This is a genomic window from Hymenobacter coccineus, from assembly GCF_001816125.1.
In the GTDB taxonomy this organism is placed as follows: domain Bacteria; phylum Bacteroidota; class Bacteroidia; order Cytophagales; family Hymenobacteraceae; genus Hymenobacter; species Hymenobacter coccineus.
In genome coordinates this window covers 1-50,967 of sequence record NZ_MDZA01000122.1, presented here as the reverse complement: position 1 = coordinate 50,967, position 50,967 = coordinate 1, and the positions used below count along the sequence as shown (strand labels likewise).

Genomic DNA, 50,967 nt, shown 5'->3' with positions numbered 1-50,967 from the left:
CGCGCCGATGGGGCCCCGGGCATTGCCTTCGACGAGTTCGCCCTCACGCCCCGGGCACTGCTGCTGTTCTACCGGTTCGAGCTGCCCCACGTCGTCCAAAACTATGAGCCCGCCGATACCTACCGCTTCCCGTACGCGCGGGTGCGGCCCCGGGGCCCGCTGGTGCCGCTGGCCCGCGCCCCAAAAAAGCCGTAGCCGCCAGCGGTTATACATTTGCGCAACATTTCATTTGTGTAAATTTCCATGCTGGCCCCTGTCAACCTCCGCTTCGCCGAACTCATTCAAGAAGTTGGCCTAACCAAAAACGCCTTTGCGCAGTCGCTGGGCAAAACCGCCAGCGTCGTGCAACACCTCATCGACGGCCGCAATAAGCCCGGCTACGACCTGCTGTGCAAGGTTTTTGAGATTTATCCAAATGTATCGAAGGACTGGCTGATGGAAGGCCAGGGCCCCATGCTGCTCACCGGGGCCCCCAGCGCCGCCCCCGCTGCTGCCGTGCCGCCTGCCCCAGCCGTAGCCCTGAAAAAAGCCGCCGAGGCCCCCTCGCTCTTCGCCACTCAAGTGGCCGAGGAAGTTCTGGAAGCTCCGGCCGTCAGTGCGCAGCAGCCCGCGGCTAGTCCGGCGGTGCCATCCGTTGCGCTCCCGGTGGCGGCGGTCGCCTCGCCGGTCGCAACCCCGCCCGTGGGGCCCCCCACGCCGACACCCGCAGTAGCAGCGGCGGCGGCCGCGGCCGACGTGGCTATTGGCGCTGCCCTTCAAACCCAGCACTTGCTGCACCAATTGGCGCTGGCCGAAATGCGTAATCAGCACTTAGTAGAGCAGCAGCACTTGCTGCGCCAAATGTTGGACATGGCCCAAGGACGGTAGTGGGGCCCCGTGCTTGATTATAGTTGACTCAGGTCTGGTAAAGGCCGCGAGGTATGATGGATTTTCAAGATTAGAATCCGGTCGTTTGGTAATACTTCGTATATGATGCGGTAACTGCCTTCTAGCAGCTCCCGCAACAGTTGGTCTCCCGGGGCTTCGGGCAGCGTCCAGCCCATTTGTGGAAATTGATGCAGCGCATCGACCCGGCTGATGATTTTATCGAGCAGTCGTTCCGCGTAGGCCGGCGAGGTTTGCGTGAGGTACTCGTGTAATTGGTGCAGGTCGTCACGGGCCCCGAGTGTGAAGGTTATTTTTGCCATGTACTGGCTTCACGCTTCATTTCTTCAAAGGAAATGGTTTCGCCGCGCTGGCCTTGTTGGCGGCGTTTGTCAAGGTCTTCCAGCAAAATCAGACGCTCAACAAGCTCGTTCAACTCAAAATTAACCGGCAACGTTTTTACGGTTTCGATAACGGCTTCGTGTGTCATGGTGCAGTAGCGGTGGTATGCAAAGCAAGGTACATATGCTGCGATTAGGTTAGTTCATCCAATAAGCCAGTGCCTGTTGATTTGCCGCTTTCCAAAGCCCGGGGCGGCCGCGTATCTTTGCCGTCCCCCAACCCTAGCCCAGCCTTCGTCTTATGAAATTCATCGTCTCGTCCTCCGCCCTGCTCAAGCAGCTGCAGAGCATCAACGGCGTGGTTACAAACAACCCCGTGGTGCCCATTCTCGAGAATTTCCTCTTCGAGATTGAAGCCGGCAAGCTTACCATTACGGCTTCCGACCTGGAAACCAGCATGATCACCGAGCTGCCCGTGGAGGCCCGCGACGCCGGCCGCATCGCTGCGCCCGCCCGCATCCTGCTCGACACGCTCAAGAACCTGCCCGATCAGCCCGTCACCTTCACCATCGACGAGGAGACGTACACCATCGAAATCGGCTCGGCCAACGGGCGCTACAAGCTGGCCGGCGAGAACGCCGCCGACTTTCCCCGCGTGCCGGTGGTGAAGGGCTCGGCCCCGGTTGAAATCCCGTCGTCGTCGCTGGCCCGGGCCATCAATAAAACCATTTTCGCGGTGAGCACTGACGAGCTGCGCCCGGCCATGACTGGCATCCTGGTGCAGCTGGCCGACGCCCAAATCACCTTCGTGGCCACCGACGGCCACCGCCTGCTGCGCTACCGCCGCCAGGACGTGGGCGCCGGCCAAACCGCCAACCTCATCATCCCGCGCAAGGCCTTCAACCTGCTCAAGGGCGTGCTGCCCTCCGAGGCGGCCCCGGTGCGCATCGAGTTCAACCAGAGCAACGCCTTTTTCTCGTTTAACCAGATGCGCCTCGTGTGCCGCCTGATTGATGAGCGCTACCCTGATTACGAAAACGTGATTCCGGTGAGCAACCCCAACAAGCTCACCATCAACCGCCAGGAGCTGCTGAACTCGGTGCGCCGCATCAGCATCTACTCCAACAAAACCACCCACCAGGTGCGCCTGCGCCTGGCCGGCTCCGAGCTGACGGTTTCGGCCGAAGACCTCGACTTCAGCAACGAGGCCAACGAGCGCCTGGCCTGCCAGTACGACGGCGAGGACATGGAAATCGGCTTCAACGCCCGCTTCCTGCAAGAAATGCTCTCCAACATCGATTCCGAGGAAATTACCCTGGAGCTGAGCACCCCCAACCGTGCCGGCCTGCTAATGCCCGCCGCCGCCGACGACAGCGAAAGCATCCTGATGCTGGTGATGCCGGTGATGCTCAATAACTACGTTTAAATCGCTGATTACTCGTGATTAACCGTGTTCGCTGATTGGTAACAGCCAGCGAAACCACGGTTAATCAGTTTTTAATCGGTACCAATAGTTGAATTTGTAAGTCAAAGATTAATCAGTGAAATCACGGTTAATCACGAATAATCAGTGATGAAAAAATCCGAAATCCGCTTTAGTATTGCCCTCGACGACCAGAAAGTGCCCGAGGCCATCAGCTGGTCGGCCACCGATGCGGGGCCCGACATTCACTTTGCCAAGGCCATCAACATTGCCCTGTGGGACCGTGAGCAGGTGGGCACGATGAAAATCGACCTCTGGACCAAGGACATGCCGACCGACGAGATGAAGCGCTTCTGCGTGGACAACATGGGCTCGATGGCCGAAAATATTGTGTCGGCTACCAACGACGTGGAGATGGCCAAGAAAATCCGGGCCCTCTGCAAGGAGCTGTCCGAGTACTTAGATCAGCAGGAGCAGGGCTTGAGCTAGGGCCCCAAGGTTGCGATTGAACAGAAAAGCCCCGCTGGCGCATTGCCGACGGGGCTTCTTTGTTTCCAAGGCAAGCTTAGCTTGATTTTGTAATCTGAGAAAAAGCTAATAGTTAATAGCCATAAGCCAACAGCTTAAAAAGAGCTAGCGGGCGTTGCGGCCCAGGTTGCCGGCGGGGCGGGTGGTGGCTTTGGGGTTGGCCGGGCCGATGGTGGCGTTGTTGGCGCGGCCCGGGGCGGGGTCCCGCACCGACTTGACGAGGGCCTGGGTGGCGACCTGGGTGGCGGTGCTGGCGTAGTCGCGGTCGGCTTTGTCGTAGCGTTTGCGGGCGTCGTAGTAATTGGAGTACTGGTCGGTGCTGAGGACGGCTTTCAACTCCTGGTCGCGCTCGTGCAGGATGCCGGTGCGCTGCTGGTCGAGGACCGGCGCGTTTTTAGCGTTGAGGCGCTCGGCGGCTTCCAGCTTGGTGGTTTTGTCGGCGTTGATGGCGCGCAGGCGGGTGGCTTGGTAGCCGTTGAGGCGCAGGTCGCGCACCATCAGGTCGCTCAGACGCTCGGCGCGGTTGGTGGCTTCGGGGTTGAGGCGGGGGCTGGGCTGGGTCTTGTCTTGCACAATCACCGGCGGCAGGGCTATTTGCTGGGCCCGGGCGGCGGGGGCGGCCAGGGCCAGTAGGCCGGCCAGGGCCCCAAGGGAGAGGAAGCTGTTCATGGGCGGGATGGGTTACGGAAAGCTAAAACGGTACGCAAGGACCGCGCCGCACCCGCGCGTCCTCCTCCATTTCTAACGGTAAACCCGGCCGGCCGGTTGGGTTAAAGCTGTATTTGGGTCAAGATGCCCGGTGCTGTAGAACGGGGTGGTACTCCGTTTCCGAGTGAACGCCAAACGGAGTACCACTCCATTTTACATCACGGGTACCCTGTCTCCAAAATGGTGCTAAAACGTGTTTTGCCACATCATCGACTCCACCGGGCGGTCGGTGCGGTAGTTGTACTTGGCGCTGGGTTTGCGGTTGTAGAGGGTGGCCACGTCGCCCTGCACCAGGAAGTAGATGAGCTGCCCGATGGGCATGCCCGGGTACACCCGCACGGGCACCGACACGCTGATTTCCAGCGTCCAGTGGTTGCAAAAGCCCACGTCGCCTTTGCCCGCCGTGGCGTGGATGTCGATGCCCAGGCGGCCCACGCTGCTCTTGCCTTCGAGGAAGGGCACGGTGGCGTGGGTTTCGGTGTACTCGGCCGTCACCCCCAGGTACAGCTGCCCGGGCAGGAGCACAAAACCTTCCTCGCTCATCTCAAAGGTATCGATTTCGTTGTGGCGGCGGGCGTCCAGCACCGCGTCGCGGTAGGTGGCCAGGTAGCGGCCCAGGTGCACGTCGTAGGAGTTGGTGCCGAGGCAGCTATGGTCGAAAGGCTCGATGACGATGGTGCCTTTCTCAATTTCGGCAAGGATTTGCTGGTCGGTCAGGATCAAAACGGGGCAGGAAAAAAGGTGGGCGGGCGGCGCGGGGCCCCGCCGCAGGATGGAATGGGGGTACTTAAGGGCGGCTACTCGTAGCCGGGCCGCTGGGGCCCCACGGTGCCGTCGGGCGCTTCGTCCTCCTCGTCGTCATCGTCGCCGTAGCGGTCGTCGCGCAGGGGCTTGGGGCGGGCGTCGCGCAGGCGGCTGAGCAGACTGCGCCCCGGGGCGGGCGGGGCCACGTCGGGCTCCGGCTCGCCCTCGGGCGCCAGGTACTCGATGCGGCGCTGGAGGCCCGGAATGACGTTGAGCACCAGGTGCAGCAGCAGCAGGAAGCTGCTCAGGCTGAGCAAGAACGTGAGGTAGTCGAGCCAGTTGTGGCGCGGGGCGGGGCCCTCGGGCTGGGGCGTGGCTACAGACGAATCGTCGCCGGTGGCGGCCGGGTTTCCATCAGCGGTTTCGGATGCCTCGGCGGTGGGGCGGGCGTCGTCGTTGCTGTCGTTGGTGGTGAGGGGAGCGGCCATGGGCCCCTCGGCGTCGGGGGCTACGGCGGCCGCGTCGGCGGGGGCCCCGGCGGCGTTAAACTGGGCGTCGGCCTGCTTGATGAGGCGCTCCTCGGCCCGCACCAGGGCCACCCGCTCGTCGCGGGGCAGGCCGTGGATGAAAAACTCAAAGTTGCGGTCGCGCAGGATGCTGTTGAGCTGCTTGTTGAACTCGGCCAGCGACACAGGGCCCGTGCCGAAGCGGTTCTTGTAGCGCTCGGCGCTGGCGTTGTAGTTCTGGAACAGCTTCTTGAGGCCGGCGTTGTCGCCGAACTGGTCGAACTGCCGGCGGGCGGCGGCGGTGCGCAACGTCACCGGGAACTTGCCGCGGGTGAAGGACTTGTCGTACACCGTTTCGAAGGTGCGGAAGTTCAGCTCGTCCACCGTTTTGTCGAATAGCGCTTTGTTGGCCTGGGCGGGCGTTTGGGCCGGGGCGAGCCGGGCGAGCAGCAGCAGGAGCGCGAGAAAGGGAAGTTTTAGCATAAGCAAAGGAGCAGCGCACGGGAAGTCGCCGGGCAAAGTTCGCACACTTTACACGGGAAAGGTTCGCAAACGCCGCCGGGGGGCAGCCATTGCGAACCTTTCCCGGGCGCCGGGGCCCCATTTTAGCGGAGTAGGACGCTATAATCCGTGGGCTTCCACCAAAGATTCGCGGCAGGCGGTGAGGTACTTGTCCACTAGCTCGTCGGTGATGGCGGTGGAGATGAACAGGGCCTCGAATTGCGAGGGGGCCAGGTAGATGCCGCGCTCCAGCATGGCGTGGAAGTAGCGACCGAAAGCAGGCAGGTCGCACTGCTTGGCGTCTTCGAGGTTGTGCACCGGCTGCGCCGTGAAGAACAGGCTGAACATCGAGCCTACCCGGTTCACGGTGTAATTCAGGCCCAACTCCTGGGCAATTTGGCGGGTGCCGTCGGCCAGGCGGCTGGTGGTGGCGTCGAGCTGGGCGTACAGCTCGGGGTGCTCGTGCAGGTGGCGCAGCTGGGCCAGGCCGGCGGCGGTGGCCAGCGGGTTGCCCGAGAGCGTGCCCGCCTGGTACACCTTGCCAGCCGGTGCCACCTGGTCCATGATGTCGGCGCGGCCGCCGTAGGCCCCCACCGGCAGGCCCCCGCCGATGATTTTGCCCAGCGTCGTCATATCCGGCACGATGCCGAACAGCGCCTGGGCCCCACCGGGCGCGAGGCGGAAGCCGGTCATCACCTCGTCAAAAATCAGCACGATGCCGTGCTCGGTACACAGGGCCCGCAGGGCTGGCAAATAGCCTTCCTGCGGGGCCACCAGGCCCATGTTGCCCACCACAGGCTCGAGGATGATGGCGGCAATCTGGCCGGGGTTGGCGGCCACGGCGGCCTGCAGGGCGGGCAGGTCGTTGTAGGGCACGGTGAGGGTATCCTGGGCCACGCCGGCCGTGACGCCGGCCGAGTCGGGCGTGCCCAGGGTGAGGGCCCCCGAGCCGGCCGCGATGAGGAAGGCGTCGGCGTGGCCGTGGTAGCAGCCCTCAAACTTGAGGATTTTGGCCCGCCCCGTGTAGCCCCGCGCCACCCGGATGGCCGACATGCAGGCCTCGGTGCCGGAGTTCACGAGGCGCACTTTCTCGATGCTGGGCACCATCGTGGTAATGAGCTGGGCCAGTTCGCTCTCGCGGCGCGTGGGGGCCCCAAAGCTGAGCGAGTGGGGCAGGGCGGCGCGCACGGCGTCGAGCACTACGGCCGGGGCGTGGCCCAAAATCATGGGCCCCCAGGAGTTGATGAAATCGACGTAGCGGTTGCCGTCCACGTCGGTGAGCCAGGCGCCGGCGGCGCTCTGCATGAACACCGGCGTGCCGCCCACCGAGCGGAAAGCCCGCACTGGGGAGTTGACGCCCCCCGGAATCAGGTCTTTGGCCTGGGTGAAAAGGGCGTCGGAAGTCGTTTGGTTAAGCATGGAATTCGGTTGGCAATTAACAGGTTTCGGTGCCCCGTTAACAAGTAGAAAGGGGCATTGATGCGAATGGCTAGCTTTTTTTGCCGGCTGCTGGCTTGGTGCACCCAGGCAAGCCACCTGGGGGCCCTGGCGATTACCGGGCTGCCGGCGAAAAAGCCGGCAGCCCGGCGCGCTACTTTACCACCCGCATTTCCAGGCCGTCGAGCTTAGTGATGGGCACTACCTGGTTGTCGCGGAAGCCGTTGGGGTAGGCGTAGCCCTGGAATACGGCGCCCGGCGCGGGCGCTTCGGTGGCCAGGCCGGTTTGAAACGCGGGGCCAAACTCGGCCAGCGCATTGCCGAAAAACAGGAGCATGTCGAAGCCCTGGCTGGCGTAGGCGCTGGGCGGCAGGTGTTGGCGCTGCAAGTACAGCTGCCGGAAGCGGTGGTAGCCCAGGGCGTTTTCGTCGATGTACTTGGGCTGCACGAAGTAGATGCCGGGTCCGTTGAGCTGGCTGGGGTCGAGGCGCGGGTTGTCGAGCCAGGCCCCCGAGGCCAGCAGCGGCGGCCGGGTGGCGGCCGGCGCGGCGCGCTGCACGCCCAGGAAATAGGGCCCCGCCTTGCGGTCGTCGGAGGCCACCACGAGGTGGCCGGTGCCGGCCAGGTCGAGGCCGGCGCTGGCGGCGGCCAGGCTCTCGTCCACGTCGGGGTTGAAGCGGCGGCGGGCGCTGACCTTGCCGCCCAGGGCTTCAAACGTGGCCTGGTAGGCGTCGGCGAAAATGGTTTCGTCGTGGGCATCTTCGTGCAGCAGCACGGCCGGGCGGCCAATGCCGAAGGCATCGGCGGCAAACTGCGCCGCCAGCCGGCCCTGGGTGGCCGCGCCGGGGCTGTTGAGGTAGTGCCAGGGGTTATCAAGCACCAAGTCGCCGTCCTGCGAGAGCGGGTTCACGCACACAATCTGGTGCTCCTGGGCGTAGCGGGCCAGCAGCTTGGCGCCCGACTTGTACACCGGCCCAATCAGCAAATCCATGCCGGCTAGCTCGGGCAGGGCCAGCACCTGCTTCAGCCGCAGGGTATCGGCCCCGGTATCGTAGGCAAACAATTGCACCGGGTGGCCGGCCCGCTGGAGCGAGTCCTGGGCCAGGCGCAGGCCAGCGTAGAGGTCAGTCACAAACTGGTTTTTGCGCTGCTTCTGCCAGCTCGGGTCGTCGAACTCGAAGGGCAGCAGCACGCCCACGTTGTAGCTGGTTTTGCGGGCCGTGGCGTGGGCCGCCACCCGGGGCCCCAGGGGCCCGGCGTAGCGGGCCGCGTCGAGGCCAAACTGGGCCACCAGCGCGTCGAGCTGGGGCCGGTCGGCCTCGGTGCCGAAGCCGTTGGGTACGGCCAGGCGGTCGGCGTAGGCGCGGGCCAGGGCGGCATCGTCGGGGGTGCGGCGCAGCAGGCGCTGCCAGGTGCCGTGGTCGTTGAGGCGGGGCAGGTAGCTGGCTTTCAGTGCATCGCGGGCGGGACCGAAGTCGGCGGGCAGGGCCCCCAGCGTCTTCAAGGCCGTGTCATAGTCGCCCTGCTCCAGCGATACCTGGCCTTGCAGCAGCAGCGCTTCGTTGAGATTGGGGTAGGCAGGGTACTCGGCGCGCAGCAGGTTGAGGAGCTGCTCGGCGTCGGCCCACTGCCGCAGGCGGGCGTTGGCTACGGCGGCGAGGTAGGCCGCGTCGGCGGCGTGCGCGAAGCGGGCCCCGGGCTGGGCCAGGGGCTCCAGCTCCAGCAGCGCTGCGGCGTATTGGCCCTGGTCGAGCTGCACTTTGCCAGCCCGGTAGTGCGAATCCGGGCTACCCGTGCGGGCAGCGGGCTTGGCGGTAGCAGGTTTGGTGGGGGCGGGTTTGGCAACGGTAGGCTTGGCCGCGGCAGCTGCGCCGGCGGCGGGCTTGGCAGTGGCAGGGCTACCGGCAGCAGGCTTGGGAGTAGCGGAAGTGCCAGCGGCAGGCTTGGGAGCAGCAGAAGTGCCAGTAGGTTTTGCTACGGCAGAAGCACCAGCGGCTGGCTTAGCCGCGGTGGAAGTGCCAGCGGTGGGCTTGGCTGCGGTGGGGGCGGGAGCCGCCTTGGCCGCGGCTTTAACGGCCGGCTTGGACATGCCAGGCCTGGCACCCGGCGCCGCAGTGGGCGTTTGGGCCGCGGCGGCCAGCGGCAACAGGGCCCCCAGCAGCAGGCGTGGCAGCCGGAACCGGCGGGTAAAAACAAGGGGCATGGGCAGCGCGGAATGAGTGGGCCCACAAAAGTACGCAAGGCCCGGGGCCCCCGGAGGGCGTTGTTGCCGCCGGGTGCCGACCAATAAGCAGGCAACGCCGAAACCTCACCCCCGGCCCCTCTCCTGCGGAGAGGGGTGCCAATACCTGACCGTTGTAAGCTGAACGAGTATATTGAACGCACCCCTCTCGCAGAGAGCGGGGGTGAGGTTAACCCTTCGCCGCCGCCGCCGTGGCCTCCACAAAAATGCGCGTGAACTCGGGGTGCTTGGCCCGGATGGCGTGCTCCAGCCGGGCGGTGGCCGCCACCGTCTCGGCTGCTGACAGCTCGGGCCGGAAGCGCACGTCGAGCGCCAAAATGGCTTCCTGGGGCCCTAGGTACATAGAAAGGGGCGGGTGCAGGCGCGCCACGGCGGGCTCGGCGGTGGCCAGGGCGCGCAGGCTGGTCAGGGTGGCCGCGTTCACGCCCTCGCCCACCAGCAGGCCGCGGGTTTCCGCTAGCATGAACACGGCCATGCCAATCAGCAGCACCCCGATGGCCAGCGACGCGCTGCCGTCGAGGTAGGGGTTATTCAGCAAGTGACCGAAAAACACGCCCGCCAGCGCAATTAACAGGCCCACGAGCGCGGCCAGGTCTTCGAGCAAAATGGCGTACACGGCCGGGTCGCGGCTGGCGCGCAGGGCCTGCCAGAAGCCGGCGTCGCCGCGCGTTTTGTTGAACTCGCGGTAAGCCAGCGCGAAGGCCGTGCCCTCAAACAACACGGCCAGGCCCAGCACCCAGTAGTTCCAGGTAGGGTCGGAGAGGGGCGCGGGCTTTTGGATGTGAATCCAGCCCTCGTAGAGCGAGATGCCGCCGCCCACCGCGAAGATGAGCACGGCCACGATCATCGTCCAGAAATACAGCTCCTTGCCGTGCCCAAACGGGTGCTCGTCGTCGGCCGGCCGGGCGCTGCGGGCCAGGCCCAGGAGTATCAGCATCCCGTTGCCGCTGTCCACTAGCGAGTGGATGCCCTCGGAAAGCATGGCCGCGCTGCCGGTAAAAAACGCCGCCGCGAACTTGGCTACGGCAATGGCCACGTTGGCCCCAATGGCCCCGTACACCACGGTTTTGGAGGAAGAGCTACCCGCCATAAAATGAAGTTTGGATGAACGACTGGTACGCGCCCCGGCCGCGGGGGTTGGGTGCGGGGTAAGGAAACCCCGTGAACGGTCATGCTCATCTGGTGTTCGCGCAGCCGAGGCATCTCTGCTGCGGCAGCAGCTAAAGCAGTTTCCAAGTCGGCGTACCCGGCGCTGTAGAACGGAGTGGTACTCCGTTTTGACGTTCGCCCGGAAACGGAGTTCCACTCCGTTCTACAACGGCCGCCCATTTGCCTGAAAACTACGGTAGCTACTCAGCGGCAGAGATGCGGCAGTGGCACAGACGCTGGACGAGTACAACGGCCCGGTACGCCTGGGGCCCCCGGGCCGTACTTTCGCCGGCATGGAGCCCACCTTGCCCTTCACCCGCACGCGGGTCACGCTGTTGTTTGTGCTGGCCGCTTCGGTGGGCCTGAGCCTGTTCCTGATTGCCGGCCGGGTCGTCGTCACGCACCAAATCCGGTTCCTGTTCCTGGCCTGGAACCTCTTCCTGGCCCTCATCCCGTACGCGCTGAGCACGCTGCTCGGACTGGCCCGGGGGCCCCTGCGGGCGCGGCTGCTGCTGCCGGTGGGGGCGGTGTGGCTGCTGTTTTTCCCCAACGCGCCCTACCTCGTCACCGACCTCTTCCACCTCGACGAGCGCCCCGACGCCCCGCTCTGGTTCGACCTGGCCCTCATCCTCTCCTGCGCCTGGAACGGCCTGATGCTGGCCTACGCCTCGCTGGCCGACATGCAAACCCTGGTGCGCCTGCGCCTGGGGCCCCTGGCCGGCTGGGCCTTCGCCACGGTGGCGCTGCTGCTCAGCAGCTTCGGCATTTACCTGGGCCGCTACCTGCGCTACAATTCCTGGGACATCCTCACCAACCCGCTCACCCTTTTCTACGACATCCTCAACCGCCTGCTGCACCCCTTCGCCTACCCCCGCACCTGGGGCGTAACCATGGTTTTCGGCGCGTTTTTGCTGCTAGGTTACGGGACCGTGAGGGTGCTGGGGCGGGCCCAGGCGGAGTAGGGGGAGTATGATATACAGAAAGATTTAGGAGATAAAATGTGACATAAAAATATGGTTTCATTTATCCTTATTGATCAAATCTGCTAAAGGTTTTAGAAGAATCCTGTAGTACTCCTTTGTGTCTGCATTATCTATTATTAGTTTTCTGACTGAACTTTCATAATTTTCTCTAGTCAAACCAAGTCCTGTTGCAATACCGGTGAGGACTGGAGTTTCTCTTATGGGATATCTACAAATCAAATCGTTTAGTCTGTCCTCTTGTATTAGTCTATCAAATAATGCTTCTTCCTTCTGTATAATATCTCCTAAATCACACTCATATTTAAACTTGTTGCGTTTTGCTATGTCTTTATGTTTTGGAAGAGCTGTCATAATGTTGTTTCTAATCCACTTCTCACAAAGTCTAGAACACAATCTTTCTTTATGCGGTAGAATATTTCTTATTATTCCTGAAATAGCATTTGTATAAAGTTGGTTTTCGTCTGCTCCATTTATTTCTGCATATCTTTTAGCAATCTTTTTAACGACTTCTAAATTGTAATAAAGAGATTCTACAGAGTAACAATTTAGTGCGATAATGCCCTTGTCTGATAAATTATTTATTTGTACTGATGTGCGGTCATCAGCGTCGATTAATCCGTAAGCATTAATCCAATGCAAATTTTCAGTTTCTCTTATTCCTTCAACTGCTTTTTCCACTTGGCTGCAATTTCCTTGGGGAATAATTGTTAAATCTGGAAAAATAAGCTGATAGATTTGCCTATCTAAACTTTCATTTTCCCCTTCAACAAATAATATGTTGCGTTTTGCACCAAGTATGTCGCGTTTTACGTGATTTGGTATTTGATCCGCTTCCAGTATTAAGTCTGCATCCCAACTTATTATATTTGATCCATTCCATTGGCAGTTTCTTAAAAGTAATATACTCGATTCGGAATGATCAATGGGTAAGAAAACGTCGTGTGTTGATATAACAAAGACACAGTCTTTTCTTTTTTGAAATAATGAAGATAATAAGGGCGATATTATTGACCGATGTAAGTGCTTTTCAGGTTCATCAAGGATTATTAATTGATTAGGTTCAGTAGTTAGGACATCAGTGCATATTAAAAGTGCATTTCTTTCCCCGTCAGATAGTTCAGCAATGCTGTAAAAAGGACTATCGTTTTTAGATGCAAATAACTTATCATCTTTACCAAGAATTATTTTGATTGGAATATTTGCAATTGCTAATAATTCGTTTATTGATTGTATAGGGGCTTGAATATTAGAAAATGATTTAGCTAAATCAATATTTTTTTCGTCAACTGCGTTTGCTATGCTCCTTGCTCTAATATTTTCTGAATTAATCAGATCAAATATTGATATGCTTGATCTTTGGCCTGAATAGTCGTCCTTCCAACGAGATTGGATTTGATTGTCACTCTGTTTCATATACTGCTCTGTTTGTACTTTCGTAGAAGATGTCATGTCCATGGAATTACTGCTGAACCAAGTCTGCCTATGGGCCTGAATTCTTTTTGCGTGACTGTAATTTCGTTGGAAAAGATTGTGCATTAAGGTAGACTTGCCAACGCCATTTGCACCGAGCACAAATAATGCTTTCCCTTCCGTTAGTGGTATATTTATTTGGCCGTTATTGGAAGTTGGTATTAGGAAACTGTATTTGGATTCAGGCATTATACTGTTGAATGATTTAGTGTCCTCGTAAAGCTACGCTTAATTTGAACATCTATATTGTCTATATTATTTATGTCAAAAATATAGACAATGACGTGTAAATCGCTGCCCCTACCTTCGCGGCCATGCCTGAAATGACTTGGCCGCGCCTGCTCTCGCAGCGCCGCTTCCCCGATCAACAACTGCCGCTCACCAGTGCGGCGCCCGTGCGCGGGGCCTTCGTGCAGGACTACGACCGGGTGGTGTTCTCGTCGGCGTTCCGGCGCTTGCAGCGCAAAACCCAGGTGATGCCGCTGCCCGAAACCGACTTCGTGCACACCCGCCTCACGCACTCGCTCGAAACGGCCGTGGTGGGCCGCTCGCTGGGCCGCCTCGCCGCCCGCCACCTGCTGGAGGCCGACGGGGCCCTGGCCGCGCAGCTGCCCAACCTCGACCAGGACTGCGGCGACATTGTGGCCGCCGCCTGCCTGGCCCACGACATTGGCAACCCGCCCTTCGGCCACTCCGGCGAAGACGCCATCAGCAGCTACTTCGCCAGCGCCGCGGCGGCCCCGTACCTGGCGGGGTTGTCGGCGGCCGAAGTGGATGATTTGCAGAACTTTGAGGGCAACGCGGCGGGCTTCCGCATCCTCACCCACACCTACGCGGCGCACAGCACCGGCACCGCCGGCCTGGGCCTCACCTACGCCACGCTGGGGGCCTTCACGAAGTACCCCAAGCCGAGCGTGGTGGTAGCCGGGGCCCTACTCGGCGGCGCGTCGGAGAAGAAGTACGGCCACTTCCAGGCCGAAAACGCCCGGTTTCGCCACGTGGCCGCCGAGCTGGGCTTGCTGCCCAAAGACGCGGCCGCCGGCTTCTACCACCGCCACCCGCTGGCGTTTCTGGTGGAAGCCGCCGACGACCTCTGCTACCGCATCATCGACTTCGAGGACGGCCTCAAGCTGGGCCTCATTGCCCCGGAAACCGGCCTGCCGCTGCTCAAAGCCATGCTCGGCGACCCGGCCGGGCGCGTGGGCAGCGTGCAGTGGCACGACTGGCGCGAGGAGCTGGGCTACGTCCGCGCCCGCCTCATCGGCAAGCTGGTGGGGGAAGTGGCCACGATTTTTGCCCGCCACGCGCCGGCCATTTTGCGCGGCGACTACGACCAGCCGCTAATCAAGGAGCTGGGCTGCTGGCCCGATTTGCAGCAGGTGCAGCGCCTCAGCGTCGCGCGCCTCTACCGCAGCCGCCCGGTGCTCGAAATTGAAGCTGCCGGCTTTGAGGTGCTTGGGGGCTTGCTGGATGCATTTTTGGCCGCCACCTTCGACGCTGCCGCCGGCCACCGCGCCCGCAAATTGCTCGACCTTGTGCCCGACCAGTTCCGCGCCGTGGGGCACCAGGCCGGGGCCTCCGCCTACGAGAAAATCCTGCTCCTCACCGACTACGTGGCCGGCATGACCGACCAAAACGCGCTGAGCCTCTACAAAACCATCAAGGGCATCGAGCTGCCGAAGGGGTTTTAGGGCCCCGGGCCGTAGAGACGCGACACTTCGCGTCTCAGCCGTTGAACGGTCGTCGCTGAACAATAATTGGGCAGCGGCAACTGGGCCGCGATAAAGACGCGAAGTGCCGCGTTTCTACGGCAATGCATGCTTGAAAATGAAGGGTTTGTGAGGACGAATTGCTGTTTTTAGCATAACCCCGGGGTTTATTCCACCGTTATTAAACGTTCGGTTTCCACCCTAACCCGCTGAAATGGCTGCTCCTCAATTCCTCTTTGCCACCGGCATCGAAAATAGTAACCCCACCATCCAGAACGGCAAAGTGCGTGTCGACGAGTTGGAAAAATGCGGCCACTACCAGCACTGGCAGAAGGATTTTGACTTGGTGCAGGAGTTGGGCATCGAGTTTTTGCGCTACGGGCCCCCACTGCACACCACCTGGCAGGGCCCCGGCAAGTACGATTGGTCGTTTGCCGACCTCGCGTTTCAGGACCTGCGCCGGCGCAACATCGTGCCCATCGTGGACCTGTGCCACTTCGGGCTGCCCGACTGGCTGGGCAACTTCCAAAACCCCGATTTCCCCAAGCTATTTGCCGATTACGCACGGGCGTTTGCGCAGCGCTTCCCGTGGGTGCAGCTCTACACGCCGGTGAACGAAATGTACGTTTGCGCCGAGTTTTCGGCCCTTTATGGCTGGTGGAACGAGCAGCTGGCCAGCGACAAAGCCTTCGTCACGGCCCTCAAGTACATCGTGAAAGCCAATGTGCTGGCCATGCACGCCATCTCGGCGGTGCGGCCCGATGCGCTGTTCATTCAGAGCGAATCAAGCGAGTACTTCCACGCCGAAAACCCCGCTGCCATCAAGCCCGCCGAGTTGCTGAATGCCAAGCGTTTCTTGTCGCTGGACCTGAACTACGGCCGCCGCGTGGACTCCGACATGTACGAGTACCTGCTCGACAACGGCATGACGCGCGACGAGTACCACTTCTTTTTGAAGAATAACCGCCGGCACCAGTGCATCATGGGCAACGATTATTACCAGACCAACGAGCACCGCGTGCGCGCCGACGGCAGCACCACGGCGTCGGGCGAAATATTTGGCTACCACACCATTACCACCCAGTATTACGACCGCTACCGCCTGCCCGTGATGCACACCGAAACCAACCTCTGGCAGGGCCCCAAGGGCGACGAGGCCGTGAACTGGCTCTGGAAGGAGTGGGCCAACGTGCTGCGCGTGCGCAACGACGGCGTGCCGGTGCTCGGCTTCACGTGGTATTCGCTCGTCGACCAGGTAGATTGGGACACGGCCCTGCGGGAAAACAACGGCACCGTGAACCCGCTGGGTCTCTACGACTTGCAGCGCAACATCCGGCCTGTGGGGGAGGCCTACAAGCAGCTCATCAGCCAGTGGAAGCGGGTGCTGCCCGCCCAAAGCCTGGCCCTGCAGCTGCCCATCGTGATGCCCAACCAAAGCAACCAGGCCTGGGCCCGGCAAAAGCAAGCCGATGCCCAAGCCGCCGCGCAAGACCCGGCCATCGCCGCCGCCGATACCCCGTTGCAAGGCGCCCATTAATTTCTCCGCCATCCCATGCGCTTCCAAGACAAAGTAGTGATTATCACCGGTGGAGCCGGTGGTATCGGCTTGGCTACCGCCCAGCGCCTGGCCTCCGAAGGGGCCCGCATCGTGCTGGCCGACCTCAACCAGGCCAACCTCGACGCCGCCACGCCCGAGGTGCACGCCGCCGGGGCCCCCGACGTGCTGGCCAGCCTCTGCAACGTGGCCGACGAGGCCCAGGTAGTGGCCACCGTGCAGGCTACGCTGGCCAAGTTCGGCCGCCTCGACGTGGTGGTGAACAACGCCGGCCTGATGCAATTCAAAGCCCTCGAAGAGCTGACCGGTGAGGACTGGCTGCGGGTGCTGAGCGTGGACTTGCTGGGTGCGTTTTACTTCACCAAGCAAGCGTTTTTGCACATGAAGCCCGGCGGCGCGGTCGTGAACGTGTCGAGCGTCCACGCCATTGCCACCGAGGCGCTGGTGGCGCCCTACGCGGCGGCCAAGGCGGCCGTACTCTCGCTCACCCGCTCGTCGGCCATTGAAGGGGCCCCCAAGGGCCTGCGCATCAACGCCGTGCTGCCCGGCGCCATCGATACGCCCATGCTCTGGAACAACCCGAACGTGAAAAGCGGCGTCGAAAAAATCAACCCCAGCGACGTAGGCAAACCCGAAAACGTAGCCGCTGCCATCGCCTTTCTAGCCTCCGACGATGCCAAATTCGTGCAAGGCTCCGAGCTGCTGGTCGACGGCGGCCGGCTCGACCATTTGTAGGGCCCCGGGACCCTGATTATTAGCCCTAAAAAAGCCGCTGCGATATTTCGAAGCGGCTTTTTTGGGCGAGTTAAAACGGTATTTAATTAATTAAATAATTAGTTTCTTCTTCGTGTAAAGCCACCATGTTGGCTAGCAATTGCTCGATTAGTTTGCGGCCCTTCCACACCGATTTTAGCTTGGCGCGAATCTGCTCGGCGGTTTGCACAAATTCTTGCTCTTCGGCGGTTTCGTGGCCTTCAAAGGCCATTAATTGTTCGACCATTGGCACAGTCATTTCGGGGTGAAATTGTAGGCCCACAATGCCGTCGCCCCATACGAAGCCCTGCGTGGCGCACCCCGCCGACATGCCCACCCGCAGGGCCCCCGGCGGCACCGTGAAGGCATCGAGGTGCCAGTGCAGCACGGCGGCTTTCTCGGGCCAGCCGCGCAGCAATGGGTGCTCCAGGGCTTTGGCCGAGAAGCGCACCGTCCAGAACCCGATTTCCGGCTCGGCATTCGGTCGCACTTCGGCCCCCAAGGCTTGCGCCACTAATTGGGCCCCCAGGCAGATGGCCAGCGTAATTTTCCCCGCCCGCAACACCTGCTGGATAAACACCTTCTCGTCGCGCAGCCACGGAAACCGGGCTTCGTCGTGCACGCTCATGGCCCCGCCCAGAATCAACAACCCGTCAAAATCGGCCAGCGCCGGAAACACTGGCTCAGGCTCGAACAGCCGCGTGTACGTCAGCGTGTGGCCGTGCGCCGCCAGCCAATCGGAGGCGTGCCCGGGGCCCTCGTCGGGCAGGTGTTGAAGGCAGTGCCAAATCACGGATTATGTGGATTAAGGCGGATTAATCGGATTTTGGGGACGATTTCTTTTGCCTGTTTTGGCGTTGGGGATTCCTATTGTGTTGTTTCTTAGAGTATCAGCGGGAATGGCTGCGGACGAAGCGTTTGAAGCAGAGGCTGGCCTCACCGAAATTGATGAGCAAGCCCACTTCTAGCCGATAGGCATTCAGGTAATTAATGATTTGAGCGTGGTTGAGCGGATTTAATTCAGTCAGCGCTTTTATTTCAACTAAGACACAATCATCAACCAAGAAATCTACTCGCCTGGCCCCCACTTGTGTTTCCAAGTAGAATACCGGCAAATGAACTTCTGACTCAAAGGCTAAGCCAGCCCTTGTCATTTCTAACGACAACGACCGGTGATAAATATTTTCAGGAAAGCCGCTGCCCAATGCTGAATGCACTCGCATTGCTCCGCCAATAATTTCTTTTGTCACCGCATTGTGGCGCGTATCCAACAACATAGTAACAAAACATTTAATTAAATAAAGCAGCTCAAAGGTAAATCGTCCCCAAAATCCGACCAATCCGTCTTAATCCGCAAAATCCGTGATCATTTATTCCCACTCAATCGTCGCCGGGGGCTTGCTGGAAATGTCGTACACCACGCGGTTGATGCCCCGCACCTGGTTGATAATCTTGTTGCTAACCTCGGCCAGGAACTCGTAGGGGAGGTGCGCCCAGTCGGCGGTCATGCCGTCCACGCTGGTCACGGCGCGCAGGGCCACTACCCGCTCGTAGGTGCGCTCGTCGCCCATTACGCCCACGCTTTGCACGGGCAGCAGCATCACGCCGGCCTGCCACACTTTATCGTACAGGCCGTGCTCCTTTAGCAGGTTAATAAATACGCCGTCGGCGCGCTGGAGCAGGTCTACTTTCTCGGGCGTGATGTCGCCGAGGATGCGGATGCCCAGGCCGGGGCCCGGGAAGGGGTGGCGGTTCAGGATTTCGCCGGGCAGGCCCAGCGTGGCGCCCACCTCGCGCACCTCGTCCTTGAAGAGCATGCGCAGCGGCTCCACAATTTTGAGGTTCATCTTCTCGGGCAAGCCGCCCACGTTGTGGTGGCTTTTGATGGTCACCGATGAGCCATGTACCGATACCGACTCAATCACGTCGGGGTAAATGGTGCCCTGGGCCAGCCAGCGGGCCCCTTCTACCTTCTGCGCCTCGCGGTCGAACACCTCGATGAAGGTGCGGCCGATGGCCTTGCGCTTCTGCTCGGGGTCGGAGAGGCCGGCCAGGGCGGTGTAGAACTCGCTGCTGGCCTCCACGCCGGTCACGTTCAGGCCCAGGCCCTCGTAGGCCTTCAGCACCGAGGCAAACTCGTCCTGCCGCAGTAGGCCGTTATCCACGAAAATGCCGTGCAGCCGGGGCCCGATGGCGCGGTGCAGCAGCAGCGCCGCCACGCTGCTGTCCACGCCGCCCGAGAGGCCGAGAATCACTTGGTCGTCGGGGCCGATGGTGTTTTGCAGCGCCGCTACGGCCGAATCCACGAAGTGCTCGGGCGTCCAGCTCTGGGCGCAGCCGCAGATGTCAACGACAAAGTTTTTTATCAGCTGCTTGCCTTCGGTGGAGTGCGTCACCTCGGGGTGGAACTGGATGCCGTAGGTGGCCTGGCCTTCGATTTCGTAGGCCGCCACCTGCACGTCGGGCGTGCCGGCAATGGCCAGGAAGCCTTCCGGCAGCGTTTTAATGGTGTCGCCGTGCGACATCCACACCTGCGAGCCGGGCGTGAGGCCGTGCAGCAGCGGGTGGTGCTGGTTAAGGTGCGACAGGCGGGCGCGGCCGTACTCGCGGATGGTAGCGGGCAGCACTTCGCCGCCGCCCTGCTGGGCCAGCAGCTGGGCCCCGTAGCACACGCCCAGCACCGGCACGTGGCCCAGCAAGTGGCCCAGGTCGGGGTTGGGGGCGTCGGCGTCGCGCACCGAGCAGGGCGAGCCGGACAGCACAACGCCCCGAATGTCGTCGCTCAGGGCGAGGGTCGGGGCGTGGGTGTAGGGGTGAATTTCGCAGAAGACGTGCAGCTCGCGGATGCGCCGGGCAATGAGCTGGGTGTACTGCGAGCCAAAATCCAAAATGACGATACGTTCCATGCCACAAAGCTAATCGCTGATTATGCAGATTAACCGTGATTTCGCCCATTCCATCACAGATTAGCCGTGATTAACCGTGATGACGCTGATTTTTTTTGCTGGTTCAGACGAGTACAAATTATTGATAGACAATGCTATGGAGCAGCGTAATTATGGTCAACCGGAAGAAGGCAGGCATGCAATCAGCGCCATCACGGTTAATGAGGCTAATCTGTGATTACCTTTGCAGCGGCAAGTCAGAACGACCAGCTCCTGCTGAACTCCCCCAGGACCGGAAGGTAGCAAGGGTAGGCGGTCGATGCGGTGCGATTTTGGCTTGCTTTTTTTTGTCCTTTCCCGTCGGCCCCGGCGCTGCTCCGTTTCGCTTTCTGGCGAGGCAGCGAGTAGCTTTGGGGCCGATTCTTTTTGTATTAGCTGTTAGCTGGCAGCCGTTAGCCGTTAGCTTTTGTTCTGGTAGCCGGTTTGAAAAAGCAGCTAACAGCTAATAGCCATCCGCTAACAGCTTAAACATGAAGTTCTTCCTCGACACCGCCAACATTGCCGAAATCCGCGAAGCCGTGGAGCTGGGCGTCCTCGACGGCGTGACCACCAACCCCTCGCTCATGGCCAAAGAAGGCGTGCGCGGCGTCGACAGCGTGCTGGGCCACTACCGCCACATTTGCGAGCTGGTGGACGGCGACGTGTCGGCCGAAGTAATTGCTACCGACTATAACAGCATCATCCGCGAGGGCGAGGTATTGGCCGACTTGCACCCCAACATTGTGGTGAAAGTGCCCATGATCCGCGACGGTGTGAAGGCCATCCGCTACTTCTCCGACAAGGGCATCAAAACCAACTGCACGCTGGTGTTCACGGCCGGGCAGGCCCTGCTGGCCGCCAAGGCCGGCGCTACCTACGTGTCGCCCTTCGTGGGCCGCCTCGACGACATTGGGGCCGATGGCCTCCAACTCATCGAGCAGATCGTGCAGATCTACGGCAACTACGGCTACGAAACCCAGGTGCTGGCCGCCTCGGTGCGCCACGTGCCGCACCTCATCCAGTGCGCCGAGATTGGGGCCGATGTGGTTACCTGCCCGCTCAGCGTCATCCTGGGCCTGCTCAACCACCCGCTTACCGACAAGGGCCTGGCGACTTTCTTGGCCGACCACGCCAAGGTGAATGCGTAATTAAATGTGAAAATGTGGCGGATGTGGAAAGGTGAAAATGCGTTTGATTCAAGTACGAATTAATAATTTCTCCATTCTTTACATCTCTGCATCCCGCACATTTTCACATTAATTAATATGTATATCATCAAAGTAAAGGGCAAGGCTAAAATCCCTGATTATATCCAGCTCCGCGACGAGCAGTTTGTGCTCATTGCCTATTTCCGGGCCGACCGGCCGCTGAAGGATTTGCACCGCTACGGCCTGGAGGGCAAGGAAACGGCGCTGGCGGCCGTTATTTCCGAGTTGGAATTTGGCAAGCTCCGCCCGCTCACGATTTAACATTGCGCGATGTCCGAATTAATCGTTGAGCTGCGCGACGCCACCGTGATGCAGGAAACGCAGGCGGTGCTGCAAGGCGTGTCGTTTGCGCTGGAAAAGAGTGACTTTGCTTATTTGGTGGGCCGCACCGGCTCGGGCAAGTCGTCGCTGCTCAAAACCCTGTACGCCGACCTGCCGCTGCTGGTGGGCACCGGCACCGTGGCGGGCTTTGCGCTGCCGCGGCTGCCCGTGGGCAAGGTGCCGTATTTGCGCCGCCGCCTGGGCATCGTGTTCCAAGACTTTCAGCTGCTGCCTGACCGCACGGTGGCCGAAAACCTGCTGTTCGTGCTCAACGCCACCGGCTGGCGGGGCAAGGCCCGCAAGCAGCAGCGCATTGCCGACGTGCTGGGCCGTGTGGGCCTAAGCAGCGCCGCCAATCGGATGCCGCACCGCCTCTCAGGCGGCGAGCAGCAGCGCGTGGTCATTGCCCGGGCCCTATTGAACGAGCCGACACTACTGCTGGCCGACGAGCCCACCGGCAACCTCGACCCGGAAGTGGCCGATAGCATCATGCAATTATTTACGGAAATTAATTACGCCGGCACCGCTATTCTCATGGCCACGCACAATTTCCAGGTGATTGAGAAGTATCCGCACCGCGTGCTCACGTGCCAGGACGGGGCCCTGCTGGATTCGGCCCGCAATTAATTAACGCCCGCCATGCCCGGCTTGTCGGTATTAATTCCGGTGTACAACCGGCCGGTGGCAGAATTAATTGAGGCGCTGCTGGCGCAGGCGCCGCAGTGGCCCGGGGCCCTCGAAATCTATTTATTGGATGACGGCTCGGACGAAACCTGCCGCTGCCTGAACCAGCCCCTGGGGGCCCTGCTCGGCGTGCGTTACCAGGAGTTGCCGCGCAACGTGGGCCGCGCCGCCGTGCGCAACCAGCTGGCCGCCGGGGCCCGGCACGAGTGGCTGCTGCTGCTCGACAACACCGGCCAACTGCCCGACGGCCAGTTCTTGGCCCGCTATGCCGCTGCCCTGGGTGGGGCCCCGGTGCTGGCCGGTGGCGTGTGCTACGCCCCGGGGCCCCAGCCGACCCAGCGCTGCGCCTGCGCTGGCGCTACGGGCAAGCGCGTGAGGTGCGCCCGGCGACCCAGCGCCAGGCCGCGCCTTATAGCCAGCTGTTGGTAAATAATCTATTGATCAGTAAGGAATTGCTGCTGCGGTTTCCGTTGGATGAAAGCCTGCGCGGCTACGGCCACGAGGATACCCAGTTGGGCTGGCAGCTGGCCGCCGCCGCCGTGCCTGTGCACCACCTCGATAACCCCGTGCGGCACGCGGGGCTTGAAACGGCCGCGGTTTTCCTCGAGAAATCGGAGCAGGCGGTGCGTAACCTGGCCCAGCTGCTGCGTCAGGGCCGCGTGGAACCCGGCGCTCGGTTGGTGCAAGTGGCCCGGCGGCTGCGCCGCGCCGGCCTGGCCCCGGTGGCGCAGGCAGTCCTGGGCGCGGCGGCCCCGGCCCTGCGCCGCCACCTGCTGGGGCCCCGGCCGCGCCTCGCGGCCCTCGACGCGCTGAAGCTGCTGTGGCTGCTGCGGGCGCTGGCTGCCTGAGTGGGGCCCCGCCCGGTTACCTTTGCCCACCCCGCTTACCCGCTTATTTTGCGCTTGACCCCGCCGCCTATCCCCATCCGTCTGCTCGAATTGGCCGCCGAGCACGCGGCCCTGCAACCGGCCCTCGACGAGGCCATGCGCGAGGTATTAGAAGAAGCGGCATTTATCCAGGGGCTCGCCGTGGGGCAGTTTGCGGCTGAGCTGGGGGCTTACCTCGGCGGGGCGCACGTGGTGCCCTGCGCCAGCGGTACCGACGCCCTCACGCTGGCGCTGCTGAGTCTGAATTTGCCGGTGGGGGCGGAGGTCATCGTGCCTGCCTTCACCTACGTGGCCACGCTGGAGGCCGCCGCCCTGCTGGGCCTGTGCCCCGTGCTGGCCGACGTGCGCCCCGACACGTTCAACCTCGACCCGGCGGCCGTATCGGCGGCCCTCACGCCGCGCACCGGGGCCATCATCGCCGTGCACCTGTTTGGGCAATGTGCTGATTTGGAAGCGCTGGGGGCCCTAGCTGCTGCCCACGGCGTGGCCCTAATTGAGGACAACGCCCAGGCGCTGGGGGCCACGTTTCAATTTGCTAGCGGCGAAGTGGTCCACGCCGGCGCGGTGGGCGCGGTGGGCACTACGTCGTTTTTCCCCTCGAAAAACCTGGGGGCCCTGGGCGACGGTGGGGCCCTACTCACCCGCGACCTGGCCCGCGCCGCGCTGCTCCAGCAGCTGGCTAACCACGGCCAGAGCCAGAAATACCACCACCAGCGTATCGGCCTCAACTCGCGCCTAGACACGCTGCAAGCCGCGCTGCTGCGCGTGAAGCTGCGCCAGCTGCCCGCCAACACCGCCGCCCGCCAAGCCGTGGCAGCCCGCTACGACGGGGCCCTGGGCGATGTGCCCGGCCTTACAATTCCGGCCCGCGACGCACGTAGCAGCCACGTATTCCACCAGTACACCGTGCAGGTAGAGGGCCCCGGCCGCCGCGATGCCCTGCGCGACCACCTATATCAGTGTGGTGTGCCCACAGCGGTCTACTATCCGGTGCCGGCGCATCAGCAGCCCGCCTACGCCTACTTGGGCTACCGGGCCGGCCAGTTTCCGGTGGCCGAGCGGCTGTGCGAAACGGTGCTCTCGCTGCCCTTACACCCGCTACTGACGGCGGACCAGGTAAATTACATAGGAGAGGCAGTGGGTTGCTTTTTCGACGGTCGGAAATAAGGTGATATGAAAATTAATAAGCCCCCGTTCACCCGCCGCAACATCATTTGCACCGCTTTGTTAGGTACTACCGCCGCCGGTTATTGGATGTGGACAGCGCCGCTGAACGCCGCAATCAAAGCGGCCGCACCAAGGGGAAGCAGGGGCGAAGCGGAGAATTATTTATGGCTCTTTTGATAGCATTGGCGCTTTATGCAATGCCATTCTTCGTGGCAACGCTGTCATCGGTTTTGCGAAGGAGGTATGAGCTTATGATTACGTGACTGTTGCTATTGGGACTGCTCCCAGCCATCGTATTGGGATGACTTACTGTGGACGTTGTTTAGTATCAAATGCACCGGGTGGTTTAATGGAATTGGCGCGGTTTCCTCCGATAATTTTGCTTTTGGCCTTACGTTTTTGACCGGTTCTCTACCTATTCGCTTTGCCATTTGCGGCGTGGGCCACATCGGCCGGCGCCACGCGGCGCTGGTGGCCCGCCGCGCCGGGGCCCAGTTGGTGGCGCTGGTTGACGTGCAGCCGGAGCTGCGCGGCGGCCTAGCCGCCGAGTTTCCCGGCGTGCCGTTTTTTGCGTCGCTCGAAGAATACCTTGCCCGGGGGCCCCAGGCCGACGTCCTCACGGTAGCGACGCCCAACGGGCTGCACGCCCGGCAGGCGGTGGCCGGTTTGCGCCACGGCCTGCACGTGGTGGTCGAGAAGCCCATGGCCTTGATTGTGGCCGACGCCCGCGCCATCCTAGACACGGCCCAGCAAACCGGCCGCCGAGTGTTTGGCGTGATGCAAAACCGCTACTCGCCGCCCGCCGCCTGGCTCAAGGAGCTAGTGGACGCGGGCCGGTTGGGCGACATCTATTTGGTGCAGCTCAGCTGCTTCTGGAACCGCGACGCCCGCTACTACCGTCCCGGCGGCTGGCGCGGCACCGGGGCCCTCGATGGCGGCCCGCTCTTCACCCAGTTCAGCCATTTCGTGGACTTGCTGTACTGGGTATTCGGCGACGTGGCCAACCTCTCGGCCCGCTTTCGCAACTTCAACCACCAGGCCATCACCGAGTTTGAGGACAGCGGCCTCGTCACGTTCGACCTGGTGCGCGGCGGCAGCGGCACGCTCAGCTACAGCACCGCCGTGTGGGACCGTAACCTCGAAAGCTCCCTCACCGTGGTGGCCGCCCGCGGGGCCCTAAAAATCGGGGGCCAGTACCTCGACAAAATTGAGTACTGCCACGTGCAGGATTACGCCCAGCCCGCGCTGCCCCCCACCAACCCCGCCAACAATTACGGCCCCTACCAGGGCTCGGCCGCCAACCACGGCCACGTCATCGACGACGTGGTGGAAACCCTGCAACGCGGCGGCTCCACCAACGCCGCGGACGGCGTGAAAGTGGTGGAAATCATCGAGCGGATTTACGCACTACGATAGTCACGCTGCTACTTGGGAAGCTTCGCGGCAAATGCGGCATCAAAGTCGCGGAAATAGCCACAATTTTTTACCAATTCAGCGTAGTCTAATTGGGCACACACTTCTTCACAGTCGTTTTCAGAGTATTCTCCTCGTTTGCCCTTCCGGGATGCCTCTTGCAAGTTTCCTTTAGGGTCTATTATGCGCATTGGGTCAGCTTGGGGATTGCAGGTGCATTTATATAGAGTATTGAAAGGGCCAATGTGAGCCATAATTAGGGCTTCAAACTCATATATATGGAGTAGAAAAATCCCTTTTCCACCCACACATAAATTAATAGCATTAAACTCATTTCGTCGTTTTTGCATCTGCGTGACGTCCGATGCCAGCGCATCCAAGTCACGGGTAAATACAACTATATCGGGTTGTTGCTCTGCATATTGCTTAGGTAGCATCCGTAGCGCTTTGGGACCTGCTACTTTATCCGCTTTCAAGTTTTTGAGCAATGTAAAGACCTGAATGCGCTCCTTATACTTCTGCTGAAGTAATACTTTTAGCGCCGCCGTATCATTCGGCGATTCACCCAGCAAGCCTACGCGGACTACTCTCTTTTTCTTGGTAGACATGAAGAGAAGACAGGGCTAGTTATTGGTTTCTAATGTGCCGTGGCGCCAATAATCACTCAGAAAACCAATCTCTTGCATGTACTTCTTGGCTGTGACAATCTGCGCCTTTTTCAGTTTGCGGAATTGAGTGCCTTTCTTCTGATCCAATTCGCAAATGGTGATACGGTCTAACTCATCCTCTTCCAGCATATCCAGCACTTGCGGCGAGTGCGTGGTGATAATAATTTGATGTTTTTTAGACTGTTGCCGGAGGAAAAGTAATAGCTTTTCCAACTGGTCAGGATGAATGCCAAGTTCGGGTTCTTCTAAGAGAAGAATTCTATCATAATTATCAAGTTGATGGGGGTCTTCCGTTGGAATGAATAAAAACGATGCAATAATTTCTGAAATAATATAGAAAAGACGCTGGGTTCCGCTTGATAAAGCACTGAATGGTAGCCAATCATCTATGATTTTAAAATCTAATCTAATACCTTTTATAATAATTTGTTGTTGAATTGAATTAGTGTATGTATTATAAGAGGCTGTAAGCTGAATATCATTTATCGGTGTAAATAGCCTTAACTCAGGTAATAAACGACTCAAATAAAACTTCTCTACCTCATTAAGAGATGAATGAATCGCCTCATGGCTAGGTAATTTCTGCCTTTCCCCTGATAGTGCGTGAATAGAAAGAAACGAGCGAGCTATGCCTGATGCAAATAATTGAGAAAAGAGCGAGTTGCTATCGATATTGTATCCGATTGAGCGGAAATTTATTTCAAAATCCTCCGCCGTATCTACTATTGGATAACGATTAGGAATGCCGTGAGCAATTGTTACAAGCTGCAAAAGGGATAGTTTAGTTTTATATGGCTTTGTTCCTGTAAACTTTGATTCGATAAATGCTTCTTGAAACGAATTAGCTTCAAATTCTTTTCCTTTTACTAATAATCTAATCGTTTGTTGCCTATTCCTTGATGTTGAATTATAATTTTTAAAAGGATTGGTGGTTAAATTGTCTTGCATGGCAGATTCAATTTCTAGCTTATCTCTGCCATTAATAGATAAATTAACTTTACCAAGAAAATCAGGCTGTAATTCTCCTAATCCGTTCTGGATGCAGCGCACAAAATTCGTTTTTCCCGACCCGTTAGGCCCAATAATGATGTTCAGCCCCGGCTTAAAGTCCACTTTAGTATCTCGGATAGACCGAAAATCCTTGATATGTGCCCGCTGTAAATAATACGGCTGCTCCGAAACGGTTGGGACTTCGGGTGCGGGGGCTTTTGATTTCTTAGCCATATTGATTATAACGCTGCTGCGGGTGATACAAAGGTATAGCCTGATTAAATGGGTGCGCGTCCATAAGGGTTTACCGACGCCGCCCGCGCAGCTGGCCCAGAGCCTTGGCCCACAGCGCATTTACTTCCGGCGCGGCGCCGGTGAGCAGGAGGCCAGCTCCGTAGAGCACCGTGAGCGTGCCGCCGCGCAACAGCAGCGCCAGCCAAATGCTGGGCGGCACGGGCAGCAGCCACGCCGCCAGCCCGGCCGCCGCCGCCAGGGCCCCAATGAGCGGAATGCGCCGATCGAAGGGCTGGAGGCCGTAGGTGCGCCACACAAACCAGGTGCGCAACAGGTTGATGCCCACCAGGGCCAGGCAGTTGGACAGGGCCGCGCCGGCCAGGCCCAGGCGCGGGATGAGCAACGCGTTCAGGGCCACGATGGCCACGGCCAGGCCGGCGTTGAACACCAGATCGAAGCGGTAGCGGGGCGAGGTGAGCACGATGATGCCGTTGACGCCCGTGATGCCGTCGACCAGGCGGCCAATGAGCAGCAGCAGCACGGCGGTGGTGCCGGCGGCGTAGGCCGGGCGGTGGATGAGGCCGTACACGAACTCCAGGTTCAGGCCCAGGCCCAGGGCTAAGTAGCAGCCCAGCACGGTGTTGAGGCGGGTGGTGCGGGCGTAGAAATCTTCCATTTTACCCATCGCCCCCTCTTTCCAATACTCGGCGATGAGCGGGAACGCCGTTTTGTAGAGGGCCCGGAAGGGCAGCGTGAGGGCCGTGCTAATGTTGAAGGCAATGGCGTAGATGCCGGCCGCCGCCAGGCTGAGCTTGGCCCCCACCATCAGCGCGTCGATGGTGACCATGATGGTGCCCGAGAGGTTGCTCAGCAGCGCGAAGCCTCCGAAGGCTAGCAGTTCGCGCAGGGGCCGCACCCGCAGCACGGCCCGGGTGGGCCGCAGGTGCAGCTCGCCGATGGCCAGCAGGTAGGCCGCCAGCAGCGCATCCACCAGCGCGTAGCCGCCCACGTAGGCCAGCACGAAGCCATCGAACGAGAGCACCCCGCGCCAAAACAGTCCGGCGGCCCCCACGATGTAGAGCCGCAGGAAAATATCCTGCATAAACGATGAAAACCCGGTGTGGAACAGCGACTTCAGGTAGGCGTCTTGCAGCGAGAGCAGCAGCACGGCCAGCGTGAGCAGGAGCACGGCCGGGTAGTTGGGCCCCAGCAGGGCAGCATCGGCCGAGAAGCGGCTTAGCACGAAGCTTTTGCCAGCCCACAGCGCCGCCGCTACCGCCGCGAAGCCCACCAGTGGCACGCCCAACAGCAGCGGCAGAAAGCCCGAATGGCCCTTCGCCGAATCGCGGAAGTACGGGAAGTAGCGCAGCGCCGTGCTGGCAAACCCGAAGGCCGCCAGCTGCGCCGCCAGCGTGGCCAGCGAGACAAGTACCGAGGTGAGGCCGAGCTGCGCCGGCGTGAGCAAGCGCGTGAGCACCAGCGTGCTGCTCACGAACCCAATGCCCAGGCCGATGTAAGAAATCAGGGTGTTGCGGAGGCCCTGGCGTTGAACAATGCCCAAGTGGAGAGATGAAAAAAATAAAAGTCTGGAGCCCTACGCCGCCGGAAACTGGGCCCAAATTTCGGTACCCGTCAGGAATGCCGCGCCCCGGCCCCGTAGCCAGCCCATAACTTCGTGAAACTGCCGGGGCCCGTTGGCAGTGTTGGCCGGGTCGAAGTTCTGGTTGTGCCACAATACTGAAGCCACGCCGCCAAACTTCGCAACTTCGGACAGCATGGGCACTAGGGCCGGTAATACTTCGTCGGGGCCCAACTGCAAATAATTGGGGTGGTGCAGGGTAGCATCCATGATGTTTAGCGGAATTTCGAGAAAACAATAGGCTTGCCCGTGCTGAAAATCAAAGGGAAAGAAAGGGTGGCAGTAGGAATTCCGAAACCCGAAATGCTCGGCAAAGCCCAGCGTTGAGTCGAAAGAAGTAGACGCCCGGTCTACTATATCGGGGGTCAGGCGCGGCTCCCACCGCAGGTAGTGGAAGCGGTTGCCGCCCTCTTCTACATCGAGTACCTGCTGCTGTTCGTCATCAAAATGAATGAAATTATCAGCCGTGCCGATGCTGGCGTGCAGCGCCACCTCGTGGCCTTGCTCTGCCAGTTTGGCCAATCGTTGCCACAGCCGAGCCGTGAGGCGGTAGTCGGCATTAGGGGTACCGTCGGCTCCCGGCCGGTGCGCGGGTAGCACGAAAAATGTGGACCGTGCTCCGTACTGCGCCGTGGCGGCGGCCACAGCTTCGAGGTTGTCCCAGGCGTCGGGCTGTGTGCAGTGCCGCCACAGCTGCTGCCCAAAATTTAGTAGCTGGCCGTTTTGCAGGGCTGCTTTGGCCGGGGCTTTCCAGGCGCTGCGCAAGTTGTCGAGGTCGTGGCTGATGAAGGCGGCGAATGGGGCCCGGGGCCCCAGGTATGCGGGTGCAGGGGCTGGCCAGTGGCGTGCTCAATGGTTACACGCAGCACATCGAAATAATAATTCACCACCGGCAGCGCCACGAAGCCGTAGCGCGCCTGCACGCTGGCTGCGTAAGGAAACCGCCCGTGTTGGTCGCGTGCATCGGAGAAATATTCCTGCCAACCGCTGAGCAAATAAAACGCGGCCGAAATTACGTCGGCGTTGATTTTGGCCCGGCCCGACATCATCGTTAGCAGGGGCCCTGCGCTGTCGTCAAAGAAAAAAGGTACTTGCTGGCCGTGCCACTCGCGCCAATTTGGTTCAACTGGGTAAGGCTGGGGTTGGCTGAAAAACGCTTCCGCCAAGTCAGCCACTTCTACCGCGGCGCCGCTGCCAGTGGAGCCCAGGGCCCCCACGGGCGCGCCGGGGTACACCCGCGCGAAGTGGGCCCACACATAGGCCAGCCGCACCGCGGCCGTGACCGGCGCAATGGGCGGCAGGGCGGGAGCAGGGGCAGTGGTGGGCATGGGGGCGAAGGTAGCGCGGGTAATGAGCGGGGCGGGCTGCGGCTTTTCGCCTGGCTGCCCGCTAATCGTTGAATCGTTGGCAAGCGGTTGTTTGGGGCCCCAACAATTACCGGGCAGCCGGCGAAAAGCCGGCAGCCCGCCCCGCCTGGCGAATTGCAACCAACTACGCCGGGGCCCCGGGCGCTTCTTCCAGCCACGCGCCTAGCACGCGGGCAGCCAATGGCTGGCTGTGGCCCTCGTCGGGGGTGCCAAGGGTGGCGTTATAATAAGCGGCGCGGCGGTAGAGGTCGGCGGGCTTGTGTTGGGCCAGGGCCCCCAACAGGGCCCCCAGGGCGGGCAGGTCGGCGGCGCGGGGCACCAGGCCGTTGGCTACGTAGCCGTAATAATCGTCGGTGAGCGGGTTGGCGGCGAAGCGGTAGTAGACGCTGGCCACGTTCAGTAGGGTGGCTTCGAGGTGGGTGGAGGTATCGGCGGCCACCAGCGCGTCCTGGGTGGCGAGGAACTCGAACACGTTCTGCTGCCGGGCGTCCGACCACTGCACCTGCGGCAGCTGGCGGCGCAGTGGCCCAAAGTCGCGGGTGTCGCTGGGGTGCGGGCGCAGGGTGAGCGTGAGCGCTGGCAACGTCTGGGCGAGGTAGGCCAGCGTGTCGGCCAGGGCCGGCAGCGGGTCGTGGATGTTGCAGGCCAGGCCCACGCGGCGCACGGCGGGGGCGGTGTTGCGGCGGGCCAGGTAGGCGTCGGCCTTGGGCATGCCCACCAGGGCCACCCGGCCGCGCACGGGACCGCAGCGGCGGTACTTGTCCAGCGCGTCCTGGCCTTCGAGCAGGCTTAGGTCGAAGCCCAGGGGCGGGAAGTTGGCGCTCACGCTGGCGTGCTGCACGTAGGCCGTGGGGATGCCCTCGGCGCGGCAGGCCAGCAGCAGGGCGCGGGTGTCGTCGTTGTGGTCGTTGGCCAGCACCACCGCCCGGGGCCGGTAGTGGCGCAGGGCCCGCCGGTACACCTCGTAGTAGCCGATGGCGTAAAAAATCAAGTCGAAAAACCGCCACGCCCGGGGCCCCACCAGGCGCCAGAGCCCCGCCAGGGCTCCTGGGTACTGCCAGTAATACAGTAGCTTGCGGCGCAGCGAGAGCCGCTGCACCGCGCCGTTGTAGCGCCCAATGTTTTTGCCTTGCCCGGCCACCAGTAGAGCCCCCGGCTGGCTTTGCTGGATGAATTGCAGGGCCTCGTAGTTGTTGGCGCTCACCACGTACAGCCAAACCGCCCCGCGCAAATCGGCCTGGTTCCGGATGGGCTGGAACAAGTGTCCCACCAGCCGCAGGGCCGCGTAGGCGCCCACCCGCGCCAGCCGCTTAAGCGGGCTGGCGGGTGAAATGCCGCTGAGCGCGGCTGGCGACAAATTATAAAAATGCGTTGTAAAACGGGCCTGGAGAACGTTGTGCATTCGCTCAACCAGGCCCGAACTCAGGGGCTGGTTTGCTACAGCGGCTGGCTTATCCAATGTGGCGAATCAGCATAAATGCCTCGGCAAAGGGTTGCCCAATCACCACGCCCCACCGCTGTGCCAGCACGCGCAAGGCTTCTGGCGACCGGGGATGGGGGTAGGCCCGTTTTTCAAACTCATATGCCTCCATGCCGGCAATTTTAGCGGCCACGTCTTCCTCCGTTACGGCCAGAAAGATGTTTGGCAGGAAGGGTTGCGGATAGCTGGCGGCCTGCCATTCGGTTGAAGACGGGGTTTCGCAAGCCAGCAAAGTGCGCATAGGTTCGCCGGGCAAAGGACGGCAGGCCGTCACCACGGCTTCGAAAGTGCGCCGGTGGTCAATGTTGGTGTCGCCGCCGTGGTGGGTAAAAATGACCTCGGGCTGGTAAGTTTCTTTTTCTTGTTCCACCACTTTCACCAAATCCAATAAGTCCACCGAATCGAAGCGGTTGTCGGCAAAATTATAAATGCCGGTGGAAGCGTAGCCCACCGCTGCGGCAGCGTGCGCAATATTGGCTCGGTGAGTCGCCAGCTCAGTGGCCCATTGCGCGGGGGCCCGGGTGGCAGCGCGCGAAGTCAGCCCTTCGCCTAAGATGACGGCCCGGGCCGTGCACCCGTGGCGCTGCACCAGCCGGTGAACGGTGGCCCCTAGGCCCAGTAATTCGTCGTCGGGGTGGGCCACTACCACCAGCAGGCGTTTATTCTCCAGCGTCAGCATCCGGCGAAATGGCTAAGAGGCGGCGGTACTCGGCGGGTAATACGCTGGTAAAAGGCTGGCCGGTGTAAAATTTAATGCCCCGGCGGCGCAAATAATCCCGAAAATCTTCCTCCGTGGGAGTGAATATACCCGTGGTGCGCAGCGTGTCCAGGTGGAAGGATATGTCGTTGCAGTGTATCACGTGTTCTGTCGGTAAGTAGCTTAGTTGCACTACCAGGTCTTTGTACTCGGCCATGCGGGCGTAATCTTCCACAATGCGGCGTACCAACGCTTCGTTGCGGGTGGCATCGTGCGAGGGATAATAATTCTCCTTCAGAATGCGCACGGGAATGCCGCCAGCTAGGCATCCATCGGGCAAATCTTTATTAATAAGGGAGTTAGTGCCGATGACCACGTTGTTGCCAATGCGGCGGTTGGGGAGCACTGTAGACTTGGCCGGTAGCCAAACGTGGTGGCCGATGGAAACGGGCCCAAAGTCAGCCGGGAACCCGTCCAAAATCGGCAAGAACGAGCCGTGCGTCCACACGGCCACGTCTTCGCCAATGCCCACGTACTCGCCAATGCTAATGGGGTGGTTGACGTTGAGCGTAATGCGGGCGCAAATCATCGAGTAGGCCCCCACCCGCAGGTGTGCGTCGGGGCTGAATTTGCCGCCGTGCCCCACCACCACGTTGGAATCCCAGAACACGTATTCGCCGACCTCGATGGTGCGGGCCGTGAAGCTATTGGTATTGCCGATGACGGTATGGGCCCCAATTTCCAGGCGCTGGCCCACTAAGAATACGTTGTCGGCGCCAATGCGCACGTTGTCGCCCAGCACGCATTCGGTGGCCCGAATTTGCGTGTTGGGCCCCACGTGTACCTCTTGGCCTATAACAAGGCGTTCGGCGATGATGTAGCTGCCGTTGGCGAAGCGGTGGATTTGCATGGGCGGGGGCAAAAAATAGTTTTTGATACTAAAGCACCGCCCACGTAAGGGCCGTACCGCGTCGGATGGCTTGCCGTGCCGGGCGGCCCAACACTTGGGGCAGTAGGGCCGGGGCTAGCCCGTGCCCGGGGCGGATAACGCGTAGGTTTTCGGCGGTGAAAAGCTCGCCCTCGGCTACGTCTTGCACCACGTAAATGGACCGGCGAAACCCCAGCGACTTTTGCTCTGCGGCCGTGGGCCCGTAGGCAACCGTGCCCAGCGCTTGAGCGGCCTGGCGGCACTCACGCACCAGGTGCGCCATCTCGGCGGGCTCCATCGAAAAAGAGCCATCGGGCCCGCCATCGGCGCGGTCCAGCGTGAGGTGCTTTTCAATGACGACGGCCCCAAGCACCGTGGCGGCGACACTTACCCCCGTGCCCATGGTATGGTCGGAGAGTCCCACGTGGCAGTTTAGCAAGTCGCGCAGGTGCGGGATGGTGCGCAAATTGGTATCGCGTGGTTCGGCGGGGTATGTGCTGGTGCACTTGAGCAGCACGAGTTGCTCGTTGCCAGTGGCGCGCACCACGTGGGCCATGCGCTCTAAGTCGGCCAAATCGGCCATGCCAGTAGAGATGATAACCGGCTTGCCCGTGCGCGCGGCCCGCTCAATAAGCTCGGGCCAATTATTCTCAAACGAAGCGATTTTGTAGGCAGGACAGTCGAGGGTTTCTAAAAAATCCACTGCTTCTGTTCCAAAAGGCGAACTAAAAGCTACCAAGCCCCGCGCCTGGGCCCGTGCAAAAATGGGCGCGTGCCATTCAAAAGGCGTAAAGTTGGTCGTGTACAGTTCGTACAGCGACTGTCCTTCCCAGTCAGGGTTTGCCCCGCGCACCATGAAATCAGGGGCTCGGCTGTCCAGCGTCAGCATGTCGGGCGTGCTGGTTTGGATTTTTAGGCCCTGGCAACCAGCGTCGGCTGCCGCGTCCACAATGGCCAGGGCCCGCTCCAGCGAGTGGCCGTGGTTGCCCGACATTTCGGCGATGATGAACGGTGGCTGGCCGGCACCGATGGAGTAAGGACCCAGCGAAATATCTTGCATGGCGAGGTTAAAAGCCCGAATTTAAGGCCAACTCAAAGACTTCAAACGTCCGGCCGTTACGTTGCACCGTTGGCAAGCGCGCAAATCGCAGGCGCTCAAATACCCGCATCGAAGCTGCATTATCGGCCCATACCTCGCCCCGCAACACCCAGGGCCCCGGCCGTTGGTGGCGCAGCCAGTGCAAGGCCCGGCGCAACAACCGCGTACCCAGGCCTCGGCCGCGGTGCGCAGTGGCCACCGAATAATCAATCAGTCCCACGGAGCCATCAAATTCGATGCGTACTTGCCCGACGGGTTCATCCGCCAGTTCAACCACCAGCAGGTAAGTATCCCGGACTTCGGTCAAACGACGCGCAAACCAATTTTGGTGATCGGACCAAGCGATGGACTCTGGATGAATGGCGTTGTGCCGCACAGCGGGGTCGTTGGCCCAATCTAAGTACAGTGCGCAGTCGGCTGCTGTAGCCCGCCGCAAGCGAAGCTGGGCAGTTGAGTGCAATTCTTCGAACGCTGCGGTGAATCGTTCAGCAGCACGGCCGTCGAATAATTCAGCCTGCCGACTGCGCATTTGCGTTGTTATACTAGGCAAGTCGGTTGGTTTTAAGGAACCTAAAGCGGCTAGGGGCAAGGCTAGTCCGCCGTCTACTAAGAACGTAAAAATGCCTTGCTGATTAGCGGCTGTGGGGTGCAATAGCAGCAGGCCCCCGGCGGCGGCGCATTCGTAGGCCATTCCGCTAGGCGGACACACCATCAGGTCGCAGGTGCGGAGCAGGGCCGCTAATGGTTCGGCGGCTACGTTGTGGTGCAGGCGCACTTGGGGCAAGCTGGCTGCCATTGTGGCTAGCGCTGCTTGGTGTGGGTAAGCTGCGCCCGTTACGACGTCAAACGTACAGCTGGGAAACACCCGAACGAGTTGAGGGAGTAAAGCAGCGGTTTGGTTGCTGGGGTCGGCCCCACCCATGCTTAAAAATACACGGCCGGTCCAGAGACGTTGGGCCGGCAGCGGTGCTGGCAAACGAAAAGGCCGGCGCAACAGGGCGTAAGTGGGCCCCAAAAGCAATTGGGCCCCAGGAGTGGTTGCGTACGCTCCTGGCAACACGCCACCGGCTTGGTTAATGACCGCATCGGCCCACGCAGGCGGTGTCACCAAATCGTCGATGCAAATCAACCCGAAGTGCTTTTTCGAGACTATTTCTTGATAAAGAGAGCCAAAATGATAGCCGTCAAGAACCAATAAGTCGGTTGGCTGTAATAATCCACTTACCCACGCTGCTTCTTCCTGTGAATCACCAACGGCTGGGGGAACAACCAACACGCGGCATTGGACTGCAGCGGCCTGGGTTTGAAGCAAAGCGTTGGGTTCGCGCAGCACCAACACGCACTCAAAACATGGGGCTAGCATGTCAGCCAAAGCCAGGCAACGTACTACATGCCCCAGCCCAACGCGTGCGTTGCCATCGGCGCGGAAGTACACAGTGGAGCGGAGGGCCCTGGCCACGGCTTACAGTTTTTTTTGTTCGACGCGCGCATTAATGGCCACCAATTCGGGGTGGGTATCCAGCAACGAGATGAGTTCTTCGGCCGTCATGTGGCCCGCGTCGTAGTCATCAAGCAACTGGCGCAACAGCTCAAAATCTGCGGCTGTGTCCACCGTGAGGCGGTAGCGGCTGGCGTCAGTTGGCCGGCGGAAATGCGAAAACCGGACGTTATCTGCCCGATTCTGATGCAAAAAGGGCGTTACGTGTTCCCGGTCTTCGGGCCGGGTGGCGTGCGCCGCCGCCTCAGCTAACATTTTGCTCGAAAAAATCTCAAAATCAAAGCCGCGCGGGTAAGTCCGTTCCAAGGCATTAGACAGGTACAACTGATCATCGGCGGCCGCCAAATAGCGCTGGATACCAGCTGCAATCAGCTCGGGCGCAATAAGCGGGCAGTCGCTGGTTACGCGTACTACCACATCCAATTCATGGGCGGCGGCGCACTGCTGGTAGCGCGCCAGCACGTCGTGTTCGTCGCCGCGGGTGCAAGGCAAGCCGTGGGCGGCAGCAAACTCAGCCAACACATCATCGGCCGAATTGGTGGTGATGGCTAGGTACAGTGGGGCCCCAGCAGCGCGCAGCCGCTGCACGTGCCACGCCAGCAGCGGTTGGCCGCCCGCCTCGCGCAGCACCTTCCCCGGCAAACGGGTGCTGGTCATGCGGGCTTGGGAGATGATGCCGACTCGCATTAGGTCCCCACTTTCTCTAGCAAATACATACTGTCGATGTTGCCGCGCTCGGCCTCGGTTTGGTATGGGTAAAATTCCTGTTTTACCAACCGCAACTCCGGAAACTGGTTGGCGAAGAGCTGCGCATAATTGGCTTTCCACAAAAAGCCTTCATTGCCCCGGTACGGAATGGCGGTGGTGGCCTCCGCGTAATATTCGAAGCCCCAGATGTAGCGCCGCGAGCAGCGCACCATCTCGGCCATGATGCGGGGTAGATCGGCCGGAGCGATGTGAATCAACACCCCGTTGGTGCACACCACGTCGAAAGAATTCGCTTCGAATGGTAGTTCGAAGCCACTGCCTTGCAGCAACTGTGCACTAGGTACCATTTCACGGGCACGTTCCACAGCGTAGGCTTGCAACTCGATGCCGTGAAGATTCGTGAACCCCGCCGACTGGAGGCCTAGCAACTGCAAGCCCGTGTTGCAGCCAACCTCTAGAATGCGCGCATTTTCGGGCAAACCGCCCAAAAAAGCTGCGTTCATCTCGGGTTTGGTGTGGCCCCATGTAGCTCGATAGAATTCGTTCCACTCGGCCAGCGGGCGCAGGTTGCGGTCAGTATAGGCCCGGCCGAAGTCGCCGGACCAGAATTCTTCTTGTTGAGTGGAAGTCAAGGGAGAAGCTATAAATACAGGTAATAAAAAGAGGGCCCTAGAACGGCTAGCGAGCCAAGAACTCTTGGATGCAGGCTACCACGTAGTCCTGCTCAGCATCGGTCAGGGTGGGATACAATGGCAGGCTGAGACAGCGGGCGTAGTAGGCCTCGGCCTGCGGAAAGTCGCCCTTTTTCCAACCCAGCCGCTCGTAGTACGGCATGCGGTGCACCGGAATGTAGTGCACCTGGGCAAAAATTTGCCGGGCTTTGAGGAAGTCGTAGAGGCCGCGCCGGTCGGCCAGCTGCACCACGTAAAGGTGGTAGGCGTGGCCGGGACGGCCGGGGGCTAGCACGTCCACGCCCGGCAGGGCAGCAAAGGCATCGTCGTAGCGGGCGGCCAGCTGGCGGCGGCGGGCCAGGCCGGCATCGGCGCGGACCAACTGGCTGCTGCCCAGTGCACAGTTGATATCGGAAATGCGGTAGTTGTAGCCCAATTCCTGCATTTCCATATACCAGCCGCCCTCGCCAGGGTTCACAAACGAAGCTTCGTCGCGGGTGATGCCGTGGGTGCGTAGGCGCAGCAGGCGGTGGTAAAGGCGCTCGTCATTGGTGGTGACCATGCCGCCCTCGCCAGTGGCAATGTGCTTGACGGGGTGGAAGCTGAAAATGGCCAAATCCGCCAACTGACCGCTGCCGCAGCGCTGTTCTCGGCCTGCAGAATCAACAAAAAAGCCACCCGGTGCGTGGCAGGCGTCCTCAATAAGCCAAATCCCAAACTCGTCGGCCAGGGCCCTGGCTTGTTCTAAATCCACGCCCAGCCCAGCAAAATCTACCGGAATCAGGCCTTGAAAATAGCCTTTCGGATGGGCCCCCAGTAGGGCCCGCACCTTGGCCAAATCAATCAGGCCGGTCGTGGGGTCGATATCGGCAAAGTGCACCTCGCCGCCGCAGTACAGCACGCAGTTGGCCGAGGCCGCGAAGGTGAGCGGCGTGGTGATGACCCGCTGCCCGGGCCCCACGCCCAGCGCCAGCGCGCACAAGTGTAGCGCCGCCGTGCCGTTGCTCACGGCCACGGCGTAGCGGGCCCCGATGTACTCGGCAAACTGGGTTTCAAACGCGGCCACGCGGGGCCCCTGGGTCAAAAAATCGGCGCGCAGGGCCTCGGCCACGGCAGCCACGTCGGCGTCGGTGATGTGCTGGCGGCCGTAAGGCAGGGGGTAGAGGGGCGGCAAGGAGGATAATGCAAAGGGATGGTGCAAGCCAAGAAACCAACCTGCACTCAAGACGGACCTGCTTGATTAAAGTGCAAATATAAACCCGTGCCGCTGCAGGCGGCTATATTTACCCTGCCGTAATCCTACGCGTGCATTTGCTTACCCAATACGTCTTTTGCGTTGTCTTTTTCATTGGTTATATATGAAAATACGTCTACCTCTGTTTTTTTTATTTTTTATAGCAAGTGCGCTGCAACTGCGTGCGCAGATTCAAAACCAGAACTGGTATTTCGGTTCTAGAGCGGCAGTAAGTTTTGCAGGTACAACACCTACTGCCCTTACTGGCAGCGCAATGGACACGTACGAGGCCACTGCCAGCGTTTCGAGTGCAACGGGCAATTTGTTGTTCTATACCAACGGCGAAATGGTGTGGAACCGTAACAACCAAGTGATGCCCAACGGCGGCAATTTGGGCGGTGATAATTCGTCCACGCAGGGAGCTACTATTGTTCAGAGCCCAAACGATCCGCAATCCTACTACGTTTTCATGATGCCCGAAACCTCGCGCCAAAACTTGGTGGGTGGGTTGCGCTACTTCACTGTAAATATGGCCGCTAACGGCGGCTTGGGCGACGCTGAGACAGTTGCGACCCTGTACAACCCTGCTGCGGAGAAGCTGAGCGAACGATTGACAGCAGTGCGCCACCAAAACGGCCGCGATGTCTGGCTAATAGCGCATAACTTCCCCGGCAATACATTCTACGCGTTTCTGGTGAGCCCCGCAGGTATTGCTACGGTGCCCGTTGCCAGCAGTGTGGGGATAGTCCAAAGCGGTGGCGGCGGCAATTTTAACGCTAACAACTCGGTCGGTTATCTGCGGGCTTCGGCCGACGGTAGCCGGTTGGCCCTGGCCCAGCGCACGGTGCCGCCCGAATTATTTAGCTTCAACAAGGCCACGGGCCAAGTGTCTGGGGCCCTATCACTGAATCAAAACACGTTCGGAGCCTTCTACGGAATAGAATTTTCGCCCGATGGCTCAAAGCTGTACGGTTCTACCATTGACGGGTACGGCATTACGCAGTGGAACCTAGCAGCCGGTTCGGCAGCGGCCATTGTGGCTTCGGCCGTTCGCATAACCAACGCAGCAGGCTCTTTTGGGGCCCTGGCCACCGGCCCAGACGGTAAAATTTATGCCAGTGTTTACACTAGCAGTTACCTAGCGGCTATACCAAATCCCAACGCGCTGGGCGCGGCGTGCGGTTTCGTTGGAAATGCAGTGTTCCTGCAAGGTGCAACGTGCCAATATGGCCTTCCCAATGCTCCCAGCTCATTTCCACCGGTGCGCCGGTGCTCACCCTCACCGCCACCGCCAGCTGCGCCGGGGCCCCGGTGGCCTTCAGCGCCACCCTGACGCCCGCCGTGGCCAACGCCGTCATTAGCTGGAACTTCGGCGACTCCGCCGCGGGAGCGGCCAACGTGGCCACGGGGCCCGCCGTGAGCCACGTCTACGCCAGCGGCGGTACCTACACCGCCACCGCTACGGTGGCGCTGCCCACCGGCACCCTCACGGCCCAGCAAACGGTGGCCGTGGGGGCCCCGCCGGTGCTGAACCTGGCGCCCCGCCAGCGTATGCTGTGCGCCGGCCAAACCCTGAGCATCGGCACCAGCGGCCAGCCCGCGGGCACTACCTACCGGTGGAGCGACGGCCCTACCACGGCCACCCGCGACGTGCGCGCCGCCGGCCGCTACGTGCTGACCGCCACCTCGCCCCAGGGCTGCACCGCCCGCGACTCGGTGGATGTGCAAGTGGCGCCGCTGCCGGTGGTGCGCCTCGGGCGCGACACGGTGTTCTGCGCCGAGCAGCCCGCCATCCAGCTCAGCGCGGGGCCCCAACCGGCCGGTACCACCTACCGCTGGCAGGACGGCAGCACCGCGGCCACCTTCGCGGCGCTGCGGCCCGGCCGCTACCGCGTGGAGGTGCGCAACGCCGCCGGCTGCACCACCCGCGACTCGCTGCTGGTGCGCGACCAGCCCTGCCCCGTCACCATTCCCAACATCATCACGCCCAACGGCGACCCGCTCAACCAAGCATTTGTTCTTAAAGGGCTTACCGCCGCCGATTGGAACCTGGCGCTGTTCGACCGCTGGGGCCACCGGGTGCACTACCAGGAGAAGTACGACAACTCCTGGAGCGCCCCCAACCAGCCCGATGGGCAGTACTACTACCTGCTCGTCAACCCCGCCACCGGCAGCAAGTACCAAGGCTGGCTCCAGGTACTGCACTGATGATTAGCGGGGTTTCAAAGTCGGCGCACAGCGTCGCGCCAGTGTGCTCCGCATAACTATGGGGGCTATTTGAAAAGTAGGGGCCCCATAGTTATGCGGAGCCGTTATGCATTGATTCCGAACCTGCTTTAGGCCACAAAGTCGGCGTCCACGTGCCGCCGGATTTCCTCCTGAATCTGGGCTGCGTCGAGCCACTCGTCGTTGTTGGCCGAGTCGTAGTGGAAGCCCAGCGGCACGCGCCGGCCGTGGAAGTGGGTCACAAACTTGTCCACGTTCCAATTTGGCGTGTTGGGCAGAATCACGTAGTAGCGGTCCAGCTCCACGGTGCTCAGGGCGTCGGTTTCGGTAATCATTTCCTCGTGCAGCTTCTCGCCGGGGCGGATGCCCACGATGCGCTGCTCGCAGTCGGGCCCGATGGCGCGGGCCACTTCGGTGATCTTATAGGACGGAATTTTCGGCACGAAAATCTCGCCGCCCCAGGCGTGCTCCAGCGCGTACAGCACCAAGTCCACGCCCTCTTCGAGCGAGATGTTGAAGCGCGTCATGTCGGGGTGGGTGATGGGCAGCACGCCGGTGCGGCGCTCCTTCAAAAAGAAGGGCACCACTGAACCGCGCGAGCCAATCACGTTGCCGTAGCGCACCACCGAGAAACGCAAATCGCGGCTGCCCTTCATGTTGTTGGCGGCCACAAACAGCTTATCGGAGCACAATTTGGTGGCCCCGTACAGGTTGATGGGCGCGGCCGCCTTATCGGTGCTCAGCGCCACCACGTCCTTCACGCCGCAGTCGAGGGCGGCGTTAATCACGTTTTCGGCCCCAAAAATGTTGGTTTTGATGCACTCCATCGGGTTGTACTCAGCGGCGGGCACCTGCTTGAGGGCGGCGGCGTGTATCACGATGTCGATGCCCTCGCAGGCGCGTTGCAGGCGCTGCGGGTCGCGCACGTCGCCGAGGAAGTAGCGGATGGCCGGGTACTGGGCCGGGCTGAATTCCTGGCTCATCTCGTACTGCTTCAGCTCGTCGCGCGAAAACACCACCAGCCGCTTCACCTGCGGGAATTTTTCGAAAACGGTGCGCACGAACTGCTTACCGAACGAGCCGGTGCCGCCCGTGACGAGGATGGACTTGTGGTTGAGGTCGAGGGCCATGAAAAGCGAAAGAGGGAAAGCGCAAAAGTACGCACCCGGGCCGGGCGGCGTAAATTTGCGCCATGGCCGAGCCTGTGAAACTGCTGATTTGGGACCTGGACGATACCTTCTGGCGCGGCACGCTCTCGGAAGGCCCCGTGGCGCCCATCGCCGAAAACCTGGCCTTGGTGCGCGCCACCGCCGCCCGGGGCCTGGTGCACACCGTCGTCAGCAAGAACGACCCCGCCGCCGCCGAAGCCGAGCTGACGGCCCTAGGCATCCGCGACTTGTTCGTGTTTCTGCGCATCGGCTGGCAGCCCAAGGGCCCCGTCATCAAGGAGTTGCTGGACGCCATGCAGCTCCGGGCCCCCAACGCGCTGTTCCTCGACGACAACCCCGTGAACCTGCGCGAGGCCGCCTTCTACAACCCCGGCCTGCAAACCGCCGACCCCGCCGACCTGACCGCCCTGGCCGGGGCCCTGGTCGCCAGCGGCAAGCCCGACCCCGGGTTTTCGCGCCTGAAACAATACCAGCTACTGGAGCGCCAGCAGCAGGCCCGCGCCCAGTACGAGGGCGACAACCTAGCCTTTCTGCGAGCTGCCGGCGTGCAAATCGAGTTCCGCGAGGGCCCCGACGTAGTACCTGATTTGGCCCGCATCGAGGAGCTAATTAACCGCTCCAACCAGCTCAATTTCACTAAGCAACGCGTGAGTACCGAGGAGCTGGCGGCCAGTTTCGCCGACCCGGCCTGCCGCTGGGGCACGGTGCGCGTGCGCGACCAATTCGGCGACTACGGCTTGGTGGGCGTGTTTTGCTTGAATACGGCCGAAAACCGGCTGGAACAGCTCGTGTTTTCGTGCCGCATTCTGCACCTCGGCGTCGAGCAATTCACTTACGCCTGGCTGGATTTTCCGGCGCTGGATGTGCAGGGCGAAGTGGCCACCGAATTGAACAGTACCGACCAGCCTGATTGGCTGACGGTGGCTGCTGGGGCCCTCGCCGCACCGCCCGCGCCCGCCGCTGGGGGCCCCAAGCTGCGCGTGTTTCTGAAAGGCGGCTGCGACCTGGGCCAGGTCACGCCCTTCCTGCAAGCCTTCGATTTGGATGTGCGCGAGGAATTCAACTTTCTCAACGAAAACCAAATAACGGCGCACCTGGAGCACACCACGCTGCTGCGCCAGACCCGTGAGCTACCTGCCGCTGAGCAGCAGCGCCTGGCCCAGCGCCTGCCGTTTCTCGGTGCCGAGGCCTACACTACAGAATTATGGTCTGGCGACTACGATGTGCTGGTATTCAGCCCGCTGATGGACTATACCCAGGACCTGTACCGCGAGCGGGCCACGGGCCTCGCCATGCCTTTTGGGGGCTACCGAGACCTTACGGCCGAGCCGCCGGGGCCCTTGGCGGCCCGCTACGCCCAGCGCAAGTTTCGGGGGATGAACGAGGCCTTTTTGCGGCAGTTTGCGCAGAATTTCCAGTACGAGGGGCCTATCAGCCCCGCCCAGTTCCGCGAAAACCTGGCCTGGCTGCGCCAGCAAGTGCCGGCATCCGTACCTATTTTCTTCCTCAACGGCACCGAAATCGAGGTGCCCAACTCAGGCGAGCCCGGGGCCCCCCAGCGCCACGCGGCCCTGAATGCGGTGTTAGACGATTTCGTGAAAACGGCTCCCAACTGCTTTGTGGTCGATGCCCGCCCGTTCATTAATCAGCGCGCCGACGTCACCAACAACCTGCGCCACTACCAGCCGCGCCACTACCGCACCCTGGCCCAGCACCTGGCCGCGGCCATCGGTGCGTGGCGGGGCCGGCAGCTAACGCACTCGGCTTGGGCCGATTGGCGCGCGCGCCTTTGGAACCGGGTGCCCGCCAAGCTGCGCGGGGCCGTGGCGCGGCTCACGTAGCCTGGCTTCGCGCCGGGGCCCCCACAATGGCGGTCAGCTGCCCCGTCAGGGCCCGGCGGGCGTAGCGGCCGTGGCTGGCGGCGGGCAAATCCAGGTTGGGGTTGATGGCCCACTGGCGCAGCAGCGCGTCGAGGGTCTCCTGCATCAAGGCGGCGTCGGTGTAGGGCAGGGCCTGGCCAGCGCCGCACTCTTGCAGCAGATTATCGGCGTCGGAACCGGCGGGGCCCACGCACAGCACGGGCTTGTTGGCTGCTAGGTACTCGAATATTTTGCCCGGCAAAATCCCCCGGTTGCGCGGCACGTCGGGGATGGCCATTAGCAATACCGTGGCACGCAGCAGCTCGGCCACCGAGGCGGCGTGTGGCACAAACGGTTGGTATTCGGTGATTTCAGTCAGGCCAGCGGCGCTTATTTGGGCGCGCAGCGCGGCGCTCACCTGGCCCACGAAGCGCAGCTGCACGGGTACGCCGGGGTGGCGCTTTAGGGCCCCGGTTAGGGCCCCCAGCAGGCCACCGAGGTGGTACAGTTCGGTGATGGTGCCGGTGTGGGTGATGCGGAAGCAATCGGCCGGGGGCTGCGAGGGCTGGCCAAAATCGGGCGCGTCGTAGCCATTGGGCAGCACGTGAATTTTGCCTGCCGCCAGCCCCGGCACTTTGGCCCGGAACAGGCGCTCGGTTTCGGGCGAAGTCACGAGTACGGCGTCGGCCTGCGTCAGCACCTGTCGTTCGTAGCGCGCGTCGAGCCAGGCAGCCAGGGGCGTGTGGTGCAGGTCCTTATAATAGTAGATGTCCGTCCACGGGTCGCGCATGTCGGCCAGCCAGCGCAGGCCGTGGCGCTTTTTTAGCTCCAGCCCGATGAGCTGCGTGGAGTGCGGCGGCGAGCTGGTGAGCACCGCGTCGAAGGTTTCGCCGGCGGCCAGCAGCGTTTCCACGGCCCGCAGCGCGTGCTTGTTCCAGCCCCGGCGCGGGTCAGGAATGAACAGGTTGCCGCGCACGAAGCGCAGCGCTTGCTGCACCAGCCCCGGCTTGCCTTCGTTGGCGAAGCCGCCGTAGGGCACGGCGCGGCCGGTCAGCTTCTTGTAGCTCTCGAACGGCTCGGAGGTGGGCGTGCGGATAACGCGTATGCTGGCCGGCACGTCGGCTGCCAGGCTCTCGTCGAGCACGGGGTAGGTGGCCTGGGCAGCGTCCACGGTCACCACGGTGGCTTCCACGCCAAAATCGGCCAGGTATTTCACCCATTTCAGGCAGCGCTGCACGCCGGCCCCGCCCGAAGGCGGCCAGTAATAGGTAAGGACGAGCAGGCGCAACGGGCGGGTTTCGGGCACGGAAGTGTTAGTAAGCGGAACGGGCGAAGGTACGGCCCGGACCGTTTTTCGCCCGTTTGTGGTTACTTTTGAAGGTGATTTCGGGCCCAGTTTCCGCCCGGGGCCCCGCCGCGGGCCCTGCGAAATCCTCCCCTCCGTCAACCCCATTGCTTCATGTTCGATAACCTCTCCACCAAGCTCGACCGGGCCATCAAAACCCTCAAGGGCCAGGGCAGCATCTCCGAAATCAACGTCGCGGCCACCATCAAGGAAATCCGCCGGGCCTTGGTCGACGCCGACGTTAACTACAAGGTTGCCAAAGACGTAACCGACAAGATCAAGGACGAGGCGATGGGCCGCGACGTGCTCACGGCCGTCTCGCCGGGCCAGCTCATGGTCAAAATCGTGTACGACGAGCTGACCGCGCTCATGGGCGGCGAGAAGCAGGACATCGTCATCAAAGGCGACCCGGCCGTGGTGCTGCTCTCGGGCCTCCAGGGCTCGGGCAAAACCACGTTTGCCGGCAAGCTGGCCAGCTTCATCAAGAAGCAGAACCGCACCGTGCTGCTGGTGGCCTGCGACGTGTACCGCCCCGCGGCTATCGAGCAACTCAAGGTACTCGGCGAGCAGATTGGGGTGGAAGTGTACAGCGAGGTCGAGAACAAGAACCCGGTCGAGATTTCGCGCAACGCCCTCGACTACGCCAAGAAAAACAACAAGAAGGTGGTCATCATCGACACCGCCGGCCGCCTGGCCGTGGACGAGCAGATGATGCGCGAGATTGAGGCCGTTAAAAGCGCCATCAACCCCAGCGAAACCCTGTTTGTGGTGGACGCCATGACCGGCCAGGACGCCGTGAACACCGCCAAAACCTTCAACGACCGCCTGAACTTCGACGGTGTGGTGCTCACCAAGCTCGACGGCGACAGCCGCGGCGGCGCGGCCCTCAGCATCCGGGCGGTGGTGGAGAAGCCCATCAAGTTCATCTCGACGGGCGAGAAAATGGAGGCGCTGGACCTTTTCTACCCCGACCGGATGGCCCAGCGCATCCTGGGCATGGGCGACGTGATTTCGCTCGTTGAACGGGCCCAGCAGCAGTTCGACGAGGACGAGGCCAAGCGCATCAACGCCAAGATTCGCAAGAACCAGTTCAACTTCGACGACTTCCTCTCGCAGCTGGACCAGATCAAAAAGATGGGCAACATCAAGGACTTGATGGGCATGATTCCGGGCATGAGCAAGGCCATGAAAGACGTCGAAATCGACGACGACGCCTTCAAGCCCGTCGAGGCCATCATCAAGAGCATGACCAAGGAGGAGCGGGCCAACCCCGACCTCATCAACGGCTCGCGCAAGCGCCGCCTGGCCAAGGGCTCGGGTACTGACATTCAGCAGGTAAACGCCCTGATGAAGCAGTTTGAAGACATGCGCAAAATGATGCGCACCATGAACAAGATGAGCCAGACCAAAGGCGGTATGGCCCAGATGGCCAAGATGATGGGCGGCCTGAAAGGGGGCCCCGGCGGCATGATGCGCTAGCTCAACTGTAGACGTATTTGCAACAAAAACGAAATGGCCGGGAATTTTTTCCCGGCCATTTCGTTATCTCGTAGTGAAAGAATAGTTTTTTAAGGTGTTTTGGTTTAAAAAGGGACGGGGCCATGCCTCGTCCTTTTTTCATGCCCAGTCGGGCCCCTGAGGGCCCCGGGCGGCTAGTGCACCACGCGTAGCTCGTAGCCGGCGGGTGGGCCCGGCACGGCCCAGGCCCCCACGCGGCTGGGCCCGTAGCCCAGGTTCACCTTCACCCAGGCATCGCGGGTGGGCAGCATTTCCATTATTTCGTGGCGGAGGCGCACGAGGTCGTCGTGCAGGGCCTGGTATTGCTGCTGGCGCTCGTCGGCGGCCTGGTCGTAGCTGCCGGTGGCGGGGCGTTGCTCAAATTCTTCGGCCGATTGGGCGCGGGCGGCGGCCTCGCGGGGCGCGTCGTTACGGGCCAGGCGGGCCTTGCGCAGGCCCTCTTCTGCTTGCAGGTAGGCCTTTACTTTTTCTTCGAGCGGTTCGAGGGCGGAGGCGAGGTAATCGAGGTTGGAAGCCATGAGGAGGGGGAATGGATGCTAAACATACGCCGCGCCGGGCGCGGCCGTTGGCCCAGCGGCTGGATTAGGGCCCCACGTTTCGGAATGCACCCGGGTAATTGGGGCCCCTGGCCGGTGCGCTCGACCTGGAAAATAGCCTTGAATGGGGTGTCGATTTAAAGCATAATAATGCAAATTGAAATAAAATATGGTGTTATACCCGGATGGGCTATAATAGATTTAATTCTGTTGCAATGCCGAGGAATAATATTACGGTAAATAGTATTGCTTAATAACGATTTAGTGGGTTTTGTTGTGGGTTAATTGCAATTGTATTGATTTCGTAATCAACATAATATTTGCATGCATTGGGCAAATAAAATAATGAATATCAATACTATAAAGAATATAATCACAGCCATTTTATCTGTTTGTAGTGTATTTTAGCAGATAGTCAAGATGGATTTGCGTTGTTGTTAGTAGCTGACAAAAGTTTGTTGATCGGACACACTTGTTTGTTTTCTATCTGCTTTATTTGTGTGAGAAATATGCTTTTGATTGATAAATATCATCACCTCATAATTATATTTTTTCCTAGAGTATTTAAGCCATTTTGCTGCGGCCAGCAGCGTGTCTAATCATCTAATTCTAGTGTTTGATGGAACTACAACTACTGCATGAAACCCCCAACCTCGCTGTTTTCTACGACCCGGCCAACCAGTGGCTGTTCGTGGACTGGTGCGGCGACCTGACCCTGGCCTTGGTGCAGGACAACTGCGTGGCATTGGCGCAGCGGTTGCTGGACGTGCGCTACGCACGCATCCTCAACAGCAACGTGGGTGTGACCAGTATGGCCCCCAACGTGCCAGCGTGGCTCGCCCGCGAGTTTTTGCCCTACCTGCGGCAGGTAGGTGTCCAGCAGGTGGCCTGGGTGTACTCGCCCAACCTGCGCGTGCGGTGCTACACCGACGCGGCCTTGTACAGCCCGGACGCCCCGGCGGTGCACGTGTTTGACGACTTGGAATCGGCGGTGGCGTGGCTGCGCGCCGTGCCCCGCCTGCCCGCCGTGGCGATGGCTGCCTAGGCCCCAGCGGGCGGCTTGGGCTTGTTGCGCTGGCACTTTTCGCCGCAGTACTTCACCTCGTCCCAGCTGTTGCGCCACTTTTTGCGGTACTCGAAGGGGCGGCCGCAGGTGGCGCAGATTTTGGTGGGTAACTGGCCTTTGCGGAGCTTGTCGGGGAGCATGGAAGGGGGAAACAGACGGCTGTGCCCGTGCAACGCGCGGCGGGGCCCCGAAGTTTTGGTTACTTTTCGGGCCTGATGACTACCCTCACCGCTCCCGACTTGCTAGGCCAGGCCCTGCTCGACTACCACGGCGGCCGCACCACGGCCGCCCTCACCGTACACTGCAACGCGGCCGATGACGAGCCGCTGCCCGCCGCGTACTTCTTCCGCACCCTGCTGCAAATGCCTGCCCTGGAGCGCCGCGCCCTCGACGAGTGCCGCGGCCGGGTGCTCGACGTGGGCGCCGGTGCCGGCTGCCACGCCTTGGAGCTGCAAAGCCGCGGCTTCGAGGTGAAGGCCGTGGATGTATCGGCCGGGGCCGTGCAGGTGATGGGGGCCCGCGGCGTGCGCACCGCGGCCCGCCACGACCTGTTTGCCCCGCTGCCGGCCGGCGAGCTGCCCTACGATACCATTTTGCTGCTTATGAACGGCCTGGGGCTGGCCGGCACGCTGGAAGGGCTCGACCGCTTCCTGGCCCACGCCCGCACGCTGCTGGCCCCCGGCGGTCAGATTCTGGCCACCTCGTCGGATGTGAGCTACCTCTACGAGGACGAGGAAGGGGCCCTGGTGCTGAACCTGAACGGGCCCTACTACGGTGAGGTAGAATACACCTGGACGTATAAAAAACAGACCGGCGAGCCATTCCCGTGGCTGTTCATCGACGGGGCCCTGCTGAACGATGCGGCTGCCACCGCCGGCTACCAAGCCGATTTTCTCGACGAGGAAGAGGACGGGCAGTATTTGGTGCGGCTCGTGCCCGTGGGCTTGGCCGAGGCCGACAACCAAGCCATTTAACTTCCGTATCCCCACCCGCTGGGCCGCCCCGTGGGGGCCCCAGCGGGCGGGCAGCCATTTGCTTTTCTTCACCATGCCCGCCGAAAACCCTGCCGAAACCTCTGCCGAATACACCGCCACCTACCGCACCCGCTGGGCCGATATGGATCCCAACGGCCACATGCGCCACTCGGCCTACGCCGACTACGCCGCCGACCAGCGCGTGGCGGTGCTGGCCCGCTGGGGCTTCGGGGTGGCCCGCTTCGCGCAGCTGCGCCTAGGGCCCATCCTGTTCCGCGAGGAAACCAAATTCCTGAAGGAAATCGGCATTGGCGAAGAAATCCGCGTCGATGGCCACTTGGCGTCGGTAACGGCCGACGGCGGGCGCTGGACCATTGTGCACACCATTTACAAGGCCGATGGCCGGGTGGCCGCCACCGTAACCGTGGACGGCGCCTGGATTGACCTCGACCGCCGCAAGCTGACCGTGCCGCCGCCCGAGCTGGCCGCTGCCTTCGCCGCCATGCCGCCCTACGTGGCCCCGGCGCCCCGCGCCGGCTAGCCGCGGGCCGCTGCGAGGGGCGGGCTTGCCTTGAAAGACCGGGCGATGCGGTCGATTTGCTGCTGGTGGTGCAGCAGGTGGTCAACTAGGTGGTCGAGTACCTGGTAGATGGTGATGCGTCCCGCGCGTGGGTGTGGGTAAATGGCGCGGTCGAGCAGGCGGCCGGGGTACTCGTTTAGCAGTTGTTCGAGGCGGCGGCGCGTGGCCGCCCACTCGGCCTGGATGGCCGGCAGTGCAGGTACGGGGACCCCGTGGGTGAGCTCGGCTACCCCGCGCGGGGCCCGAAACCGCAGTCCCGGCAGGCGCAGGAGCAAGTTCACCAGCACGATGCGGGCCCGGGTGAGCAGGCTGGGCTTGGCCAGCTGCTCGGCGGCAACCAGTTTTTTCTGTACGTAGCCGGTGATGCTGTTCTCGACCAGCAGCAGGTGGTGCACGACTTGCGTGGCGGCCCACTTGCCGGGGGCGGGGGCCAGGGTGGCGTCGGGGCCCAGGGCTTCGGTGGTGGCCAGTAGGCGCTGGGTGGCCCGTTCGAGCTGTTCGAATTTGAGGTTCAAGCGGTGGTTCATGGGCGGGGCGGGGCGCGGTGGGGGCAGCCGGGGCCCTGGGTTCCGCAATTTTAGGGCCGCAACCGGTAGCTTTGGCCGCTGTGAGCCCCGTATTTTTTCGCCGTTTGCCAGCCGCCGCGGCGCAGCCCTGGCCGTGGCCGCGGCGGTGCGTCGTGGTGCTGGCCCTTTACGCCGCCTACCTGCCGCTGAGCGGGGCCGACCGGCTGCCGTTCGACGCGGGCGAGTACTGGGGCTTGGCGGCCACGTTTTTTGGGCCGGGCCTGCGCTTTTCGCTGCTGCACTACGCCGCGCCGCTGCGCGGCTACTTGGGGCCCCTGCTGCTGGTGCCGGTGCGGGGGCTGTGCTACGCCACGGGCTGGCCGGCCCTGGTGGGGGCCCAATTGATGGGACTTGGTTGGGCCGTGCTGCTGTACGGGGTGGCGGGGCCGGCGGCGTGG

54 protein-coding genes and 1 other RNA gene are annotated in these 50,967 nt (G+C 61.3%); 25 read left to right on the top strand and 30 right to left on the bottom strand.

All coding sequences use genetic code 11. The annotated features are described in order from the left end of the window. A partial coding sequence (locus BEN49_RS27765; RefSeq protein WP_158022810.1) for a hypothetical protein occupies nt 1–195 on the top strand: 195 nt, incomplete at its 5' end. A 48-nt stretch (nt 196–243) separates the two neighbouring features. Next, nucleotides 244–867: a helix-turn-helix transcriptional regulator gene (locus tag BEN49_RS09315; protein WP_070742750.1), complete on the top strand. Its 624-nt coding sequence runs from the start codon at nt 244–246 to the stop codon at nt 865–867. 17 nt (nt 868–884) lie between these two features. On the opposite strand, the gene BEN49_RS09310 is transcribed toward BEN49_RS09315, so the two are convergent. Both BEN49_RS09310 and BEN49_RS09305 read right to left on the bottom strand, forming a co-directional pair. Further along, nucleotides 885–1,187, bottom strand: coding sequence for a type II toxin-antitoxin system RelE/ParE family toxin (locus tag BEN49_RS09310; protein WP_070742749.1), 303 nt, complete (start codon nt 1,185–1,187; stop codon nt 885–887). After that, on the bottom strand, nt 1,175–1,354 hold the full coding sequence (locus BEN49_RS09305; RefSeq protein ID WP_070742748.1) for a hypothetical protein: 180 nt from the start codon (nt 1,352–1,354) through the stop codon (nt 1,175–1,177). Before BEN49_RS09305 ends, BEN49_RS09310 begins: the two co-directional genes overlap by 13 nt. Nucleotides 1,355–1,506: 152 nt before the next feature. On the opposite strand from BEN49_RS09305, the gene dnaN reads away from it, so the two are divergent. Together dnaN and gldC are read left to right on the top strand one after the other, a co-directional pair. Then, nucleotides 1,507–2,631, top strand: a complete 1,125-nt coding sequence (gene dnaN / locus BEN49_RS09300) for a DNA polymerase III subunit beta (protein ID WP_070742747.1) — start codon at nt 1,507–1,509, stop codon at nt 2,629–2,631. A 147-nt stretch (nt 2,632–2,778) separates the two neighbouring features. After that, complete coding sequence (gene gldC / locus BEN49_RS09295) at nt 2,779–3,117, top strand: gliding motility protein GldC (protein WP_070742746.1); 339 nt, start codon at nt 2,779–2,781, stop codon at nt 3,115–3,117. Nucleotides 3,118–3,261: 144 nt separating this feature from the next. Here the strand turns inward: gldC and BEN49_RS09290 are convergent, their stop codons facing one another. The 6 genes from BEN49_RS09290 to BEN49_RS09265 all read right to left on the bottom strand — a co-directional run bounded on the left by BEN49_RS09290 (nt 3,262) and on the right by BEN49_RS09265 (nt 10,384). Then, nucleotides 3,262–3,825, bottom strand: a complete 564-nt coding sequence (locus BEN49_RS09290; protein ID WP_070742745.1) for a DUF4890 domain-containing protein — start codon at nt 3,823–3,825, stop codon at nt 3,262–3,264. A 225-nt stretch (nt 3,826–4,050) separates the two neighbouring features. Further along, on the bottom strand, nt 4,051–4,587 hold the full coding sequence (gene dcd, locus BEN49_RS09285; protein WP_070742744.1) for a dCTP deaminase: 537 nt from the start codon (nt 4,585–4,587) through the stop codon (nt 4,051–4,053). Nucleotides 4,588–4,661: 74 nt separating this feature from the next. Next, entirely contained in the window at nt 4,662–5,597 is a 936-nt protein-coding gene (locus BEN49_RS09280) for a hypothetical protein (RefSeq protein WP_070742743.1), read from the bottom strand. A 138-nt stretch (nt 5,598–5,735) separates the two neighbouring features. Further along, nucleotides 5,736–7,034 carry a glutamate-1-semialdehyde 2,1-aminomutase gene (hemL, locus tag BEN49_RS09275; protein ID WP_070742742.1) on the bottom strand — a complete coding sequence of 433 codons (1,299 nt, stop codon included), beginning with the start codon at nt 7,032–7,034 and terminating at the stop codon, nt 5,736–5,738. Between the two features lie 172 nt (nt 7,035–7,206). Next, nucleotides 7,207–9,255, bottom strand: a complete 2,049-nt coding sequence (locus BEN49_RS09270; protein WP_070742741.1) for a type 1 periplasmic-binding domain-containing protein — start codon at nt 9,253–9,255, stop codon at nt 7,207–7,209. 208 nt (nt 9,256–9,463) lie between these two features. Then, nucleotides 9,464–10,384 carry a cation diffusion facilitator family transporter gene (locus BEN49_RS09265; RefSeq protein WP_070742740.1) on the bottom strand — a complete coding sequence of 307 codons (921 nt, stop codon included), beginning with the start codon at nt 10,382–10,384 and terminating at the stop codon, nt 9,464–9,466. A 283-nt stretch (nt 10,385–10,667) separates the two neighbouring features. Between BEN49_RS09265 and BEN49_RS09260 the strand changes: the two genes are divergently transcribed. Next, complete coding sequence (locus BEN49_RS09260) at nt 10,668–11,405, top strand: DUF1361 domain-containing protein (protein ID WP_204376077.1); 738 nt, start codon at nt 10,668–10,670, stop codon at nt 11,403–11,405. A gap of 57 nt (nt 11,406–11,462) precedes the next feature. Here BEN49_RS09260 and BEN49_RS25570 read toward each other — a convergent pair whose 3' ends face one another. Beyond that, on the bottom strand, nt 11,463–13,085 hold the full coding sequence (locus BEN49_RS25570; RefSeq protein WP_083325947.1) for a DUF4435 domain-containing protein: 1,623 nt from the start codon (nt 13,083–13,085) through the stop codon (nt 11,463–11,465). A gap of 125 nt (nt 13,086–13,210) precedes the next feature. On the opposite strand from BEN49_RS25570, the gene dgt reads away from it, so the two are divergent. The 3 genes from dgt (at nt 13,211) to BEN49_RS09245 (ending at nt 16,895) form a co-directional block, all read left to right on the top strand. Next, entirely contained in the window at nt 13,211–14,587 is a 1,377-nt protein-coding gene (gene dgt / locus BEN49_RS09255) for a dGTP triphosphohydrolase (RefSeq protein ID WP_083325946.1), read from the top strand. A gap of 232 nt (nt 14,588–14,819) precedes the next feature. Then, on the top strand, nt 14,820–16,142 hold the full coding sequence (locus BEN49_RS09250) for a family 1 glycosylhydrolase (RefSeq protein ID WP_070742737.1): 1,323 nt from the start codon (nt 14,820–14,822) through the stop codon (nt 16,140–16,142). A 15-nt stretch (nt 16,143–16,157) separates the two neighbouring features. Beyond that, nucleotides 16,158–16,895: an SDR family NAD(P)-dependent oxidoreductase gene (locus tag BEN49_RS09245; protein WP_070742736.1), complete on the top strand. Its 738-nt coding sequence runs from the start codon at nt 16,158–16,160 to the stop codon at nt 16,893–16,895. Between the two features lie 82 nt (nt 16,896–16,977). Here BEN49_RS09245 and BEN49_RS09240 read toward each other — a convergent pair whose 3' ends face one another. The 3 genes from BEN49_RS09240 to guaA all read right to left on the bottom strand — a co-directional run bounded on the left by BEN49_RS09240 (nt 16,978) and on the right by guaA (nt 19,819). Next, nucleotides 16,978–17,706 carry a type 1 glutamine amidotransferase gene (locus BEN49_RS09240; RefSeq protein ID WP_070742735.1) on the bottom strand — a complete coding sequence of 243 codons (729 nt, stop codon included), beginning with the start codon at nt 17,704–17,706 and terminating at the stop codon, nt 16,978–16,980. A 97-nt stretch (nt 17,707–17,803) separates the two neighbouring features. Beyond that, the gene (locus BEN49_RS09235; protein ID WP_070742734.1) at nt 17,804–18,190 is read right to left on the bottom strand and encodes a GxxExxY protein; all 387 of its coding nucleotides are present in this window, start codon (nt 18,188–18,190) and stop codon (nt 17,804–17,806) included. 93 nt (nt 18,191–18,283) lie between these two features. After that, entirely contained in the window at nt 18,284–19,819 is a 1,536-nt protein-coding gene (guaA, locus tag BEN49_RS09230) for a glutamine-hydrolyzing GMP synthase (protein ID WP_070742733.1), read from the bottom strand. A gap of 76 nt (nt 19,820–19,895) precedes the next feature. Between guaA and BEN49_RS27760 the strand changes: the two genes are divergently transcribed. The 9 genes from BEN49_RS27760 to BEN49_RS09190 all read left to right on the top strand — a co-directional run bounded on the left by BEN49_RS27760 (nt 19,896) and on the right by BEN49_RS09190 (nt 25,520). Beyond that, nucleotides 19,896–20,036: a hypothetical protein gene (locus BEN49_RS27760; protein WP_158022809.1), complete on the top strand. Its 141-nt coding sequence runs from the start codon at nt 19,896–19,898 to the stop codon at nt 20,034–20,036. Nucleotides 20,037–20,047: 11 nt separating this feature from the next. Beyond that, nucleotides 20,048–20,145, top strand: an RNA gene (gene ffs, locus BEN49_RS09225) — signal recognition particle sRNA small type. A 183-nt stretch (nt 20,146–20,328) separates the two neighbouring features. After that, on the top strand, nt 20,329–20,985 hold the full coding sequence (fsa, locus tag BEN49_RS09220; RefSeq protein WP_070742732.1) for a fructose-6-phosphate aldolase: 657 nt from the start codon (nt 20,329–20,331) through the stop codon (nt 20,983–20,985). 117 nt (nt 20,986–21,102) lie between these two features. Continuing rightward, entirely contained in the window at nt 21,103–21,306 is a 204-nt protein-coding gene (locus BEN49_RS09215; RefSeq protein WP_068232643.1) for a fructose-6-phosphate aldolase, read from the top strand. Nucleotides 21,307–21,315: 9 nt separating this feature from the next. Beyond that, a complete protein-coding gene (locus BEN49_RS09210; RefSeq protein WP_070742731.1) occupies nt 21,316–21,993 on the top strand; it encodes a cell division ATP-binding protein FtsE in 678 nt (225 codons plus the stop codon). A 12-nt stretch (nt 21,994–22,005) separates the two neighbouring features. Further along, entirely contained in the window at nt 22,006–22,479 is a 474-nt protein-coding gene (locus BEN49_RS09205; RefSeq protein WP_070742730.1) for a glycosyltransferase family 2 protein, read from the top strand. Next, nucleotides 22,473–22,898, top strand: coding sequence for a hypothetical protein (locus tag BEN49_RS09200; RefSeq protein ID WP_125916666.1), 426 nt, complete (start codon nt 22,473–22,475; stop codon nt 22,896–22,898). Before BEN49_RS09205 ends, BEN49_RS09200 begins: the two co-directional genes overlap by 7 nt. A gap of 54 nt (nt 22,899–22,952) precedes the next feature. Continuing rightward, nucleotides 22,953–24,104: a DegT/DnrJ/EryC1/StrS family aminotransferase gene (locus BEN49_RS09195; protein ID WP_239691885.1), complete on the top strand. Its 1,152-nt coding sequence runs from the start codon at nt 22,953–22,955 to the stop codon at nt 24,102–24,104. 399 nt (nt 24,105–24,503) lie between these two features. Next, nucleotides 24,504–25,520, top strand: coding sequence for a Gfo/Idh/MocA family protein (locus BEN49_RS09190; RefSeq protein WP_239691884.1), 1,017 nt, complete (start codon nt 24,504–24,506; stop codon nt 25,518–25,520). An 8-nt stretch (nt 25,521–25,528) separates the two neighbouring features. Here the strand turns inward: BEN49_RS09190 and BEN49_RS26735 are convergent, their stop codons facing one another. From BEN49_RS26735 to pseC, 13 genes are all read right to left on the bottom strand, one after another. Beyond that, complete coding sequence (locus tag BEN49_RS26735) at nt 25,529–26,125, bottom strand: hypothetical protein (RefSeq protein ID WP_125916664.1); 597 nt, start codon at nt 26,123–26,125, stop codon at nt 25,529–25,531. 15 nt (nt 26,126–26,140) lie between these two features. Beyond that, on the bottom strand, nt 26,141–27,409 hold the full coding sequence (locus tag BEN49_RS25565; protein WP_158022808.1) for an AAA family ATPase: 1,269 nt from the start codon (nt 27,407–27,409) through the stop codon (nt 26,141–26,143). Between the two features lie 70 nt (nt 27,410–27,479). Further along, complete coding sequence (locus BEN49_RS09180) at nt 27,480–28,970, bottom strand: oligosaccharide flippase family protein (protein WP_070742727.1); 1,491 nt, start codon at nt 28,968–28,970, stop codon at nt 27,480–27,482. A gap of 33 nt (nt 28,971–29,003) precedes the next feature. Continuing rightward, a complete protein-coding gene (locus BEN49_RS09175) occupies nt 29,004–29,813 on the bottom strand; it encodes a polysaccharide deacetylase family protein (protein ID WP_070742726.1) in 810 nt (269 codons plus the stop codon). Then, nucleotides 29,756–30,376: a DUF7033 domain-containing protein gene (locus tag BEN49_RS09170; RefSeq protein ID WP_070742725.1), complete on the bottom strand. Its 621-nt coding sequence runs from the start codon at nt 30,374–30,376 to the stop codon at nt 29,756–29,758. Before BEN49_RS09170 ends, BEN49_RS09175 begins: the two co-directional genes overlap by 58 nt. Before the next feature lie 163 nt (nt 30,377–30,539). Further along, complete coding sequence (locus BEN49_RS09165) at nt 30,540–31,772, bottom strand: glycosyltransferase family protein (RefSeq protein WP_083325944.1); 1,233 nt, start codon at nt 31,770–31,772, stop codon at nt 30,540–30,542. 94 nt (nt 31,773–31,866) lie between these two features. Further along, the gene (locus tag BEN49_RS09160) at nt 31,867–32,574 is read right to left on the bottom strand and encodes a PIG-L deacetylase family protein (RefSeq protein ID WP_070742723.1); all 708 of its coding nucleotides are present in this window, start codon (nt 32,572–32,574) and stop codon (nt 31,867–31,869) included. Continuing rightward, entirely contained in the window at nt 32,555–33,502 is a 948-nt protein-coding gene (locus BEN49_RS09155) for an acyltransferase (RefSeq protein ID WP_070742722.1), read from the bottom strand. The genes BEN49_RS09160 and BEN49_RS09155 overlap by 20 nt, the downstream gene beginning before the upstream one ends. Nucleotides 33,503–33,530: 28 nt before the next feature. Beyond that, a complete protein-coding gene (gene pseI / locus BEN49_RS09150) occupies nt 33,531–34,580 on the bottom strand; it encodes a pseudaminic acid synthase (protein ID WP_070742721.1) in 1,050 nt (349 codons plus the stop codon). 7 nt (nt 34,581–34,587) lie between these two features. Beyond that, nucleotides 34,588–36,054 carry a UDP-2,4-diacetamido-2,4,6-trideoxy-beta-L-altropyranose hydrolase gene (pseG, locus tag BEN49_RS25560; RefSeq protein ID WP_158022807.1) on the bottom strand — a complete coding sequence of 489 codons (1,467 nt, stop codon included), beginning with the start codon at nt 36,052–36,054 and terminating at the stop codon, nt 34,588–34,590. 27 nt (nt 36,055–36,081) lie between these two features. Next, on the bottom strand, nt 36,082–36,804 hold the full coding sequence (locus tag BEN49_RS09140; RefSeq protein ID WP_070742719.1) for a cytidylyltransferase domain-containing protein: 723 nt from the start codon (nt 36,802–36,804) through the stop codon (nt 36,082–36,084). Beyond that, nucleotides 36,804–37,457 carry a pseudaminic acid biosynthesis-associated methylase gene (locus BEN49_RS09135; protein WP_070742718.1) on the bottom strand — a complete coding sequence of 218 codons (654 nt, stop codon included), beginning with the start codon at nt 37,455–37,457 and terminating at the stop codon, nt 36,804–36,806. The genes BEN49_RS09140 and BEN49_RS09135 overlap by 1 nt, the downstream gene beginning before the upstream one ends. A 46-nt stretch (nt 37,458–37,503) precedes the next feature. Further along, entirely contained in the window at nt 37,504–38,670 is a 1,167-nt protein-coding gene (gene pseC, locus BEN49_RS09130) for a UDP-4-amino-4,6-dideoxy-N-acetyl-beta-L-altrosamine transaminase (RefSeq protein ID WP_070742717.1), read from the bottom strand. A gap of 184 nt (nt 38,671–38,854) precedes the next feature. Between pseC and BEN49_RS27755 the strand changes: the two genes are divergently transcribed. Next, nucleotides 38,855–40,063, top strand: coding sequence for a hypothetical protein (locus tag BEN49_RS27755; RefSeq protein WP_158022806.1), 1,209 nt, complete (start codon nt 38,855–38,857; stop codon nt 40,061–40,063). Then, the gene (locus BEN49_RS09125) at nt 40,000–40,938 is read left to right on the top strand and encodes a T9SS type B sorting domain-containing protein (protein WP_070742716.1); all 939 of its coding nucleotides are present in this window, start codon (nt 40,000–40,002) and stop codon (nt 40,936–40,938) included. The genes BEN49_RS27755 and BEN49_RS09125 overlap by 64 nt, the downstream gene beginning before the upstream one ends. 128 nt (nt 40,939–41,066) lie before the next feature. On the opposite strand, the gene pseB is transcribed toward BEN49_RS09125, so the two are convergent. Beyond that, the gene (gene pseB, locus BEN49_RS09120) at nt 41,067–42,086 is read right to left on the bottom strand and encodes a UDP-N-acetylglucosamine 4,6-dehydratase (inverting) (RefSeq protein WP_070742715.1); all 1,020 of its coding nucleotides are present in this window, start codon (nt 42,084–42,086) and stop codon (nt 41,067–41,069) included. 62 nt (nt 42,087–42,148) lie between these two features. On the opposite strand from pseB, the gene BEN49_RS09115 reads away from it, so the two are divergent. Next, nucleotides 42,149–43,966, top strand: coding sequence for a hypothetical protein (locus BEN49_RS09115; protein ID WP_070742714.1), 1,818 nt, complete (start codon nt 42,149–42,151; stop codon nt 43,964–43,966). Here the strand turns inward: BEN49_RS09115 and BEN49_RS09110 are convergent. Beyond that, nucleotides 43,959–45,290 (bottom strand): glycosyltransferase family 4 protein, encoded by a 1,332-nt coding sequence (locus BEN49_RS09110; RefSeq protein WP_239691882.1) that lies wholly within the window; start codon nt 45,288–45,290, stop codon nt 43,959–43,961. The genes BEN49_RS09115 and BEN49_RS09110 overlap by 8 nt on opposite strands. Nucleotides 45,291–45,443: 153 nt before the next feature. Between BEN49_RS09110 and ffh the strand changes: the two genes are divergently transcribed. After that, on the top strand, nt 45,444–46,808 hold the full coding sequence (gene ffh, locus BEN49_RS09105) for a signal recognition particle protein (protein WP_070742713.1): 1,365 nt from the start codon (nt 45,444–45,446) through the stop codon (nt 46,806–46,808). A 173-nt stretch (nt 46,809–46,981) separates the two neighbouring features. Here ffh and BEN49_RS09100 read toward each other — a convergent pair whose 3' ends face one another. After that, nucleotides 46,982–47,365, bottom strand: a complete 384-nt coding sequence (locus tag BEN49_RS09100; RefSeq protein WP_070742712.1) for a hypothetical protein — start codon at nt 47,363–47,365, stop codon at nt 46,982–46,984. A gap of 637 nt (nt 47,366–48,002) precedes the next feature. On the opposite strand from BEN49_RS09100, the gene BEN49_RS09095 reads away from it, so the two are divergent. Next, a complete protein-coding gene (locus BEN49_RS09095) occupies nt 48,003–48,428 on the top strand; it encodes a hypothetical protein (protein WP_070742711.1) in 426 nt (141 codons plus the stop codon). On the opposite strand, the gene BEN49_RS25555 is transcribed toward BEN49_RS09095, so the two are convergent. Beyond that, a complete protein-coding gene (locus BEN49_RS25555) occupies nt 48,425–48,589 on the bottom strand; it encodes a DUF2256 domain-containing protein (RefSeq protein ID WP_083325941.1) in 165 nt (54 codons plus the stop codon). The genes BEN49_RS09095 and BEN49_RS25555 overlap by 4 nt on opposite strands. A gap of 75 nt (nt 48,590–48,664) precedes the next feature. On the opposite strand from BEN49_RS25555, the gene BEN49_RS09090 reads away from it, so the two are divergent. Together BEN49_RS09090 and BEN49_RS09085 are read left to right on the top strand one after the other, a co-directional pair. Next, nucleotides 48,665–49,423, top strand: a complete 759-nt coding sequence (locus tag BEN49_RS09090; RefSeq protein WP_070742710.1) for a class I SAM-dependent methyltransferase — start codon at nt 48,665–48,667, stop codon at nt 49,421–49,423. A gap of 73 nt (nt 49,424–49,496) precedes the next feature. Further along, the gene (locus BEN49_RS09085) at nt 49,497–49,964 is read left to right on the top strand and encodes an acyl-CoA thioesterase (protein ID WP_070742709.1); all 468 of its coding nucleotides are present in this window, start codon (nt 49,497–49,499) and stop codon (nt 49,962–49,964) included. Here the strand turns inward: BEN49_RS09085 and BEN49_RS09080 are convergent. Further along, nucleotides 49,961–50,530, bottom strand: a complete 570-nt coding sequence (locus BEN49_RS09080) for a DinB family protein (protein ID WP_070742708.1) — start codon at nt 50,528–50,530, stop codon at nt 49,961–49,963. The two genes, BEN49_RS09085 and BEN49_RS09080, sit on opposite strands and share 4 nt — an antisense overlap. 80 nt (nt 50,531–50,610) lie before the next feature. Between BEN49_RS09080 and BEN49_RS09075 the strand changes: the two genes are divergently transcribed. Continuing rightward, on the top strand, nt 50,611–50,967 hold a 357-nt coding region (locus BEN49_RS09075), incomplete at its 3' end, for a hypothetical protein (protein ID WP_141765634.1).

Bases quoted from the DNA above. Each gene is read 5' to 3' on its own strand.
- BEN49_RS09315 (WP_070742750.1), top strand. From the start codon at position 244: ATGCTGGCCCCTGTCAACCTCCGCTTCGCCGAACTCATTCAAGAAGTT.
- BEN49_RS09310 (WP_070742749.1), bottom strand. From the start codon at position 1,187: ATGGCAAAAATAACCTTCACACTCGGGGCCCGTGACGACCTGCACCAA.
- BEN49_RS09305 (WP_070742748.1), bottom strand. From the start codon at position 1,354: ATGACACACGAAGCCGTTATCGAAACCGTAAAAACGTTGCCGGTTAAT.
- dnaN (WP_070742747.1), top strand. From the start codon at position 1,507: ATGAAATTCATCGTCTCGTCCTCCGCCCTGCTCAAGCAGCTGCAGAGC.
- gldC (WP_070742746.1), top strand. From the start codon at position 2,779: ATGAAAAAATCCGAAATCCGCTTTAGTATTGCCCTCGACGACCAGAAA.
- BEN49_RS09290 (WP_070742745.1), bottom strand. From the start codon at position 3,825: ATGAACAGCTTCCTCTCCCTTGGGGCCCTGGCCGGCCTACTGGCCCTG.
- BEN49_RS09280 (WP_070742743.1), bottom strand. From the start codon at position 5,597: ATGCTAAAACTTCCCTTTCTCGCGCTCCTGCTGCTGCTCGCCCGGCTC.
- hemL (WP_070742742.1), bottom strand. From the start codon at position 7,034: ATGCTTAACCAAACGACTTCCGACGCCCTTTTCACCCAGGCCAAAGAC.
- BEN49_RS09270 (WP_070742741.1), bottom strand. From the start codon at position 9,255: ATGCCCCTTGTTTTTACCCGCCGGTTCCGGCTGCCACGCCTGCTGCTG.
- BEN49_RS09265 (WP_070742740.1), bottom strand. From the start codon at position 10,384: ATGGCGGGTAGCTCTTCCTCCAAAACCGTGGTGTACGGGGCCATTGGG.
- BEN49_RS25570 (WP_083325947.1), bottom strand. From the start codon at position 13,085: ATGCCTGAATCCAAATACAGTTTCCTAATACCAACTTCCAATAACGGC.
- dgt (WP_083325946.1), top strand. From the start codon at position 13,211: ATGCCTGAAATGACTTGGCCGCGCCTGCTCTCGCAGCGCCGCTTCCCC.
- BEN49_RS09250 (WP_070742737.1), top strand. From the start codon at position 14,820: ATGGCTGCTCCTCAATTCCTCTTTGCCACCGGCATCGAAAATAGTAAC.
- BEN49_RS09245 (WP_070742736.1), top strand. From the start codon at position 16,158: ATGCGCTTCCAAGACAAAGTAGTGATTATCACCGGTGGAGCCGGTGGT.
- BEN49_RS09235 (WP_070742734.1), bottom strand. From the start codon at position 18,190: ATGTTGTTGGATACGCGCCACAATGCGGTGACAAAAGAAATTATTGGC.
- guaA (WP_070742733.1), bottom strand. From the start codon at position 19,819: ATGGAACGTATCGTCATTTTGGATTTTGGCTCGCAGTACACCCAGCTC.
- fsa (WP_070742732.1), top strand. From the start codon at position 20,329: ATGAAGTTCTTCCTCGACACCGCCAACATTGCCGAAATCCGCGAAGCC.
- BEN49_RS09215 (WP_068232643.1), top strand. From the start codon at position 21,103: ATGTATATCATCAAAGTAAAGGGCAAGGCTAAAATCCCTGATTATATC.
- BEN49_RS09210 (WP_070742731.1), top strand. From the start codon at position 21,316: ATGTCCGAATTAATCGTTGAGCTGCGCGACGCCACCGTGATGCAGGAA.
- BEN49_RS09205 (WP_070742730.1), top strand. From the start codon at position 22,006: ATGCCCGGCTTGTCGGTATTAATTCCGGTGTACAACCGGCCGGTGGCA.
- BEN49_RS26735 (WP_125916664.1), bottom strand. From the start codon at position 26,125: ATGTCTACCAAGAAAAAGAGAGTAGTCCGCGTAGGCTTGCTGGGTGAA.
- BEN49_RS25565 (WP_158022808.1), bottom strand. From the start codon at position 27,409: ATGGCTAAGAAATCAAAAGCCCCCGCACCCGAAGTCCCAACCGTTTCG.
- BEN49_RS09170 (WP_070742725.1), bottom strand. From the start codon at position 30,376: ATGCCCACCACTGCCCCTGCTCCCGCCCTGCCGCCCATTGCGCCGGTC.
- BEN49_RS09160 (WP_070742723.1), bottom strand. From the start codon at position 32,574: ATGCTGACGCTGGAGAATAAACGCCTGCTGGTGGTAGTGGCCCACCCC.
- BEN49_RS09155 (WP_070742722.1), bottom strand. From the start codon at position 33,502: ATGCAAATCCACCGCTTCGCCAACGGCAGCTACATCATCGCCGAACGC.
- pseI (WP_070742721.1), bottom strand. From the start codon at position 34,580: ATGCAAGATATTTCGCTGGGTCCTTACTCCATCGGTGCCGGCCAGCCA.
- BEN49_RS09140 (WP_070742719.1), bottom strand. From the start codon at position 36,804: ATGCGAGTCGGCATCATCTCCCAAGCCCGCATGACCAGCACCCGTTTG.
- BEN49_RS27755 (WP_158022806.1), top strand. From the start codon at position 38,855: ATGAAAATACGTCTACCTCTGTTTTTTTTATTTTTTATAGCAAGTGCG.
- pseB (WP_070742715.1), bottom strand. From the start codon at position 42,086: ATGGCCCTCGACCTCAACCACAAGTCCATCCTCGTCACGGGCGGCACC.
- BEN49_RS09115 (WP_070742714.1), top strand. From the start codon at position 42,149: ATGGCCGAGCCTGTGAAACTGCTGATTTGGGACCTGGACGATACCTTC.
- ffh (WP_070742713.1), top strand. From the start codon at position 45,444: ATGTTCGATAACCTCTCCACCAAGCTCGACCGGGCCATCAAAACCCTC.
- BEN49_RS09100 (WP_070742712.1), bottom strand. From the start codon at position 47,365: ATGGCTTCCAACCTCGATTACCTCGCCTCCGCCCTCGAACCGCTCGAA.
- BEN49_RS09095 (WP_070742711.1), top strand. From the start codon at position 48,003: ATGGAACTACAACTACTGCATGAAACCCCCAACCTCGCTGTTTTCTAC.
- BEN49_RS25555 (WP_083325941.1), bottom strand. From the start codon at position 48,589: ATGCTCCCCGACAAGCTCCGCAAAGGCCAGTTACCCACCAAAATCTGC.
- BEN49_RS09090 (WP_070742710.1), top strand. From the start codon at position 48,665: ATGACTACCCTCACCGCTCCCGACTTGCTAGGCCAGGCCCTGCTCGAC.
- BEN49_RS09085 (WP_070742709.1), top strand. From the start codon at position 49,497: ATGCCCGCCGAAAACCCTGCCGAAACCTCTGCCGAATACACCGCCACC.
- BEN49_RS09080 (WP_070742708.1), bottom strand. From the start codon at position 50,530: ATGAACCACCGCTTGAACCTCAAATTCGAACAGCTCGAACGGGCCACC.